This window comes from Bartonella sp. B17 (assembly GCF_053795755.1).
Window position 1 is genome coordinate 1,538,287 of sequence record NZ_CP200032.1, and the last position, 52,788, is coordinate 1,591,074.

Consider the following 52,788-nt stretch of genomic DNA (forward strand, 5'->3'; position numbering starts at 1 on the left):
ATACTCTTGAGGCACATCGCTGAATCTTATCATTTCTATGCAAGTAATCAATTAAATCCTTTTATTGCACTTCTAAAACTCTCACTGCTTCTATAAAATTAAATTGACCATAAGAATTTTTAAATTATCAAGTGCTTTCGCTTTTGGTTTGAATTCAACAACAATAGTACCTCTTTTCCGATTTTACCTGAATTCACAGAAACACTTGAAATAAGATCGATTGGTAATGAAACATTTATTTATAAAAAACTGAAAATAAGCTGGTTCAAGAAAGTTTTAGAAACCTGTTTATTTCATGACCCATGTAATGCGGCAAAAATAAAAAAACCGTATAAGATTAAAAAAATTAGTAGCAAAACGTTCAGCTAAAGTTTTGTAAATGAAAGCGCTTTTTAGCTGAACAGACAGACAATGTGGCATCACTCTATACAAAATAGCTGATAGAAAGCGCCTTGCAATAAAGGCAATAAAAAAACTATAAACAGATTCATAATAGGAAAAAACAACTTAATGAACTCAAAGAACCCCAGACTCCTTAAGCTTATATTTAAATCACTAATTTCACTAAATTATGGCTGGGGTACCTGAACTCGAATCTTAAATTTTAAAGCAATAACATATTGATTTTATTCATATTTTATAATGGTTCGGGATTGAAAAATATGGTTAGGGAATAGGATTTTTAAACGTATCTCTTGCCTCTATAAATCGCAATTTGTGATGAACAACTTTTTGGCAATAGCATTATTTGAAACGCCAAATTGTTATCAGGTAATTTCTTGATAAGACAGTAATATTTCTAATGTAACTGAAAGACATTGCTTGTTTTTCTTCCTTAATATGTCCACTTAAAGCAGCTTTTCTAACGCCTACATTGTTGCAATATTTACCTTTATAATTAACCGTACAAAACTTAAAAATAGCATAATCACGCCCAAATATTACTTTCATCAGAATGAGACACCAAAATTGTTCTGAACAAATTTTCTAGTAAACGAACCAACAATTGATTTTATTTTAATGCAAGTTACAAAGGCGCAAATAAACCTAATACTTTGAGTAGTTTTTTCTCCATCAACTATCAATAAAATGACATTTATCAAAATTTTAAGTTACTCAAAAATTACAGTCAAACTCACTAATTTTTCTATTATTTTAAATAGCATCGACAACGCAAGCACTATCCATAGCCTATACAACAATCCACCAAAAATCCAATCATGCTGAGAAAATAACTTGTAGAATCTGCTAATTAACATGCAAGCAATTTTATTACATCTACAACCAAGGCACAATGATTTCATCACTAAATTGCAATAAATTACACCGAAAATTAATACTGCTGATACAAATAAGCATTAAAAATGCTGTTGTTTAAAGTGACTAAAATCACAAAAAATAATAATTGTAAAATTTTTTTTTCAGCAGTAAACACACCTTTACATTCACTTCATATTGAATAAGTAGGCATGGGACTAAACATAAAAACATTATAAAGCACCTTCGGCAATTACACATTAATATAGATTGTTTATTAAGTATACAAAGCAAACTGTTTTAGACCGAATGCTTAAAATATAGCTTTTCAGATGCGCATTATAAAGTAATCGGCAATTAAAAAAAAATTAATCTTGTGATTTTAAATAAAATAGTGATTTAAGGTACAATAATGATAACAATTAAACAACACTTTGAAGAGTCATTAAAAATATTTGTCCAGAATATTCAATACAATATAAGCGATAAAAACGGAAAATGGTCTATCAAGGGATTTATTGATACAGATAAAAACATTTACACTATTTCTACTGATACTAAAATTGTATCCAAAATTTTGGAAATTCACATCTTTCCTTTGTTGTTAAAATTTGCCGAACAAAATAGATATAATATTGTTTTAGCTAAGCACCAGAACTATTATCCTGACATCTCTTTTGTTTCAATGAAAAATGCAAATGTAAAGTTTGCTGTTGATTTTAAGACCACTTACCGCATTCCTAAAAAACCGCATTTATGCAATGGTTTTACACTAGGATCTCATGGTACTTATTTCACTGATAGAAGTAGTAATAAAAACATCCAATTCCCTTATAGTAGCTACTTAGGGCACTACTGCCTAGGAATCATTTACGATAGGACAATATCAAATAATATTGACGAAATTAAAATTTTTAAATTAGAACAATTATACTCTATTGCATCTGTTATTAGCAATTTTCAATTTTTTGTCGTAGAGAAGTGGAGAATTGCCAGTGATAAAAGCGGCAGTGGTAATACAGCTAATATTGGAAGCATTAATAATATTGAGGATATTATTAATGGTAATGGCACGTTTTCGAAATTAGGGGAAAACTGGTTTGATGATTACTGGATAAACTATAATAAAATTAAAATAAAAACAGACAATGGAAACATTCAAACTATTAGTAATTTAAAGGATTTTGTTATTTACCGTCAAGGAAATATTGATTTAATTGTTGCTAAAAATAACAATGACAGGAGGTAAAATTGAAAATATGTATCCCTCCAATTAAATCGCAAGGTATTAAAACGAAATTAGTGCCTTGGATCGCCGAATATGTCCCGCATAATTTTAATGGTATTTGGATTGAGCCATTTATGGGAACTGGAGTCGTTGCATTTAATCTTGCGCCCCAAAACGCTCTGCTGTGTGATACTAATCCACATTTAATTAACTTTTACCAATCTATACAAAATAAAAGTATCACACCATGTTTGGTTAGAAAATACCTTGAAAAAGAAGGCCAATCTTTACTGAGTAAGGGTGAAGAGCATTATTATTTCGTTCGAAATAGATTTAATAACTACCATGAACCGCTAGATTTTTTATTTTTAAATCGAGCTGGATTTAATGGTATGATTCGATTTAATCGCAACGGCAAATTTAATATTCCTTTCTGCCATAAACCAAATCGGTTCGCTAAATCGTACATAACAAAAATTGTAAATCAAGTTGATAATATATCTCAAATAATCGAAAAGAAACGATTTCAATTTATCTGTCAAGAATTTGAAAAAACTATTAGCTTAGCGACTAACAAGGACATTATTTATTGTGATCCACCTTACATCGATCGCCATGTTGATTATTTTAACTCTTGGAATGAAGATAATGAACGAAAGCTGTACGATTTACTATCCAAAAACCAATCAAAATTCATTTTATCAACTTGGAGTTACAACAGCTATCGCAAAAATCAATATATTCAAAGCCTGTGGTGTAACTTCGAGATTCATAGCAAAGAACATTTTTATCACGTGGGTGCAAAAGAATCTAACAGAAACACAATGATGGAAGCAATTATAAAAAATTTTTCGCATACTAATGTTGCTAAAAATAACAACTGATGAGAAAAAAAATTATCATTTCACGATATAAACATATAACTAAAAATATAAATGAACATAATCAAAGTAAGTTAAAACTCTATCAATACTGTCTTTTAAAATATTTTTTTTCATATTATCCAAGTAAAAGAAAAATAGCCTTATCCTTTTCAGAGCAGCGCAAATACAGCCTTTATTTTCAATTTTTTGAAAACCACTGCTTTAGATGTGCAAAGATACTGTCCATTGCTTCTATGAGACGCGCAAATTCAAGAATAAATAGAAAGATGATGAGCACGATCCACTTCATGAAACGAGACATCATTTTTACACTTTGATAGGTCACTATCATCTCTTGAAGCATCTCTTTTTCTGCATCTGTAAGTTCTGTAACTTTTTCAGTTTTTCTTCTGGCCATACTTCCACCCACACAAACGTTCCCCTTGCTGGTTATGCTTTAAAATGTCTCTTGCTAAAGTTGAGCTAATTGCCGTAACATCTTGCTTACTCAAGTGAATGGGCATCCAACCAACACAAGAGACATGTTCATTTGTCACGCACCCAGTGAGAAAGCTCAACACGCACATCAGTGTCACTTTTCTTATTAATCTCATTTTCTACCTCAAGCCGTGTTGTTGCTGCTTTTAGCGCTTTCTTTATTTGCTTTTGTTGCTCAGCATTTTTTCCAAGGTAAAAAGCTTTCGCTAAAGCCATAAAAAAAGCAGCCAAAGCTGCCATAATGAGTAGCAGATTTTTCTTCATACGCCAGATCATAGACGTTGCTCATGAAAACGTTTAGCGACAAGCACAATTCCAGTACAAGCAGCTATAACCATAATGACTGCCAAAGCCCATTGAACTGGACCATTCCCCGCGACCAAACCTCCAAGCCCAGAAAAAGAACCTATAATCGGTGCTAAAGCTTCTATTTTGAAAAGACCTGTTGGTTCTTTTGTTTCTACTGCCTGATAGTTTGAACAAACATAAGAGCCCCGCGCCCATAACCCTGCTTCTGCTGCACGGCGATTAACAAGACCTTGCAAACGCTTTCCCCCTGCTTTCGTCCATCTCTGTAATTCAAATGGCACTGCTTCATAATCCCCTTTATTCAGCTTTCTGAGCAATGTCGAATTGCAAAATGCTGTCGTTCCTACATTATAACAAAAGGAGACTAACGCTGCGAATTGCTCATCGGTTAAAGGAACAACGACTGCTTGCTCAACAACCTTCTCAAATTGTTTTAAATCTTGAAATAAAATATCCTCTGCCACTTTTTCAGTGATACTCATACCTTTACGCACCAAAGGTTCTCCAGCAGCGTTGGTATGGCCATAACCAATTGTCCATACACCAATAGCATCCTGATAAGACTGTAATCGCAGTCCTTCCCATTGCTTAATGAGCATAAGCCCTTCTTTCGATATTTTTCGCATTGCTTCCCTCCATAAAAAAAGCCCCGCAAAACGCGGAGCTGATTGACATATTTAAAATTCATTTTCCCGTCTTTAATAACGGGAAGAGATAAGACTCATTGATAAGGGTTAAGCCACTTTTTTAAGTGGGTTTTCTAAACTTGGATCATATGCCTTCAACAAAGAATCGATACCACGAGGAAACTCTGAATCTCCAAAGTCTGTAAGAACCGCTAAAAGCTTAAGGATATGCGCATCTTTCTTGATCTTTGAAACCAAAGCTTTTTCTACTACACTCATGGTATTAGCTATGGCATTACAGTCTTCGTCTTTAATACCATCACAAAGCTTAAACAACGCTATCCACAAATCACACAAAGAGTCGATATCAGTCTTCATTGTACACCCCCATGGATTTCTTCTCTCAAGTATGCCAAGCCTTTTGCTGTAACACGTGCCTGAACAGAAACTTTTTCGCTGCCATCATCTCTTCTAAACACATTCGTTGCGCAATCCATAAGCCCCTGTTGTATCTTATCCTGATAGGGTACAAATTCAGATGTACCCACGCGCTTATATATCCAACGTTTTTGCTTCATGTAGCCAAATAGATCTTTCGGACGTATTTCAAGCATTTTAGCGGTATCTGTGATGCACATGGTGCCCTCAGCACGGGTTAAGTGGTCATAAGCTATAACCTTAGGGGTTTGTTGTTCAATCAACGCGTCTTTATTTTGCAACTCCTCTTGCATATGGGTGATAACGCCAAGTATCGTGCGTGGATCCGAATAATCAATCTGTGGTGCGGATACTTGCTTCTCCAATTCTTGCCACCGGTCAACTATCTTAGCTCGCAATGTAGTGCTATAACCTGAAACCAAGATAAGACATTCACGCTTGGGAAGGTGGTAACAAGAGCGTATTTCACCTTTTCCATCAACGTAAGTACCGCTAAAATCAACCGATCCAAATTTGGATTGGTTAAGTTCCTCAAGCATTTTTCGAATATCACGCATCACATGTGCATGTTGTTTATCACACAATTCTGCAATCTCACGGCTAGACATAGTCTGAACCGCAGCATTGTTAGTGCTTTCTGTAATTTTCATGAAAGTGTTCATGATGAACTCCTATCGATTAGATGTTTGTTAATGACGCTCTAGGGGAGTGTCGGGCGCTAACAAACACGGTCGATAGTCCGTCGTCACGCCTTTCCCATAAAGGGTATTGTATAACGTAACTACACCCGACGATGTCACTATATGTCACAGACATACAATGAGTCAAAGCCTTTAATGTGCGGAAAAGAAGACTGTATCGGCAATCTATCCGCTATCGATTTAAGGTGTTTGTTAGGCACCTGAATCAATAGTAGACATATTTCTGACATATTGTCAATGAGTAAAATTCACGCAATCATATTTGCTTTTAAATTAGATCTATAAAACCACGCAGCAAAAAGGACTTCCCCGCTTAATGTTTTAATCACTCTTTTATATAATGTAGAAAATATAAGCGTTAACAAGCAGCTTACATTGTGAATCTAAAATTGTAATTATCGCGTATATTAAAAATTTCGTTTCATGTAACCTTTTTTTGTGTTATACGTTACATGAAACATGATGGAGATTTTATTATGGGCACAATGCACGTGAATGAACGAGTTCGCAAACATCGCAATACACAAAGAAAAGCGGGACTACGCTTAATGCAAATTTGGGTTCCAGATACACGCCAATCAAATTTTGCAGAAGAATGTCGTCGTCAATCCCGCTTAGTAGCAAAAATGGATCAAGCTGATGCATCAATACAGTTGTTTATGGATCAATCTTTAATGGATGTTGATGGCTGGACAGAATGATGCGTGGTTCTCTAGTAACAATAGCGGTACAAGGTGACTTTGGTAAACCAAGACCTGCATTGATCATTCAAGCTAATCAATTTAGTGAGCATACGAGCATGACGGTTTTACCAATTACAAGTACACTTGTTGATGCGCCATTACTCCGCATTACAATTCAGCCAAACGCTAAAAATGGTTTGCAAAAGCCTTCGCAGGTAATGATTGATAAGATTATGACGGTAAGGTGTGACAAAATGAGCTCCATTTTTGGCTCTCTTCAAGCAAAGGAAATGCTAGAAATTGAACGTTGTTTGGCTGTATTTTTAGGAATAGTAAAATAATATCATAATATTTTTGCTGATTTTACTCATCTATCTTCCTTATCCATATGAATAACATCCTCTCCTTCACCATATGACGCATCAGATGGAGCGTTGGGATCGATGATGTCATCTTTGTCTGGTGTTGTATTAGCAATATTCCCTGCTGGATCTTCCTGTGCTTTATTAAAGAGCTCGCATTCTATGTTTGTGGTGTAACCGCCAGTTTTATCAAGTTTGTGCTTAACGCTTTTGATCCGCCATTCTGCTGGAATATAAGGTCGGAAAGGCGGTTCTTGAATAAGCTTTGCTTCTGCTTGGATCAGGGGATTGCCACCCATGCTACACGAAAAGGATGATTTCCCACGTGATGATTTATTACGATAAGCAGCAATGGCTGCAACAGCTTCTGATTGATTATGATAGGTATATTTTAATTCATGAAAGGGTGCATTCCCAACTTTGACCTCTTTTTTCTCACCACTGCGTAAATCATAATAAGCAGCAAGAACACCACCCTTTTTCTCTTCCTCTTGTTCAGGTGTTTGTTCTGTTTCTTTTAGATTTGGTGATGTAGAGTTTTCTTTTGTCTCTCCTTCATCCATATGGATAAAGTTTTCATCTTCCCCAATTTCTTCTGGTGCTCGTGCATTGGCAGCCGCTTTTTGATCGTTCCCCACATCTATTTCTAAGCCATTGGCTGCACCTGCTTCCTCACGTGCGCTGTACTTAAAATCCCAAGAGCTACACATTTGTTCACTGATGAAAACAATAGGAAGTAGCTCACCTGTTATAGCTTTACCAAACCCACGCTTGGCAAGCACAAGTTTGCCATCAACAGGCTTTGCAACAGCATCATATTCTGCCGCAAGGCGTGCAGCAAAAGCCATATCACTTTCCGCTGTTTGGTCAATGTGACGCACAACAATCTTTGCTAACGTGGGATCAACCTTTGCTGTATAGCCATTGCGTTTTGCTATCTCTTGGATAATGTTGCCCAATGTTGTTTGATGATAAGACTGGCTTTTGGGTGTTCTGTAGGAAGTGTTCATTGAAGCCGCACGCCCTGTAACACTTAAGCTTTGTGGAGGGCTGCTTACCGATATTTCATCAATCAAGTAAGTGCCCATATCTCGCACGACTCCCCCTTCATAACCAAGAGTGAGAGAAATCACTGTTCCAATCAAAGGAATATCAAGAAAGCCATTGTCATTTTCCCGTGCACGATCATCAAGCTCTATGGTAACACGATCGCTTTTCTCTTCTGCTTCATCGGTGATTTCAATCGACAAAACATAATCCATTAAAGAGTTGGTAATGTCTTCACCATTTGCCGTAATCTTACAAAAAGGCTTCATGATTTGCTCCCCCAGATTCTAATCACTGGTGTGGCTTTAGGATAAGGGAGTGAAGGCAAAATGATTGTTATGCCTGCTTTTAACAGAGCGCCATAATTTGCAAGACCGTGGTTCGCAGCATAAACACGTTCAACAGCAAGGGCTTGCTGACCCTTGGGATAATATTTCCAGCAAATGGCATCAACCATATCGCCTTCTTCTGTGATGTAAAGATCACTCACCAACCCCCTCCATCTTCTCCGTATTCTTTTAATTTCACGGTAAATTCTTGTTTCTTGGGAGTGCCGTTTTTATGGAAAAAGCTTTGCTTTTCCTCAACAGAAAGAATGACAAACTTCCCTAAAATCCTCCCCTGTCCCGTCACAAGGATATGCGCACCGTTATGTGCCATTTTTCGCAGTTGTTCTATCTGTCCAGACCCACCTTTAAAGTCTGGATACACCACACCTGTTAAAGAAAATTCTGCATTGGCAACAGCTGGCAATTGCAGTGCAGCTTTTCTCCCCAATCGCCCCTGCTCAACCCATGGAATATCGTACAACAGATCAAGTTTTTGATAAGCTGCCGTTTCCACCGAAAAAATAAAATTTCCCAAAGCTAACATCATGGCAATTAATCCGAAAAGCTCGAAGCTATCGCCAAGCGTTGTTGTCTAGCATGACGTTCAAGAGCTTGATTAACAGCAGCATGAATGTCATTAGGAGAGCCACTTCCTCCCGAAATATTCAAATTGCTAATCGTGATAGAAGCATCTATTTCAGAAGGCTTATGAACCATGATTGGTTCAGAAATGTTAACAGCTTCAGCTTTTATTTTTGTCGTTTCAATTGAGTGATTACTGTTTTGTTGTTTAGGTGGAGTATTGGTAACAACTGTTGCATCGGCTATTCTCTTTACGCGTGCACCAGTTTCTTCAGTAAGATTTTTAATAGTCTCAGTTGAATTTTCGTTGATTGTAGCGCTAAAACCTAGCTTTTGTTGCATCCAATTTGGCATCCAGCTCGTCAATTTTTTAACCGCACCGTCAAGCCAATCGGACATCGTCTGCCATGCGCTTTTTATGCCATCCAAAAGTCCGCTAATCAGGTTAGCGCCTGCTTTGACCAAACTAAGCCCACAAAACCAATTAATAAATCCGCTGATTATATTTGCAAAAAAGTTCCATAACGCACCAAGAGACGTTATGATTTTATTCCAATGCTTATAAAGAAAATACCCCGCAGTCACGAGCAAGAAAATTCCGTTTACGCCTGGTATGAATAACGCAAGCAAAGCGCGTGAAAAGTTACCAACACTGCTGGTAATAGAGTCAAAAAAATGATCAAGATATTCAATGACCTGATCCCAATTCTTGTAAAAAAAATACCAAGAAATCGCAAGTGCTGCTATTGCGGCGATTATCCAGCCTATAGGTGTCGTTGCTATAGCAAAACCAAGCGTAACAAACGCTGCTCCAAGTGCAGCTAGTGATGCAATGAGTGGCCCAAAAATAAAAGAACCAAGTGCAACAAGACCAATCTTCAAGAGGGTTATTTCACCAATCAGCGGCTCCATCCACTTAAACCAGCCTTTAATCCTTTCTGTAATATTAGCAATATTCTTTCTTAAATCGGAAGCAGGATCCCATAGATCTTTAAGCACTTGTTTTAAGGATTTTGCCCATTGCGTAACCGTTGTTTGAATGAGTTCTCGGTTTTCATCAATCAATACGGAAAAGGCATCAATCAGATCGTTCATAACAGGCATGAAACGCGCCCCGATAAAACTAGCAACCCCACCTATTTTTTTCTTAAAAGCACCAAGCTTATCACTTAAATCTGCTGCATACTGTGCAACATCTGCCCCTATAAGCCATTTCCCCTTTCTTGCCTTTGCAAAAAGCTCTTTGATGGGCTCCATGCCTTGCGACAGCATGGTAGCCATTTCCTTGCCATCCCCACCAAAAAGCAGAGCCGCAATCTGTTGTCTTTGTGCTTGATTGTGCATCTTGCTCATCTTGTCGGTAATTTCTTCCAACAAAACTAAATTTGATTTAAGCTTCCCTGAAGCATCTTTGACAGAAATGCCAAGTGCCTCAAATCCCATAATACCTCTTCTTTGCCCTGCATATGCTTGTGCAGAACGCCTATTTAGCACCGCTAAAGATTGTTGAAAGAGTTCAGCAGAAGTCCCCGAATTATCCGCTGCATCACCCCATAATTGAAGTGCTGCAACACTCATGCCTAAATGCCGCGACGCATGGTAAAGACTATCCCCCATATGCATGGTTTTCATAGTGACAGCACTCAAACTTGCCACCAAACCACCACCAGCAATTCCTAAAGCACCAGAAAAGACCGCTGTGCGACTTGCCGCTGTGCCAAGGGCACTTTGAACACCCTTAAGACTTGCCGTCATCTTTGTTACCGCAGCAGAAAAGCGAGGCACACCCAACTTATGCGATAATTTCTCTGACAACTCTTTAAACTGCTTCTGCACACGCTTAAGAGGTGCGGTGATTTTATCCTCAAGCGTTAATCTTACCTTTGCGTCAGCAACTTTTTTGCTCATTTTGTTTATACCTTTCTGCGGCTTTTTTTCGCCAAAAGATTAACTCTTGCGGTTCCATTTCCAGCATGTCTGACAGTGGCCAATGAAAAACGATCGCTATATCTGCTATCAGTTTAGCGGCGGTCTCCCAGTCGAGGTATCCCGCCGCTTGATAAAAGATTCTAAAATCTCTCCAATGCTCGACAAATCTTCAATATCCAGTTCTCCAACCGCTTCATATGGCCATTCAGAAAGACGCGCGATCATTGCTATCGTTTGCTCGATCCCTTCCTTTTTATCAATCGCTTGCAAATCCTTTGTTTTCGCACGCCGTAAAGTGATTTCTGTATGTTCTTTTCCTTCAAATTTAACGGGAACAAGTAATTGATGGGTCATGCTTGGTTGTGTTGCCATTTTTATAATCCTAAAAGTTCTCTGTGTTTTGCTAATTGATCGACACCATTGAATTTTCTGACCATGTTGATCGCATCGATCTCGACAACCTCAACGTCCTTCTGAACATATTTGAAGTAATGCAATGTGAATGTCGCTGTAGACGTTGCTTTACTGCTTGGCTGCCATTCTGCCATTTCAAAACCTTTGCAAAGCCCTCGCATGGTGATGACCACCCCTTCTGCTGGTGTACCTTGCGCTTGCATCGAACTTCGCAAGGAGATGTCAACATCAGACCGTCCCAATTGCGTCATAAGCTCTGGAGAACAATCAGAAATGGTCATGGTCAGTGTTAAAACCTCAAGTCCCAGATCAAGCTCAATGGGCACATCCATGCCGCCGCCACGGTAACTTTCAACAACGAGGTTCAAATTCGGCAAAGTCACGCTTTCACACTTTGCCTGATAAGGAATGCCATCGACATAAATGTTAAAATATTTCAAAATCCGCGGTAAAATTGGTACAGCCATCAAGCAATCTCCTCTAAATAATCATTGGTAATGCGTGAACGGAAAGTGATGTGTTCTGCTGGTGTTGTCGGTGTAAATTCAACATTGAAATAAACTTTGCCGTCTTCGATAGCACTTGCTGTATTAAGCTCTGTATCAGGGGCGCAGCGCCCTCCAAGAATTGCCCCTTGTGCTTTTAAATCGCGCAAATAGGCATTGACGCTTTCGCTGACATCGCTCAGGTAGGTTGTTTTGATATTCCTATCGACAGCCCACAGATGCCCACGCAAAATGGCATCGTTAATCATATCCGCAGTTCTCACCACCGATAAAAAAGCAAATTTTGTATCACTTGAAAGCGTGCGGTTTCCCCATAAGCGATAACCGTTTTCGCGGATAATGGTTGTGATGTTTTGTTCATTGAGAAGATTGGCACGGCTAGATCTGTCCCCAATGGAAAAATCAATCGGGCGCGCGACACCAACAATTCCATTGATGACTTTATTTGAAGGAGAATGCCAGAAACCATGCGTGAAATCTGTTTTGGCTATAACACCTGCAAATGCTGCACTTGCAGGCTCTTCTGAGATGTTTCCATTACGATTCACATGCACAAAAGGATCAATGATGATAGCGCGCTTTGAATCAAAATCCTTTGCCACAGACAAAGCTGCTTCATCCATTGTGTTTGGTGCATCAATCACCACAATAGCACGCAGACGTTCAGCGATACCAAGAAGCTCTGCTGCTACAGGATTAGAGGTTGCTTTGGTTTCAGCTATAGCTGTAGCACCAGTTCCGTCACCTTCAATTGTTACACTTGGTGCAGTTTGGTAATCAAGACCATGCTCTTTGATGACAACAGAGGTGATTTTCCCGTCTGAAATAATCGCCTCTGCCTTCGCTCCACCTGCAATTTTAACCGTCGCTTGGCTATAACCGCTACCTTGGTTCGTAACGTTAATTTTGCTAAGGGTTACAGGACGCTTATGTGTAAAGCCTGGAGCGACCAAAATACGTGGCGTTTGCCCAAGAAGTGATTGCGCTCCAATCAAAGCATGGACACCTTCATAAGCACCATTGGCATTGACACCACCAAGAACATTAGCCAATGTTGTGTGTTCGTTATCGCCTTCCTCCACCCGTACGACAACAACAATGGCACCCACTTGCTTGAAAATCAGATCAAGAGCATTTGGCAAAGTCCCGCGTCGCTTGCCTATTTTATCAAGTTTGGCTGCTTGTAAGAGTGATCCTGACACCAAAACTGGTGTATTGAGCGGAAATGCTTGTGCATCCGCATCGGGTGCAGTCCCCACAATCCCGATAACGGCTGATTGAGCCGTACGAAGTGAGCGCGTACCGTCATCGGACTCGATAACTTCAACGCCGTGCAAAAAACCTGCTGCCATTTCTATGCTCCTTTTAATAATTGGCTAATTTAATGAATGGGAAAAATAAGGGGTGAAGTGCTGCTCTTGAGAACAATTTGACAATATACATAATATACGTATATTATGTAGTATGGGTATTTAGAGAGGCACAGAGTATGAAAAAATACAGTTTTACAGATGTGAACCGTGGCGCAGGCAATATTTTAGATGAAGCTATGTCTACGCCTGTAGCTTTAACGAAACGAGGACGTGAAAAGATCATCATGCTTCCCATCAATTTATATAATGAATTAATAAAACCTCGTTCTGCTGCACAATCTTTTGTCTATACAGATGCACCTAAGGATATATTAGACGACTTAGATCGTGGTTTAGATGATATTTTAAATGGCGATGAACATGTTTAAAGCAGGTGATGTTGTTCGATATTATTATTTGTGGCATACACAAGCGCAAAATGGAGAACATTCAGGACGGAAAGCGCGTCCTGCTTGTGTAATGGTTAAAACTGAAAGCCATCTTTTTTTGTTTCCGATTACTTCTCAAGAACCCCATACTTTGCAATTTAGCTTAAAAATACCTGAGATAGAATGTAAGCGTGTGGGCTTACAAAAACCATCTTGGGTGCGTGTTGATGAATTTAATGTTATTCCTTGTGGTGCTGTTTTTGATTTTGAAGATTTGAAACCACAAGGATGTTTTAGCCGTGCCTTCCTGCGTAAAATTGCACTTAAAATTAAGGAAGTTAAAGCAATAAAACCACTTGGAAAAGTTTCTAGACATTGAATCACTCACGCATAATTAAAAACACGTGCACCAACAGTTTAACATCTTGCTGGAAAGCCTGATCCATTATCCGAAAACCTCATGATTTGATGGCATAAACAACCGTTGCATTCACAGGTCGTGTTTCTACTTCACCCGTTGAAGAAAGGGTGATTTTATGCGTGTGGGCACCACTAAGTTCTGTTATTCCTGAGTTTTTAAAATTACCAAAAGCAGGATTCCTACCACCTATTGAACCAGCTCCTCTAGAAGTGTCCCAATAATAAAACTTGTGTGTATGCTCGCCTGCCTCTTCAATGGTGCAAGCATGCGTATGCGATTTTATGCTGTCTTTTTGTTCGGTTGCAAAATCTCTTTCTAGGTCTAAACCACGACCATCATCAAAGCCACGTAAAAACATTCCTCTAAAATCAGGAACTTTAAAGGTTGTCTCACTGTCGGCTCCCCATTGATCCCCTATTGCCTCAAATAATTGCGGATAATCTTTGCGCTCATAGGTCGCACCATCACATAAAAGCCAACCACTTGGCACTTTCTGCATGGCAAATGTAGCAATGAATCCAGCGGGAAAAATTGCCTTCATTTTTTGCTGAATGTCATCATAGATTTCCTGAAGTGCCGCAGCAGCTTCATCCTTTGTGGAATAAGTCTCCTCAAGTCCAACAATATCTTCCATTTTATGTTGGTGCGCCCCCAACAGCGATTTAGCACTACCAAAAGTAAAACGATTATTGCTTGACTTGTAGAGAACATAATTATTAGCCGCATCTTGTGCACCTTCGACATCTGCTAACTCAGAGAGTGCAAAACTTTTCTCCGCAGGCATCTTGTCTTTGAGAGCTGTCTCAAGACCTGTAACATCGCTTATCATATGTATATGTTGTGAAGGTGCTTTTTCGTTTGCTTGTTCTTCAATATCCGCAATGGCTTGGTCAATTTTTGTGAGGTTTTCACGCAAAATTGGAAATTCAGAACTGATAAAACGACCTTCTTGAGGCAATTCCATCTCTAACTTTTTTGTTTTTGCCATCTTTTTCTCCAATTACAGTATGCCTGCACCAAAATCACGCACCATCGAGCGCGCTGCAGGGCTACCCGTAAGTGTTAATTTCAACCGTGCTTGTTTGGCTGTTTTGTTATCACTGATAAATTTTCGCTCCACCCAAAGCGGTTCAGCAAGTTGCTCTGTCTCCTCCAACTTCAACGGAACAAAAGCACCATCATCGAATTGAATATCCATGCTGAAGGATGAACCACCCGGCAAAAAGCTTTTGATATAACTGGTGAGCTTTGATCTTTCACCAAAAGCAAAAGCGCGAGTAACATAGGTGGCTTGCTTGTTAATTTTTCCGGCAATCAATTGAACTGGAGCAAATAACACAGGCGAGAGCTTTTCAGTCCCCTTGAGAACAGCACGGAGTTGAACTTTTTCGCTGATATATTCTGTTAAACTGAGTAATTGAAACGGGAGAAGCTGGTAGACTGTGCCATTGTTTCTTTCAATCTCAAACACAACAGAACAATCACTGGAAGGCAATTCTATTGCTGCCCGCACTTGTAAATCTGAGCAATCAACAAGATCGAACTCTCCTAAATCGACAACTTTTTCTGTTTGTGTATAACGTGCTGCTAACACACGAAAGGTTAAGGCCTCATCTTGATGGGCTGTCCAGCTTCGCGCATTAACAGAAGAAAAACGCGGACCCGTTACATAAGGGTGGCTTGAGACAACTCTTTGCTTTTCTTCGTCAAAATCTCCAAGTTTGGCTAAAGCAATAGAGTGATTACCGTCATCGGTCTTAATGACAAACGCTGTTAAGCGATCATTAGACACTGTCAATGGTATATCATAGCGTGCCCCCACCCAACCTGTCTTTGCCTCGTTCATGGAATAAAATGTTTGCGCTTGAATATCAGCTGTAGGAGTGCCATTTTCTGTCGTCACTAAATCAATCACCAAATCATGCGCGGGATCACCAATTTTACAAAGGTAAAAATCAACACCGGTTATTTGCCGTGTTTCATCGGGGATGAACACTTGCGCTTGCGGATCAAATTGTGTCCATATCCGCACCGTTGTTGTCCGCCGCATGACTTGGACATCAATCACGCCTTGCCCTGTAAAAAGACCCGTTGCAGTTGTTCCCCCTTTGCCCCGCGCCACAACATTTTTTGTTCCTGCAGTAATGTTTTCAGGAATCTTCAATGTCCCTTCAAGGGTTCCCTTGGCATCAGCAACGAGACGACTCTTTGGCAAAACATTGACGCCATCAAAGGTCAAGCTTTCCAAGATTTCTCCTTTGCCAAAACCTTCAATTTTAAAGCCAAGGTCAATTGGTCTTAAGAATTCTATTTGCTCTTGGTGGGCATTGACCAATTCATCTTTTGTTTCTGTTGTTCGGATAGTGCTGCCACGATGCCAACCCACATTCAATTGATTGGTCACACTTGAAAGCCAATCGGTGCGCTGTACATGCCAAAAATCTGTAGCGGGGTTCAGGGTGAGCCTACCGGGAAGTGGTGCAAAATTTTGATAAGGATTGATTTTTTCGCAAGCCGTCCTCAATTCTTGTGCAATGATGACTTCATTGTCCCAATCAAGGGTGACAGGAGAGTGTAAAGGAGCAGTGTAAAATGTTGGCTCAATGGCAAGCTGTAAAATGCCATACCCAATGGCACCTGTTTGCGAAAATCCCTCATCTCTGTAAGAGTCATCAAGGAAAGGATCGACAAACATTCCTTTTTTTGCAACAGGCTCTTTTGCATCAACATTGCTTTTAATCCGCTCTAACTGCATGAGACGGTCAAGGGAGAGAACACGCTGAAAATAGCGCCACATCTCATCATAAGGAGCAACCCGGGTGCCGTCATTTTTGACAACGGGCACATCCATCCAATTATTGGTGATTGTCGCTAAAGACAACACATCATCAGGAACACTGGGTGCCATGGGGTCATCAGCTGAAACCCCTTTGATATAAACCACTGTGCCTTGCGTATTTAGACCAATCCGATCAATCCGTGGTAATTTATACGTATAACTGACAATGATATCACCCCCTTGTGCACCATCTGAAACAGTCATTTCTCGTGCTGTCACTTTATCAGCGGTAATTGGTGAACGATAGTGGTAGGTTACAGTGTAAACACTTCCCGGAAGAGGCTCATCACCAGCCAGCCCCCAATCAATCGTGTCACCGGTTTTTTTAAAATCAGTGCCTTCTTTAAACTCCTTGTTCCCTTGGATGACTTTAAGAAACGACGTGATACTTTTATCAGGCACGCCATCGCGTCCTGAAGCCACTGCACCCCGTGTTACATTCATAGTTTTTTCTTTGGTCAGCAAAAGAGAATGAATGGTGGCAACAGGAAAGTAATAGGGTTTAAAGGTAAAACTTGTTTCCCCTTGCTTTGGGGAAAAAATATGCGTTTCACTTGGAACAACCCCTTCAGAAAAATCTTCCAGTTTCTCGTATCTCAAAGCCGCAAGACGCTTGCGTTTAAAACCATTAATATTGGCTTCCCCTTCTTGAATACTGAAAACTTGGCTTTGTTCCTTTTTGCCCAAAGCTGTTACGCGGCAACCCCTGACAATATAGTGTCCATGGGCGCGATCGTAGGTTGCAATGGCTTGCATCGCCGGCTCAAGCAGTGATGGCGATTTTTGATCAATCAAAATGCCATCTTGCAGCACATAAACAGGGAAAAAAGCCCCTTCTTGAGGATCCTCTTTAAGTGCCCAGACCAGCTTGACGGTCTCGCGTGCTGCCCCTGGTTCACCTTCTGCCAATGTTCCCGCAACTTGACCCAACAACTGGGGATCATCCTCATGTGTGATCCACTGCTTTTGCAGTTTCACACCGATTTCAATGCGACCAACCATGGAAACATTCTCTAAAACAGCTCCTGAGACTGGAAAAATATCCCCTGCAATAAAAATCTTACCATCCGTTAAAGTAACAGTTTGGCTGTCTTTGTTTACAAAAGCATCAGCACGCTCAATGCGATCACCTTCTTTTGCCACCAATCGTCCTAAGCGATCATGACGCCCTCTGATGATTGTTTGCATCTCGTTCAACTCGCCGCTTTGAAGAAAAGAACGCTCTCCATAAAACACAACACTTTGTTGTTCATTTCTGCCCACAGACCTATCGATTGCGGATGGCAAACCACTTTCATGTTGCATGTTAAAACTCCAGTAAAATATTAAATTGTTCCCGAACATCGGCACGTAAAAGAATATTGAGGGAAGTTTTGAGTATCTCAACACCACCAGTAAGTTCATCTGCTCTAAGCCACAGCTTTCCCAAAGGCACATCTTTTGCAGGTGTGGCATGCACCAGAACAGAAACAGAAGCCGCTTGCCTACCATCAACATCATGAAAATCTGTCCGAGCAGCCATTAAGACCATTGTGCCGGTTGTTGAGGGCTTCAATCTCTCACCTGAATGGCTATAAACCCCATCTAATGCCTGTTCCACAGGCTGGACAATGTTGCATCGGCGAATGCCAATGACAGCATCATTCGTATCCCTCAAGACAAAATAAAGAGTTCGATTTCTAAACCACTGTGCCATCAGGATTCCACGTTTGGTGTTATCCACAGAATGCCAAGGAAAATTCGCCATTTCCCACGGATAATCAATCTCATTCCAGCTTAATTCTTCTTCAGTCTTATCAGTCCAATTACCAATAAGTGTGCCTTCTTCTTTTGTTAAAAGGTGTTTCTTAAATGTACTCTGACCAAAGGAAAATAAGGTGTCATCAGCGGTCATCCGCACACCGCTTTCACGTTCAAGCAGCGCATTGTCTAGTCTTGACATGTTCTCTTCGACAGCTCCAACGCTATACCCATGAGTGACGCGTCGAAAATCAGAACGCAAACTTTTAGACAGGTTTGTAATCGCCACAATTGCTTCGAGACTGCTTTGTTCAGGTAAACGATCAAAATTAAGCTGGAAGGAATTCCACCAGACACGCCCTGTCCATGCTGCTATAAAATGGGCTGAAAGCTCTAACCACTTTAGCCCCATAGCGATAGCTGCTAACGATCCACGTACCTGCTGCCATTTGGAACCTGTATCAAGCAAGTCATAAAGATTTGGAACATAAGGGGTTAACTCACCAAGCCCGTATTCTTCAATCAGCCACGGCAAAAAGCTTGGTGGACGGATTAGAAGCTTTGAACGTGAAATCCCCGAAATAATATCATCAACATCTTTATGAAAGTCACAAGCATTCGCAAGGCTTTTTTCAAATTCTGTTGCATTGGTTGGAAGTAAATATCCAACCATTAACGTGCCCTACCCTTAAAATTTAATGTAATTTTGCCAAGCGATAACACTTCCTCAGCTGAAACAGCAATATCCTTTATTGGCTCCAAAGCAAGGATTTTCTGCACACCAGGAATCATCAATTTTGACACCCACCATGATAAACTTAACTCGCGACCAAGAGTTTGTTCTTGCCTCCATGCCGCTCTTAAATTTGCTTCCATTTGTGCTAAAATTGTCAGGGCTGTTTCTTGCAACAGCCAAACATCGGCTTCCAAAGCTATAACCTTAGCTACAGCCGCATGAACAACAATCGTATCATTGGTCATAATCACATTCTTTTTGTGAAGCGCTTCCGAAACCTTCTTGATAAGCTCTTGACTGGCTGTTTCTTCATTGTTGCTGAAAATAGCAACATGAATGGTTGGGTCTTTCCCTGTACGATAAACAATGGCATCTTTAACGCGACTGTCTGCTGACAGAGCCACAAATTTGTAATAAGGCTCTGTCCCACTCCCTTTGCCACCACGGACATGAAGCCTGATACGTTCACGGTATTTATCATCACTTTCCTCTTCCATTCGGTAAACACCGTGCCAATCTCCCAAAGCATCAAGAGAAGTGCCCGTTGCAAAATCAAGAATGTTGTTGCGTACTGCTTCATTAATGCGTTGTCTTAAAAGCAGTTCTCTATAGCTAAAAGCCTCAATGACTTTTAAAGCTGGATCACTTTCAAGAAACGTGTAATTTGGTAACTGTTCTTTTAAATGCGCAAGACTTGCTGCACGGATTTCCTCAAAAGAAAGTTCCGAGAGAATTTCAGGTTTAACAAAGGTTTGACTCATTTTATCAGCAACCCTTCCATGGCAATGGGTTTGCCTGAAGGCAAATAAATTCCTGTAAACGACAAGGAAACTTTTCCAGCCTCAACCAATTTCAAGTCAATCTCTTTAAGTTTAAAACGCGGTTCCCACTGATCTAAAGCCTCCGCAATCGCCGCATAAAGCAAAACCGCAAAAGCGTCATTAACGGGGGCATCAATCAGTTCAGGAACCCGTGAACCATAATCCCGCCGCATCACACGCGTGCCAATCCGTGTGGACAAAATATCAAGGATCGATTGACGTAAGTGATCGATACCAGAAAGCAACTTTCCTGTTGTGCGATCCATTCCTCTGTTCACTTTGGAACTCCTGTTATGGAACTACCAGAGGCAACACCACTATGAACGTGAGAGGCGCCTATATTTTTACCGCTATGGGTCAAGGAGCTGCTCTTTATTGAAACATCCCCACCAGCTTTCAGAGAAAGATTGCCCTCTGCGCTTAAACGCATGTCCCCTTCTGAAGCAATTTTAAGACCATCAGGGGCTGTAAGCTCTAACATGCCACCCTCTCCTTTAACGCAAACGCCATCAGAAATCGTGAGGATAAACTTTCCTCCTGATTTAATGGAGAGGGCATAAGTATTTTGTTCATCATCATATTCAATGGTTGTCCCGTCAGGATAGATGGTTTTGTGAAGACTCCCTTTATCAACTGCTTGGGTCTCATCGGTATGAATGGAACCAATAATCACCCCTTGCGATAAATCTCCCGATGACGACACAACAACAACTTGCTCGCCAACATCACGTCCTTCATAAGAACGGGTTTTTCCAGCACGGGCTTGTGTATCTGGAATCCAGTCACTGACCAAAGTGCCACTTCTTACTCGATAACGGGTGTTTTTATAATCCGCATGGCTAATCTTGCCCACAACAACCATATTAGCCACACGCCTTTTTAAATCTGTGATTTCCTTGTCGCGTCTCTCAAGCATGAAACCCCTCAATCTTTTGATATTTATCTTCGTTTTTTCTCCCCGTTTCGGGAGCAAAACCAACAAAAGGCTCAACAAGTCTTGCTTCTATACTTCCTTCATCTGCATCAGGAATATTCGTTACGTAAGTGACTTCAAAAGTTAAAATGGCTCCATGAAGTGCTAAAGCACCATTATCGCCAAAGGCAAAAGCAATATTCTGTAACCGACAGCTCTCAACCCTATTGTTTAAATTGGGATTACTATAAAAGATGTTCTCAACTTCCCATGCCAACTGATCTACACAGCGTGCACCATCTTCTTGCGTTGCGTAACATTCAACATCAACGGTTAAAATACGCCGCCGTAATCCATAATCATGCCCCTGTTCCAGTGTTTCGTTTTGTGTGGACACATTAATGGCAGGCATGCTCTCAACAGAGAAATTAAAATCCCGCATATTGAAAACATTCTCACAAGCAACTGTTTTTGCTGCTTTTATCAAGGCAACAAAGCTTGCTCTTATCGTCTCTCTCGGGGGCATCAATGCTCCTGTTTAATAAGTTGATTTTATTATATTTTGTAGATATGTTTTATGAGCAGCCGTTAACATGCAGTACAAGGAAATCAGCCTTTATGAAGACCTCAAAATTAAAACAAATGCCTGTTTTTAAAACGGATGCAGAAGCAGAAAACTTTGTTGATACTGCTGATCTTACTGATTATGATTTAACTGGCTTTAAACCTGTTCGTTTTGAGCTTTTATCTAAAAAAGATCATCCAAATTAATTCTATCTCTATGAAAAGAGCTAAGCATGAACAATAACCATTATACGTATCGTGTTTTGTGGTCACAAGAAGATGAAAAATATATTGGTTTATGTGCTGAATTTCCATCTCTTTCATGGTTAAGCAATCAAGAAGAAAATGCTTTAAAAGGCATTATGAACCTCGTTTCAGAAATTGTTAAAGACATGCAACGCAATGGAGAAGATGTTCCTATTCCTTTATCACAATAGGTATATTTATCTCCCCCTGCGTTAATGAACCTCCCCACTTAAAAATAGAGAGGATATTTTATGTTTTTAAGCTACTTTTTTAAGTGGATTTTCTAAAACGCGTTTTGCTTCTGCAATTAAGGCTTTATAGTGTTTGTTCTCTTCATCCACCTTAAAAGCATCAACAAGACGCTTATGAATTGGCCCCAAAAGATACAAAGTCTTTTCAGCAGGTCTCATATCATCCCAATAACTTGGTAAATCAAATCGTGTATCACGGTCATTATCAATCAATTGGTTTTTTAACTTTTTCTCACACTCAATGAAGTAACGACGTGCTTGACGTCCTTTTTCATTCCGTTCAACCATGGCAAGTTCTTTCGCCATGTCGAGTGTGAGGTGGTATTCCTTAGAAGGACGTCCTCCTTGAGAGTTTTCGCCAAAATTGGCGAAAACTATATAATCCTGATTTTCTATAAATTCGTATTTATTGATACGGTCTTTAACCCAATTGGAAAAATCTTTTCCTACTTCCAAAAACGCATGCAATTCACGTGCATTTACTGTTTGAACAGTTTCCTGATCGATGATTTGTTCTGTAATTTTTATAAGAGTGTTCATGATTGAACTCCTATCGATTAAAGGTTTTCTATTGACACTCTAGAAGAGTGCCGGGTGCTAGAAAACACGGTCGATAGTCCGTCGTTACGCTTTCCCCATAAAAGGTATTGTATAGCGTAACCACACCCGACAAGGTCATTATACGCAGCAAGCGCATGATGAGTCAAAGTCTTTAATGTGCGGAAAAGAGATTGTTTCGGCAATCTATCCGCTATCGATCTAAGGTGTTTTCTACGCACCTGAACCAACGATAGACATATTCTTGACATATTGTCAACGAATAAAATTTCCTTCCGCTCATTTTTATCTTTTACACCAAGCATCGCCTCTGGACTGGAGTAATCAATCTGTGGTGCTGATACTTGCTTCGCACGTCGCTCGCACTCGATAAAATACTGCCGTGCTTGTTTGCCTTTCTCGTTACGCTCAACCATGGCAAGTTCTTTCGCCATGTCGAGTGTGAGGTGATATTCTATACTTGGACGACCACCTTGAGGTTTTACTCTTTTTTGAGTAAAACTTACAAAGTCTTGGTTTTCTTTAAAATTATACTCTTCAATTCTTCGTATAATCCAATCATTAAAGCGCACATTAGCTTCTAGAAAATTATAAAGCTCACGCGCGTTTACCGTTTGGACAATTTCTTGCCCGATCGCTTGTTCTGATATTGGTATGAGAGCCATTGCTAACTCCTTATCGTTAGAGGTTTGTTATTGACACCCTAGAAGAGTGCCGGGCGCTAACAAACACGGCGATAAGTCCGTCGTTACACTTTCCCCTGAAAGAGTATTGTATAGTGTAACCACACCCGACAAAATCATTGTACACATGTAGTGTATCATGAGTCAAAACATTAATGAGCGGGAAAAGATTATCCGGTAATCTAACCGCTTATCGCTTAAGGTGTTTGTTAGGCACCTGAATCAACAATAGACATATTCCTGACATATTGTCAAGAAACAAAGTAAGCTTTTAAAAATAGAGATATATTATTATTTTTCCTCCCGTAAAATCAGCTTATACATTCCAGATTCAGAAGCTTGTACATCTGTTACAATGAAATGCTCTTGAGAAGAAGCGTTGCTGTTTTCAGGAGACATGACAACGACGCTATCTTGAGGCTTTGGTGGTGCCCCTCCAATGTCATTATTACAAACATCCAGCTCTTTTCTTGGGATCGTTGTATTTATTCTGCCGCCTGCTTCCGATTCTGAATGCTTGATGCTATAAATTGCTGTGATATTAAAAGACTGCCCTGTTTCTTTTCGTGTGTAGACAACAGGCTGCCCAAAGGTGTTGCGCACATCTTTTACCATTTGCTTGAGAAGCCCGTGCCATAACATTATTTCGCTCCTATAACGCCTTTAAAGAGCATTTCAGGACGTGTACAAATGTAAAGCGGATAACTGTACACTTCAGGTTTTACCCATGCGTTGCGCTCATGATCTGCTATGAGAAGGGTATAAAGAGGCTTTCCAACTGTATTAGCAAAATCTAAAGATTCCCCTGGTGCAAAGGTTTTCTGAAACACACCTGGTGTATCAACAGGAAAGAATTGACATTCATCAGGCTTAATCCCTATTGCACGTTTTGTCCCAGCTTTAGCACTAACGTTATAGTTATGAATGCTTCGGTAATTAATAAAAGTTACCCCAGCAAAATCAAAGCTGCCAAAGCTTCCTGATCCAAGAGCACTTGGTGTTGCAACGCCTCTTGTGCTATTTAACGTCTGCGCTAAAGCGGTATTTAAATAGGTTTCACGAATTGTTTTGTGGTTTTTTAATTTGGAAAAGAATTCATTTCCACAAAGCCCTATAATCCGTGAACGATCCGTAAACGCACCCTTTGATGCCTCAATCATCTTCATAATCACTTGATCGACAATATCAGCAATATCTGTCTCTTCCGTGTTTAATTTAAAATCGATGGGCTCTGGTGGTTTGATTTCCCATTCCTTATACCAATCGACAATCACTGATCCATCGGCGTCAAGGACAACGCCTTGAATAGCGCCAAGCTGCATATTCTCCCATGTCAATTCAATTTCAGAAATCAGCTTTTTTTGTTTGCGAGCGATATATTTCATCGCTACCTCAAGCTGATCCTCTGTTCCAAATTCTCGACGATTTTGGATTTCTTCTGACTTTATCGTATCACTTTTGGCAATACGGGTTGTTTTGAAAAAACGAAGATTACGCCCATCTCTATCCGCTTCAATTAAAGGGGCTCCACGTTCACTCGTTTGAATCAGCGATAAAGTATTATCACGTCTCTCTATACCAACAACCGTCGTGCTTGTCTCAACATCCTCAAAAAGATTAAGAGAGCTGATAAGGCTTGGCTGGAATTCGTAATTTTCAATCGCTTTCATCATTGTTGTGGCTGAGAAAGCGTCGTGTTTAAAAAAGTTCATGTCCATGTGCGCATTCTCCTATCGCAACATAATTTTATTTTTTTCTTCTAAAGATTGAATGGCTACTTGCTTTTGCTCATCTGTAATTGTATTCGGCCATATCAATTCAGAAGCTTTTACAGTACACAAGCGTGCTGTAATCACCGCGCGCCGATCTGTCTTTGTTACATCAACATTGGCATAAGAAATGCCTGCTGGCACTTTGCTTCCATCCACAGCTTTGGGATTAAGCGGAACATATTTTCCCGTTGCAGTCACTTTTCCCATGACAGTTCCTGCCATAATTTCCGCCCCTGATGCGAAGATAACCTCTTCATGAGATAAATCGGGATCATAACGCCCAAGATAAGCGCTATCACGAATGTCTTCATAAAAAATATCACTCATTTTATTTCCTCCCATTCACTGCTTTCCAAGCTGTTTCCCATTTTGCATGAATCTTCGCCTTACTATTCCCGTCTTGATGCGGAACATAAGGCGACGCTTTTAAAGACGCACTCTTGGAAGAAGCAGCCATCAAAACCGCATGGCGTGCTTTTTCTAGGCTCATGCCACTTTCAATAGCCTTCTCTGCATCAAAAGAGACGCCTAAGCGCTTTGCTTGCTTTTCAAGATTTGTTAAGGCACGTGCACGTTTTCTTTCTTGTTCACGCACGGCTTGAACACTTTTGTGCGTACCTTCTTCGTCATCGTCTTCCCCATCTTCGTCGTTTTCCTCTTCTTCATCAAAGACTTTGGCATTAATGTCGATGTCATCATCGTCTTCGTCTTCCTCAGTGACATCGATAATCTCTTCTTCGTCGTCTTCTTTGATAATGTCTTCTTCGGCGCGGTATTTTGTGCGTGCCATGTGTTTGATCCTTCTTGTTCTGTTGATGTTGGAGGAGATTTTATGGAATCCGTTAAGGCTTCCAAAGCTTGCGCAAATGTGCCTTGCGCATCGGCTAATCCAAGCTCTACAGCTTGGCTGCCTATAAAAGTTTCTGCCTTAGTCTCTCGAATTGCAGCAGCGCTGATTGGTCTATTTTGCGCAACCAAATCGACAAACATATCGTAGAGCAGCCCACAATCTGCTTGCATTTTCTCAAGTGCTCGTTCCGCTAAAGGTTCATGAGAGTTGCCGTGGACTTTGTGGTCACCCTCAAAAACAAAAGTCCATTTATGGCCATTCTTTTCATCGGCACGGGATTGATCAAGATGCGCACAAACAACACCGATGGAGCCAACAACACTCGTACGTGCAACCCAAATTTGCGACGCAGCACAGGCAATCGCATAAGCCGCAGAGCAAGCAAATTCATTGGCATGTGCCCAAATGGGTTTATTGTATGCCTGTGACAAAGTGCGAAACTCGTCGACCAAATCAAACACACCGCCCGCTTCTCCACCACCACTGTCAATATCCAGCAGAACAGCGTGAACATCAGGCTGCGCAATGGCTTCACGAAAAGATGCTCCTAAACCTTCATAAGAAGTCAAACCAGATGCAGTCTCAAGCCATGCCCCACGACGCACGAGCGTGCCATGAACAGGGATAATCGCAATATTGTTTTGTACCCTATAAGTCTCAGGGAGTCTGAAAGCCGCCACATCACTTGCCAAAAAAGCTCCAGTAGCAAGTCTTTCCCCATTTAAAAGACGCGGAGCAAGAGCATTCAGAATAACATCAAGCTTTGTGGAGGCAAGCATATGAGGCACACCGAAAAGCCGTGATGCCAAAAACGGCATATCAAGGTTACTCGCCATGGCTTTGTGCCTCGCTACCTTGATTACTTTCAGTGTCATCATTAGAATCTTCATCATCAATTACTTTATGATCGATGGAGAGATCAGCCATATCTGTATCAAAGAATAAGCCGCGCGCTTGAGCATCTTTGCGTTCTTCCTCAAGCTCAACATGAATGCCATCAATATCAAAACCGCGTTCAGCAAGTGCCATACGCCGTGTTTTTAAGCCTGCGCGAATTTCTTCTTTTTCTGCCGAAATATCCTTGAGCGGATCAATCATTTCAAGCGGCGGGGCAAAGCTTTCACATTGTATCCATGGCAAATAATTTTCTTCCCACCCTGGCAAATCAACACAGCCACCAAGCACAGCCATTTCAACGAAACGTTCCCAAACAATGCGGTTAAACTGAAAAGCTATAATATGCTCGCGCCATTGTTTGACGTGGCGTCTAAACTGAATGATCGATGTACGCACATTGGAAAAGTTGCCCCGCGTCACATCCCCCGTCACAACCGCATAAGGCATGTTGAGAGCTGCACAAATTTTTAAAGCATTATGAAATTGAAAAGCTTCATAAGATCCTCCAACCTCTACGGGATTAGAAAACTTGATGTCCGTTCCCTCTGCTATTTCTTGGATTCCACCTGTCTCAAATATAAGAGGAGGCTTATCTTGCTGTTCTTTGTTGCTTTCTTTGCGGTTCTCAGGCAAACCTCCATAACCGTCATTAGAACGCGTAATAAACCCTGCAAAAAGAGCAGCTGTTCTTTTCCTATCAATCTCGGCATCATCATAAGCTTCAAGCTGAAAAATCTTAACCAGACTACGTGTCACTTTTGGTGATCCACGCAATTGTCCTGCAATACGCCTTTCTTTAACGTGGATCACCATTTCAGCAGGAACTCTTACACGCTCTTGACTTCTAAATGCTCCGCTCAATGGACTGCTATCATAAGGATGATGCTTCCAAAAATGGTACGCAACACGCTTTCCACTGGCATTAAACTCAATCCCCATGCGGATATAATTGCCTTCAATTTCAGCAACCCCGCTATAGGTTAAATCAAGCATTTCTGCAGGATAAATTTGCAATTGAAGCGGTACACCGGAACGCCCATAATGATCAACGTAATGCAATCTCACAAAACATTCGCCGGTTAAAAAAACTTCCCGCGCAATGGTTGCTTGGAGACCATAAAAATTGGCATCTTCATCGTAATCCGCCTCATCAACCCATTGCCACCAAAGATCAAGCAGCTTCTTCTTTTCTTCCTGAAAGCCTTCAATTCTAGGATAGGGTTTAATTCCATCACTGATAGCTGCCGAGACCCATTCTTCTGTTGCAGAACCGTAAAGCGCCTCATTGTCATAGAGCCACCTTGACCGTGCAATAATGGTATCACCTGTCGCTTCAATCGCTTGGTTAATATGTTTTTTGGCAGGGTTTAATCCCCTCATACGACGGCTACGGCTTGCTGCTTCAAAGGGTGGATTATGCTCACCAGAAACGCGAAAAAAGTCCGTTACCTTACTCAATAATCCAGCCATCAATAACCGCGCCTCGCATCAATATAGAAAACACGAGAGCTCCCGCGCCCTTCAAGCTCTGCTATTTGCTTATCCAGCAGTGCAAGTGCCTTGCGTAATTCTTCAACAGAGCGGCTCCCAACCTGCTTGTCACCATGACGCACAAATTGTGCTCCTGAATAAAGAGACTCCTCAAGTTGCTCTCGCCTTCCTTTTAATTCTGCAATTTTTTCACTTTTGCTTTTCAATGGACTTAAATTCTCACTCATAAAATATCCCACTCTCTTTGCATGTAAGGATTGACTGATCTCTTTAATTGTCTCCTTTGAGGCTGTGTTGTTTGAAACTGTTCTGAAACAGGCATTGTACTCTCTGAAGACGCCTCAACATTTTTCAAGCTTTCCAAGCGCTCTTCTAAAATATCAACCTCTTCATTGAGGTTCAGACCCGCTGAAATCAGACCTTGCAAAGCCGCATAAGCATAAACGCGGCAATCTAAAGCCTCATTTCTGGCTTTTTCACTTTTCTGCCATTCGATGCGCTTAAAGCCTTTGAAATATTTGATGACCTTTTTTTCAGCTGTCAGCTGCTCGAAATATTCCTGATCGAGGTTCATATGAAAGTGTGTTGCCCCTGCTCCTGAAGCCTCTGCACCTGACTTCTTAAAACGTGCTGTAATAATATCTTTGGCAGCATCAACACCCACCATATAAAGGTTAATCTGTCGTCCCCTGTTTTTTCTGCTCGGACGACGTGGCCATACCGCTCGCCATCCTGCCTGACCTTTTACTCCCCATATGCGCCTTCCCTCGCGAGGACGGACATAATTGTAAACAGCCTGTGTGTGGCCACCCCCTGTATCAATACAAGCTGCCGTAATCCTTATGCCATTTTTATAACCTGCATGTGGCCAGCGTTTTGCAAGATATTCATCTAATTGATCCCAAACTTCAAAGGAGGACGGATCACCTAAGATCACTTGATAATCAATATGCCAGCTTTCTTCACCACGTCCCCACCCGACAACTTCCAATTCTAATCGATCATTTTGCACATCAATTCCCGCTGTCAACAACACAGCTTGTGGCGGTGCAAGGGGATACTCTTCACGCCGTGCATAGAGGCTCTCAGGATCAATAACCTCACCCGTTTTATCCTCCCAAGGCTCTCCAAGAACAGTGTTCACAAAAGGCTGTAAAAGTGCCGGATCATCTTTGGCATCTAAAAATTCACGTGCACACTCCCCCCATGTCAACCACGGTGAATAGAGCGCTGAAATATGGTACGAACGCAAATTCGGTCGGCTTGATTCACTAGTGGGAACCCAACACGCACCCCTTTCCTCAGACATCAAATCTTCTTTGCGATGCTCTGCATGCTCATGACCACAATGCGCACAAACAAAAACCGCCTTTTCTGGTGATCCTTTCGGCCATTTTATTTGCGACCAAACAATCGGCTGTAACGTGCCACACGCATCACAAGGCACGTTGTAATATCTCTGATCTCCAAGCACAAAATCCTTGGCTATACGGCTAGTGTCACGATGTGTTGGTGTCGACAATTTAAAAATCTTCCTTTGTACAAAAGTTGATGTACGCTTTTCGGCAATCACCACAGGATCACCTTCGTTATCCACGCTCAAAGGATAGGCATCGACCTCATCCAAAATCAGATAACGAATAGGCATAGAACGAAGCCCAGCAGCACTATTGGCTCCTGTGAGCATTAAGACGCCCCCATCAAACTCCTTCGAGAACATTGTGTTACCACTGTCGCGTGCACGAGCGGGGGCAATCCGTTCACTTAAAGCAGGGCTTGCTGTAATCATCGGATCAAGACGAGTCTTCGACAGTTTCTTTGCTGTCTCAACCGTCGGCATCACGTAGAGTGCTGGACTCGGGCTAAAATGAATCGCATAACCACAGAAATTCAGTCCTGCCTCTGACATGCCAACCTGCGCACCTTTCATCACAATGGTTGTTTCAATCGGCACGTAAGAAGACAGATTATCCATGATTTCCCGCAAATATGGAGTACGTTTTGTTCTCCACAATCCAGGCTCTGCACTTGCTACCGTGCTCAAATATCTATTTTTATCCGCCCATTCTGAAACCTTGTATGGTGGGTCAGGCTGTCGAGCTTCATTGGCATGCGAAAAAAACTCTTTTACCGCACGATCATCCATGGTTCACTTGCTCTTATTCAGAGGGGCTCGGATCATGAAAAGGAACAGGGATATGAACTTCTTCCAGCAAAGCTTTTCTCATAAAGTAATCAAGAGCACCAATAAGACTGGCTGCATCACACTCAACTTGAGCAGCAATACTTGCACCAAAACGATGCGGAAAATTCAACATCGCATCACGATGGGCTCTTCCAAAATCACGCGCTGCCTTTTTTACTTCTTCTCGATCAACCGTTGTCTCACGCAATCGTTCAAGCGCAATCTGTTCACTTTCCAGCGCAACTTGCATCCTCTTGAGTTTGATTTCGTATTCATTCGCTCCGTCTATGGAATCTTTTTTAATTTTTGTACAAGGACGACCAGAAGATGTTGAAAATGATTGAGCCCGCTTAGTTGGATTCTTATTCCATATGGCTCTCGCAACCTCTTCATCAACCGAACCATCTGCAAAAATCGCTTCATCAAATTTGCCCGTCTTAAAGCGAGAAACCACTGCATTCGCAGACACACCCATCTGTTTCGCAAACGCGCGAACCGATATGCCTTGCCTACCCTTATTGTTCATTGGATACTCATTCGTTCTTAATGAATTTTTGGAAAAATATTACAATCTACGAATATATTTTGATGTTGATTTTTTTTTACTAAAAATGGCGCTTATGACGTTAAAATTGTAGATTATCATTGATGTGAAAAGGAACCTTAATATGAAGAATTATATAGCGATCCACCCTGGAGAAATTCTACGAGAAGAATACTTAAAAGAATATGCCCTTTCTGCTTATGCTCTTGCAAAAGCATTGAATGTGCCACGTACACGCATAGAACGGATCATTGCTGAAAATAGTCCTGTAACACCTGATACAGCTTTAAGATTAGCTTATTTTTTTGATACTACAGCTGAATTCTGGCTTAACATGCAAGCTGCTTACGACGTTAATATTTTGCAATCAGAAAAAGCTGAAGAATTTGCCAAAATAGATAAATTTAGAAGTGCTCAATGACTATCAAAAAAACCTTTAAAGAAAAATGCAATTACACAAAAGAGGACTGGGAAGCGGTAAATTCACCACCACTCACAGATGAAGAACTTGCACGCCTAAAACCCGCAAAAAAGGTTTTACCTGCTTCTTTTTTCAAGCATATAGCAGAAGAGCGCCGTAAGCGTGGACGTCCTTCAATTGAATCTCCTAAACAAGCAATTACCCTACGTCTTGATCCCGAGGTTATTGCCTTTTTTAAAAAACAAGGCAAAAACTGGCGCACACGTATGAGCGAAGCGCTAAAAAAAGCAAGTGATGAATTTAAATATACATCCTAGCTTTCTCCCCACCTTGAAGATGGGAAGATAGATCATATTCCTTTCAAGTTAAGCCACTTTTTTAAGTGGGTTTTCTAAACTTGGATCATATGCCTTCAACAAAGGATCGATACCACGAGGAAACTCCGAATCTCCAAAGTCTGTAAGAACCGTTAAAAGCTTAATAATATGCGCATTTTTCTTGATCTTTGAAACCAAAGCTTCTTCTACTACGCTCATGGTATTAGCTATAGCAGTACTTTCCTCATCTCCAACACCACCACGATTGCAAAGCTTAAACAACGCTATCCACAAATCACACAAAGAGTCGATATCAGTATTCATTGTACACCCCCATGGATTTCTTCTCTCAAGAATGCCAAGCCTTTTGTTGTGATTTTTGTTGAGGGCAGGACTTTTTCTGTGCCATCAGGTCTTTGAATCGTGATAGTCGGGCAATCCATCAGACCTCTCTTGATCTTGTCTTGATAAGGCAATAATGCAGAACCCGGAGCACGTCGATAAACCCAATCATTCCCACGCAAATAATCAATTAAATCCTTTGGTCGTATCTCCAATACCTTTGCTGCCTCTGTGAGGCCAAACAAACCATCAGAGCGAGTTAAACCTTCAAGTGTCTTTGCTTTCGGTTCTAATTTAGCAATGATAGCATCCTTTTTTTCTATCTGTCCTTGCAGATGTGTTAAAAAGCCGAGCATCGCCTCTGGACTGGAATAATCAATCTGTGGTGCAGCGATTTGCTTCGCACGTCGCTCACACTCGATAAAATACTGACGTGCTTGTTTGCCTTTTTCGTTACGCTCTACCATGGCAAGCTCTTTTGCCATATCTAAGGTAAGAGCATAATCCTTAGAAGGACGACCGCCTTGAAGGTTTTCGCCAAAATTGGTGAAAACTATATAGTCTTGATTTTCTATAAAATTGTATCTATTGATACGATCTTTAATCCAATTTGAAAAATCTTTTCCTACTTCCAGAAACGCGTGCAATTCACGCGCGTTTACCGTTTGAACAGTTTCCTGTTCTATAATTTTTTCTGTAATTTCTATGAGATCGTTCATAATGAACTCCTAGTTGTAAGAGGTTTTTGATTGACACTCAAGAAGAGTGCCGGGTGCTCAAAAACACGGCAACTAGTCCGTCGTTACACTTTCCCCTAAAAGGGTATTGTATAGTGTAACCACACCCGACAAAATCACTATATGCCACAAGCACACAATGAGTCAAAGTCTTTAAAATGCACAGAAGACTGATTATTTCGGTAATCAATCCGCTAGTTGTTTTAAGGTGTTTTTGAGGCACCTGAATCAACGATAGACATATTTCTGACATATTGTCAATAGATAAAATTACTTTCTGTTCGGCATTTTATTAATCTTATCTACGCTTCCAATCGCTTGCAAAATACTGACTCGATCGATGTTTCAAAGAAACTGCCATGGATCAATAATAGCAACACCTGTGTCTATAAAATCTTTTACATTATGCGTCACAACTGTGAAACCATGAACTAAAGCTGTAGCGGCAATGAGCATGTCACTTGCGGGTTTTGGATCAGGAATATGAAGCTTTGCGCATTGGCGAACAACAGACAAATCAATAGGCAAAATCTTATTGGCAAAAAATGGTAAAACATACCCATCAAGCCACTGACGCAACAATTTTCCTTGTATTTTATCCTTTCGCTCTACACGTAATATACCATGCTCTAATTCAAAAACTGTCATCACAGAAAGGTAAAGCTGTGCACTATGTATTTGTGATAGCCAGTGACAAACATTCTCATTGGCTCGTCCAGAATTTACTTTGCGCAATTCAGAAATAACATTTGTATCGAGGAGAAACATTAAAAAACTTCCCGTTCCTCATTCAGAAGAGGCATCCGCTCCGTCTCTAAATCAATATCCGCAAGGTCAATATCTGAACAGGCGGGCATCGCCAAACGTTTCAGAATATCACCAACACCTTGCTCCGTTATTTCCTTATAAGCTTCCATTGACATTAGAACATGCGTGGGCTTGCCTCGATCAGTAATAAAGACTGTATCTTTGCAAGCAACTCGTTTCGCTTTGCTGACTTCATGATTAAAATCGCGGCTTGTAATAATAACAGGCATGATTAGTTCCAATTCTATTATGTAGTTATGTTACTACATAAAGATAGCGTCGTCCAGAGTGATTTTCAACAATATAAATAGTTCCTTATAAAATACGGCTGCTTCCCACCGAAAATGAAAAGGTGTGTCATAATTGAATTTTGAACGTTGTAAAATTTCTTTTCATTAAAAATAATCTACACTGTACAGTCTGCGCATTAAAATTAATTGTTTTCAATGGTTTATGTGTACAATGCACAGTCATTTTTAAAATTCTGTCGCTAGCGATAGTTCGCGGTTGCCTGCCCCGCAACAAGCCCAACCCGCTGGGAAGTACCTTTTGTATTGATTTTATTGATTTTTTTGGAAATAAATAGGAGATATATAATTGGTCATCTTCTTTGAATTAACATCCTCTCCACTCTGAAAGTGGAGAAGATAAGATTATATTTTAAATTAAGCTGTTTTCACTACAGATGTATCTAAAACGTGTTTTGCTTCTGCAATGAGAGCTTTGTAGTTTCTGTTCTCTTCTTCTAATTTAAATGCTTCAACAAGACGCTTATGAATTGGCCCCAAAAGATACAAAGCCTTTTCAGCAGGTCTCATATCATCCCAATAACTTGGTAAATCAAATCGTGTATCACGATCAACAGATTGATTTTTTAATTCATAAAAAGCTTTTACAAGTGCTTTTTTAAACTTACGTACCATGTCGTTGTTGCGCATATATGTCATAAGTAAAGTTGCTTGCGGTTCATTGAGGACAGCAATCTCTCTTTTTTGTCTTCCACCTGTAGTTTCAAAGGGTACGATTTCAAATCCAACCCTTCCAAATTCCTCAAAGTCTTTACGATTATTGCGTATAAGCTTGATGACAGTAGCGTGTCCATTCCCTACACCTTCAGCAATTTTCAAAGAGGTTGTAACGGCAATATCATCATTATTAATTGTTACTAAATCGTTCATGATGAACTCCTTATGGTTAAGCGTTTTCATTAATACTTTTAAAAAGGTATCGGGCGCTGAAAACACGGCCATAAGTCCGTCGTTACACTTTCCCCGTAAGGGTATTGTATAGTGTAACCACACCCGATGGGGTCATTATACACTTGTTGCATATAATGAGTCAAAGTCTTCAATGTACGGAAAAAGATTGTTTCGGCAACCCATCCGCTTATGGTTTTAAAGTGTTTTCAGGCACCTGATTTAACGGTATACATTTTCCATGAATCTTGTCAAGTAATAAGATTATTGCTGATTATAGCACACAAACATCACTTAGAACGTGCTTTAGCCCTGTTCTTTGCAGCATATTCCTGACGAGCAAGTTGTATCTGTATATTTTTGGTTAATCTTTCATTGGCATGTTGTACAATGGAATTGGCAATCTCTGGCTTAGACATGACCTCTGCAATCGAGATCCCTTCTTGTTTTACAATGGGAAATTGATCTCCTCCAGCTCTTTGGAACACATTTCCCCCTCCTCTCCTTAAATTAACACGCTGAGGAAATTTTCCACCTTTTATAAAGCCATGAGGCAAAATCTTTTTCGTTCCAAACATCATGTAAGTCACGCCGCGTTTTGTTTCTTTTGCCTTAAAGAATTTAAGCGGCAAAGGTGTTCCTGAACCGACAATATCTGCTTCAGGGAAATTCGTTGTTGCTTTTGATTTTATGTAAACACCTTTCTTAACACGCTTTACTTGAGCTGATGAAACTTCAGAAACTGTTCGTTCTGTAAAGCGCTTAACCTGCTTTGCTGCGGTGTTTACAGCATTACGAAGCGCCCAATTAAGACGTGGTGCTTTAAGACTGGTAAAAGTATCTTCAACTTGCTGAAGATACCATTTTTGATGAATAGTTAACTTCAAATGCTAAGCCTTCTTTGGAGAATCCATTGATGGCTTAGAAGCTTTAACTGCTTTAGGCTTCTCGGAAACGGCTGTTTCTGAAGATTCTTGTTTGCTTATATTTGTATTCTCTTTTTGCTCATCAAGCTGTTGCCCTTTACTAGAGGCAACACATTCCTCCTCCTGATAAAGCCTTGCAGCATTAGCCCGTTTAAGACGAGCATAAACTGCATGAGAAACCTCAACGAATGGATTATCTAAAACCGAAGGCTCAAAACGAACAATGCTTTTATTGTCACCCAACACACACATTGGTTTAGTGATTACTACTTTCATAGCCACTCCTTTTGATGAATTATTTAATGACATTTAATGACGCGATCGGTCACTTATTCGCTTTTGTTGCTTGAAATAAAAAATAGCCCATTTTCCTAAGAAAACTAGGCTCTCTAGCCACATTTAAGGCTCATATTTCACTAAATTCCAAAGGGAAAATCTGAAATCTGGACACAATAATACTAGTGCCGTGGTGTCATTAAATACGATTTCCCATGCAATGTCAACAAAAAAATCTAAATATTGTGCTTTTTTATTTTTTTTATCTAAATTTGGTGTTTAAAGAACTAAAAATAGAAAAAATTATGTAAGAAATGTTGCTAATTTAGCGAGCACTTCATTCATAATCATGGAGGGAACTGTTTCTATTTTCTTTCCTTTACGCGCTCCTATATCAAGAGCACGTGGTTGATCACAACGTACTACACCTGTTGTATGCAATCCAACCCCCATCAATGAAACAGCAAAACCCGCTGTTCTAGCAAAACTTCCTCCACTTGTAATGGGTAAAACAATGGGTGTTTTCGTTACACGATTAAATGCCTCTGGTGATACAATCAGCACTGGACGCATCCCTTTTTGCTCATAGCCTAAAGATGGATCGAGCGGTACTAACCAAATTTCACCACGCTTCATTACAAGAGTTCTCGACCAACAGGTTGAACATTAAACCATTCCGTATCCTCATCAGAAAAATCAGCAAGAGGATCACATTGAGCTAACAATTCATCCAGAGTGTAACTAGGAAGTGCTTGTGGCTTCATCACTAAACATCCATTATCAATAGCTAATCCAACTTCGGTATTTTCAGAAAGGTGAAGGACATCAAGCAATGCAGGCGGTATAGAGAGCATAACAGACCCTCCAACTTTACGTAACTTTGTTGTGTGCATAAAACGCTCTCCTTAAATATTATATAAAAATATAACATTCAATCCTCTATTATTCAACGGCTTTTCATACTTTTATGAAAAATAACAGCAAAACATTCACTTTTTACTGTTTTTACCAAAATGCTCATGGAAAGCATTAAGAACGATATGCAGTGAATTAACAAGATATGATAACGATTGATCTTCAATTACAATATATTGTAAAGCAGCATAAAGATTATACTGTCTGTATGAGCATTGCGCTTCTTTTACTACTTCTTGTGCAGCTTTGTAATGACTGGTTGCCCTTTGAATCCATTGCTCAAGACTATTTAAATCTGAGTTTGTAGAGACATCATCATAACAGCCACTAGGAAAACCTTTTGCACACAAATAATTGTTTCTCACTTCAAGATATTTTTGTGCAGCATCATACTGCTCTTGACTAAGCTCACCTTGCAAACAAAGCCGCCCGATATAAGAACCAGAAAGCGGATTTTTTGCCTCTTCTACAGTTAATCCAAAGTGCTTAGCACGCATTTCAATTGTTAATTTATCAATAGCTTCACGTGGTCTTTTTGCACGTGAAATACGTCCATTTTTCTCTCTCACACGTCCCTCAATTCGTGGTCGTCCACGTTTTGCATGTTTTTTCTTTTTCGCCATATTTTTTCAATCAAAATGGAATGTCATCATTAACAGATGTTTTATAATCAGCAGCACCTGAAGCAACTGCATAACTTTGAGCAGTAACAGAGGTCTCGCTCTCTTTCTTTGCATCAAGCAAATACAATTCACCTTTAAACTGTGGTAAAATCACCTCTGTCGTATAACGATCGATACCATTTTTATCTTGCCATTTACGTGTCTGTAAGCGCCCTTCAACATAGACCTTGCTGCCTTTTTTGAGATATTGAAGAGCAACCTTTGCAAAATGAGGATTAAAAACCGCTACAGAATGCCATTCCGTCTTCTCTATTTTTTGATTGGTGTTTTTATCTTTGTAGCTCTCTGAAGTGGCCATGCTAAAGCTAACCACTTCTGCTCCTGAAGCCATCGTTCTGCTTTCTGGATCAGCACCAAGACGCCCTATTAACGTCACTTTGTTTAGCATATTTTTATTCCATTAAATTTATGTTTCATACGGACATTATTTTATCATAATTTTTATAATTTTTCTAATATTTTCAAATAGATATTATTAATTATTAACATATAGAATTATATTTTACAGCGCTAATTAATAGTACTTGACTGCTACAAACGCATGGTGTATCGTATCAAGTATCAAGGGGGATATATGGCAATCGTTAGTTTTAAGCACAAAGGATTGAAGTTATTCTTTGAAAAAGGAAGCTGTAAAGGTATACAGCCTACTCATGCTAAAAAATTAGCAAATATTTTGGTAATTTTAGACACAATATCCGCACCTGAACAAATGACAATTAAGTCGTACCGTTTGCATGAACTCACAGGAGATTTAAAAGGTTATTGGTCAATGCGTGTCAATGCAAACTGGCGTGTTACTTTTCGTTTCATTGGAACAGACGTTGAACTTGTTGATTATCAAGACTATCATTGATTTTTAAGGTATTATTATGATGTACAATCCTCCCCACCCTGGCTGCATTTTAAGAGAAGAGTTACTTGATGAGCTAGGGTTGACAGTAACAGAAGCCGCAAACCGTCTCGGCATTGCACGGTTAACTTTATCACGTGTTTTAAACTGTAACGCAGCAATTAGTATTAACTTAGCTTTACGATTAGAAAAGGCTGGTTTAAATAACGCAGAATTTTGGCTTAAATTGCAACAAAAGCATGATCTATGGCAAGCACGACACAACAATCCAATCATACATGTTGCACCTTTAGAGCAAGCAGAGCATTTTTAAAAAATTTAAACCACTTTAAGAAAACTTAAAACAGTTTTTTGGGTTGTGACTCATATTATTTTATCTGCTTATCGCTGTTCAATAAACATCCTCTATAAAAACTAAAACGAACTTTTTTGTACGACTCATTGTTGACTATCGAACTTTTTTGTGCGATATTTATTATCATTAAATTGGAGGAAATAAATGAAGCGAGAAGCGCTGCTTAGGGAATTGCGTAAAGAAGCCAGAAAAAGAGGTATTCATTACAATGAAACTTCTGACGCAGGCAAAGGATCGCACTATTTAGTGACTTTTGGAGATAAAACAACCGTTATAAAATCTGGTGAATTAACTCCAATTTACGTGAAAATAGTAAAAAAACAATTGGGGATATGAATCTTCAATTGCTTTTGCTGCTCTTCGTTTCAAACATGTGCATGCCGACACAAAAAATAATATAATAAAAAAGGCAAAACTGACAGACAGAAAGCAGAGGTGAGAGAATGGAATACACATATTATGCAAAAATTGAAGCTGATCCAGATGGTGGTTTTATAATAACCTTTCCAGATGTACCAGAAGCAATAACAGCTGGAGAAAATCGAATTGAAGCATTGGAAAATGCAGCTGAAGCTTTAGGATTAGCATTACGAAGCTATCCTATGCGCGGTTTGCCTTTACCTATACCACAGCAGTATCAAAACCTTGTAGCAATAACGGTAGATGCTTGGAATGCTTTTAAATTAGCAGTAATAGAGGCTTTTAACAAAGCTAACATTACAAAAACAGAATTAGCTAATCGTCTAGGTAAAAAAGAAACCGAAGCAAGACGCATTCTTGACCCAAACTATCCAACTAAACTGCAAACACTAGAGCAAGCACTAACAGTTCTTGGCAAACAGGCAGTTATTACAATTAAGGATGCAGCATAATCCTATTCCTGCCTTTTAAAGGCAGGAAAATAATGATGTTTCTTAAAGTTAAGCAGCTTTCACTATAGACCTGTCTAATACATGTTTTGCTTCTGCAATTAAGGCTTTGTAGTTTCTGTTTTCTTCTTCTAACTTAAAAGCATCAACAAGACGCTTATGAATTGGCCCCAAAAGATACAAAGCCTTTTCAGCAGGTCTCATATCATCCCAATAACTTGGTAAATCAAATCGTGTATCACGATCAACAGATTGATTTTTTAATTCATAAAAAGCTTTAACAAGCGCTTTTTTAAATGCACGCACCATGTCATTGTTACGCATATACGTCATAAGTAAAGTTGCCTGTGATTCACTAAGAATGGCAACTGTCCTTTTCTGTTCTCCACCTGTAGTTTTAAAGGGTGCCATTTCAAATGCGACCCTTCCAAACTCCTCAAAATCTTTAATATTCTGACGAACTAACTGTATAACTGTTTTATGCGTATTTCCAACGCCCTCAGCAATTTTTAAAGAAGTTGTGACAGCAATACCAGCACTGTTGATTGTTACTAAATTGTTCATAAATATTGGTTCCTTTGTTTTATAAATTTAAGTATCCAGGGCTAAAACAACCGAACCAATTCAGTCCTTCACGCCTTTAGGTTACCCTTGGACATACACGTGAAGACCCTGGACAAAAATTCTTTATGATGGGCAACAGATCTTTCGGGATACTGCTGAACCGATTGGTTACGAGGTGTTTTAAGCCTATCTTTCAACCTATAGCGGTTCGCAGAGACTGTCAATATTTTTCGAAAGTGCTGGGTGTTGAAAATCCGTTCCCCACAGGAGATGTTGTATAGCACAACTACACACCCCTAATAAAATCAATACTTTTTTCTACTTTCAAAAAATACAAAAGCATAAAAATTATAACACAACATGCGGTTTCTATTTGCTTATTTGTAAACATATTCATTTCCTAGCGGCTTCTGATAACTTTTTAATGCCTTTGTTAATCTCATCGATCAGAGGCTCAAGATGCAGAACAGTACTAGGAACCTTACCTCCATAAACCCATGCTTTCACTTGTGCTTTAGTACTGAAATCTGTTTTTTCTGGTATGTCATAGTACTGACAACCTTCAAACTCCTCATATTCTCTGATCCCATTTTCATGTTCATAAAGGTTATAAAAATATTCAGCACAACCAAGCCCCCAAGGTGCATGGCCAATAGCTGTTGCAACAAACTTTTTTTGTATTGGCTGTTTACGTTTTGTTAAGAACAGATGTTTTAAGATTTTCATGCTTTAATCCTTAATTGTATCGATAGGCTTATTTGCCACAAATTTGACCACAAATAGCCATTTTTATTTTAATGCATATATCAAAAAATTCTTTAATCGCTCTGTATGGTGCCTTTTTATTGATTTAAACGTATGCCTAATATAAAACGATCAACACTTTTCACTATTTGCTAAATTAAAATACTCTTCAAGCTGCTTTACCCCGCTATGCTTTGGCAAAATACGCTTTTGCCTCTGCGGAATCTGGAGCAGCAAGCATTTGCTTCAGTTCATCAAATTTTTCTGCAGAAATCGGCTCTCCTTTTGATTTTGGCTTAATCTCTGATCTTTCTAAGTACTGAAATATGTTTTGAATTGCTTTTCGAACGCCATTTTCAAGCTGTTCACAATAAAGAAACAAATCTGTTGCTGATGGCATAAACGTTGTCGAAAAGCCTTTTGCTTTACCTTTTATCACGTCTCTTATTGCCGTCTTAAGTCCCCACTGGCTCACCCCATCAAGTGCAAAAAAATATCCAAGTGCAGTAGCCTTTTCATCTGCTGCAGTTGAGCTTTTACGAGCACCAGATAGCACATCAAACATTAAACTGATTTCTTGCTCAGAAGCTTGGTCATCAAGCTGTTTTAAAGCCTCATTACCCAAGGCAATGACTTGCGCCGTTTCTGCAATCGATGGTTTTTGTCCCGGGAGCCAATGGAATGGTGGGTCTTGCGTCATCCTCGAAGAGAAACCTGTACGCACTGTCAGAATGTTTGATATTGCGCATGTGTTCAGCGACTCGGTGACCCCAGCCACGTTGCTGTTCTGTTTGGTAACCAGTTCCTTTTCCATAGTTGTTTCCTTTCGCTAAATTCTCGATAGTCCTACGCACCCAGATACGCCATGTCGCTGGCCAATCATGCTTGGTTGCGTCCTTGCCTGTCTTAGCTTTCCAATAATCTTTGAATTTTTCCATCTCGACTTTCACGCGCTCGGGAGGCAAACCTTCCTGAATTGCAAAATCGTAATCAGGTTCGAAATCCTCAGGCAATCGACAACCACGTTCGCCCTTTCCTCGTGAAGAACGCTTTTTTGCAGGTGAAGCAACAGGCTCTTGCGCTTGAGCCATAGCTGTCTCGTGAAGAACATCTCCAATGATTTCTTCAAGCATTTTTGCACTTGAAGGATCATTGCGTGCTGGTATTTTCTCTAGCGCTTCATCGTCAATCAGTGGCCAGTTTTTGAAATCAGGGGTACCCTCGTTATTTTGCTGGTGAATAGGAAAATGGTTTTCTGATGATGTTTTGACTGGATCTGAAAAATTCTCCAGAATATCAATCTCTGTTTGCTCGTGAACCTGATCCTCAGTTTCTGAATTATCAGAACCCATTTCTTTTTCTTTTTTTGCTAACACGATAGTGTTAGTTTTTTTATTTTTATTTATATTTTTATTTTCTTTTAGGGGGGTGTGGGGGGGTATTTTCTTTTCTTTTTGTTCAGCATCATTTGTTTCAGCAAAATCACTATTTGCTTTAGCAAAAAAAACATTTTGCTTACCGTTTGCTTCAGCAAAATCATTATTTGCTTTAGCAAAAAAAACGTTTTGCTTAACATTTGCTTCAGCAAAATCATCGTTTGCTTCAACAAAATTATTAATTGATTGTTTTATATGCGTTTTTGCTTGTGCTCCTTTTTTACCAGCTTTGCTGCGAATTTGAGATATGTGCTCCTTTTTTTCACTAAACTCTTTTAGCTCTTCCTCAACGCGATAACTCCACAAACGATCATTGTTTAATTGAATAATCATTCCTTTTCGAATTAAAGTTTCTAATGCTTTCTTAAAGGCTTTTTCTGAACAGCCTACAGCGCGCGCTAAAAGAGAAGTCTCTTCCCAAATTGGTTCACGTGCTCGACACATAAAAGCAATAAGCGTACTATAAGAAGCCTTCTCTGCCGCATTAGTACCAGCAAAATCCATGATCCATTCTTGATAAAAATTCCGCACCCAAGGTAGCCTATTGGACATGCGTGTCCCTCCCTTTGATTAAATGTAAAATTGCTAAAGCATCTGCTTCGTTATCATCTTGTGGTGCATGTCCTTTAGAATACACCGCCTTTATCATTTCTTCTTTTGAGGCATTCCCCTTCCCCGTCATCGTCTTCTTAATCGTACCAACGGGAATGCCTTCATAAGGAATCTGGTGGTGTTCACACCACGCTGTTAAGGTTGCTAACAAACCACCATAAACATGAGCAGCATCGGTGCCCACATGACGACGCACCTCTTCAAAATACACCTCACCAATTTGACCCGCGGTCATCTTCATTTCTGTAAGCCATTGCTTAAAGCGCAAATAACGCATTCCCCCACCCTCAAAACGGCGTGGTTGGAAATTGGCTGTTCCACTGATTATGTGGTTATCTGCACCACAAATCGCCCAGCCTGTCTTGGTGCCTAAATCAAGGCAAAGAGTAGTTTGTAAAGAACTCATAATCCCTCCCCTAAGACTGTTACATATTTATATGAATACTATGACAGAGCGTGTCATGATTGGCTCTCTTACAAAAATTATGCTTTCGGTATTTCTAAAAAAGTGGATGAACTCACTTAGGCAAACATGTTTATGCTAAGATCGATTAATTCGATTTCTTTTTTTCTTTTTTCGATGAGCTGATCCCTTAAGCTATTAAGCTCATTTTTGACTATAGCCATAAAAAAGACCAGCTCACTTAAGCGATCAAAAGATAACAAATCTCTAGAAAAATAATTGTCAAACCAAGCAGTAAAAGCTTGCGTAAACACAGATGAAAACCATTGGTTAAAATCATCGTGCGGATATAATGTAAAATAACTTTTATCATCATTCTCAAAGATACTGTGCAGCGTATAGAGAATAAAACTTGTTGATGGAAAATATAATCTTACTTGAGAAGGTGGTTCATCAAGCGGACGGGCATCATAACACATATCACTCTGTTCAATCTTATTAACAAGATCGATCAACTGGACTTTGCTTATAGTGATCTGGTACTGATTATTTGCCATCTTTGCTCTTTCTAGTGCCGTTTATTCAAGAGTGTGAATTGTGCTGTTTTAACATGCTGTGCTGTTGGCATGTCTTCATATGCACAGGGGAACAATCAACAAATGTTCGCGTTGAAGATAATACGGCATCACATGATCGCGTTTTATGAGAAAACGATAAAAAATCTTCTGCTTTAATCGGCGCACCAATTCTCTCAGCTTCATCCAAAAGAGTAGGAATATGCCTTATCGGAATCCTCCCACCAGTTCCCCCTTTTGATACGGGACGAAGCCAAGCATATACACGTGTTCTATGGACTCCAAGCAGCTGTGATACCCTACGAACTCCACCCAATAAATTTATTATTTCATAAAATTGTTTCATAGCACATTATGTAGCGATTATAAAAACAATGTCAAGAAAGAAAAAATGAAAATGAAATTATATGTTGTCAAATTAGAAAATGACGATTGTATACAACATACCTACAATAAAAAAATGGAAACAAGCATTACTCAATGGTTACAAAACGCTTTAGCTGAATCTGGATTAAGTCAATCAGAGCTTTCAAGACAGCTAACAGCCTCTTTAGGTCGCTCTATAGATCGTGCCGCTGTAAACAAAATGTTAAAGGGAACAAGAGATATTTCTGCCCGAGAATTATTAGAGATATCAAAGCTTACTGGCGCTTCCATTCCAGACAATCGCTTAGTTCCTTTGATTGGATATGTAGGAGCAGGTGGAGAGATAACCGCTATAGACTCTGGACATCTAGAAGAAGTGGATGCGCCCCCTTCAGCTCCTAAAGGAACTGTTGCTGTTCGCGTTGTAGGTGATTCTATGTTCCCCGCTATCGAAGAAGGAAGTCTTCTCTTTTATTCTCACCATCTCCCACCAGAAAACCTTATTAATAACCGAGCTATTATAAAAACTAAATGTGGGAAAGTTTACGTTAAAGTATTACGCCTAGGAAAAGAAAAAGGGAAATGGGTTTTATCCAGTATAAATAACAAATATGCTGACATCAAAGACGTAGAATTAGAATGGTGTGCGCCCATAGATTGGATTAAACCAGCTAGAGTGTAAATCAATATCCTTATATTTTTTTTCAAATAAAATAGCTTCCCTTAAATAAGTACTCAATGTGCCAGATTTTCAAAAATTTCTAAATTCGCTACGCTTTTTTATTGACTTAGTTTCTAAATTCGCTACATTGTCTCTTCATAAACCACAGACAAGCAATTGCCAAGAGGCGTTTAGAGGGGAGCAATTATGAAAAAGCCAATTTTTGTAAACTCAGATGAAATTTTATTGATCGTCTACAATGATGATGACCACGTTGCTAAATCAGGACCATTCTACGATGAATTCGAAATTTTGAAGGTTCTTGAAGGCACAGAAGGTGTTATAAAAATACTTTGTATAGATAATTCAATGAAATACTGTGAAGACATTAGCGAAGAGATTGCAGAAGCATACATCAAGGAAAATGATATTCTTCAATCCAACAGCACTGGACACCCTTTTATAGAAGAGAGCGATGCTTTTGATGCTTTTTATGACGAAATAGCAAAGCAAGAATATGAAGATGCGATGTACGGCACTTACGAGGTGCAACACCGCCTACGCCTTTCTGACGTTCTGTAAAGAAACCTAGAGACGTTTTAGAGAACGCTCTTTCCAATCCCATAAATATGAAACCTGCAATGAAAAGCTTCTTGCTATTCAGCTCAATGAATATGGAATTTATAATGCATCATCTTATAACCATCACAAAAAACACTGTTGACGGTGAAATTATTCAAACAGTAAACGCGCGTGAATTGCATGCGTTTTTGGAAGTAAAATCTGAATTTAGAAATTGGATTAACAACCGTATTGAACAATATTCTTTTATTGAGAAACAAGATTTTACGACCACGGTAAAATTTTACCGGGGTGGAAAATTAAAAGACTACTACCTCACACTCGACATGGCGAAGGAGCTTGCCATGGTAGAGCGTAATGAAAAAGGCAAGCAAGCACGACAATATTTCATTGAATGCGAACGACGTGCAAAACAATCTTTAAACCTTACAAATGCTCTCGAAGACCCTCTCGCAATTAAGAAACTACTTCTGGAAAGTATTACACAATTGGAAGATTTAAAAAGCGAAGTCAATGTGCTGAAACCAAAAGCAATGGCTCTAGAAAACTTACAACGACACGACGGTCTGTTTGGATTGACTGAAGCGGCAAAAATATTGGAAGTGCAGCCAAAATTTTTCCTTCACTTTTTACAGGAAAAAAGTTGGATTTACCGACGTGCTCCAGGATCTCCATTGTTACCATATCAGGACAAGATCAAGAAAGGTCTGATGGATTGTCCAATCATCACCATTCAAAAACCTGATGGAACAGAAAAGGTTCTGCCTTCAACAAAGATAACCACCAAAGGCATCAGCATTCTTTCTCAAGAATTACAAAAACAAAGCATACATTAATAAAGGAAAAAATTATGGAAAAGAAATATGAAATGACCGATGAAAAAATCGAAATCTACAGCTTTGAACTTTATCGGATTAAAGCTGTTAGAGACTTTGGAGATGTAAAAGCAGGTGATTTAGGAGGCTTTATAGCACACGAAGAAAATTTGTCACATGAAGGAGATTGTTGGATTAGTGGTGACGCTAAAGTTTTTGGGAATGCAAAAGTACGTGATAACGCTATCATTTCCGATCAAGTAACAATATACCATGACGCAACTGTCGGTGGTGATGCAGAAATATTTAATTATGCAGAAGTTTTTGGTGCCTCTGAAATCTATGGTAACGCCAAAATTTCTGGTAATGCTCAAGTTTGTGGCAAGGCTAGAGCCTATGATAATGTTGAAATTTTTGGCATTGCCAAAGTTTGTGATAACGCCGAAGTTTTCGAAGATGCCAAAATTTATGATGAGGCGCACATCTTCGATCATGCACAAGCCTGCGGTAATGCCAGTATCTTTGGGAATGCAAAAATTTATTGTAATGCAAAAATATGTAGCTACGCTACTGTTTCTGGCCAAGCCAAAGTATACCATGATGCAATTATCAGTGGTGATGCAGAAATTTCAAAAAATGTAGAAATTTTTGACAATGCTGAAATTAAGGGCAGCGCATATATTTCAGATGATGCACGGGTTTTTGGAAAGGCTAAAGTTTATGGTCATGCCAAAATCTACCAAAGAGCTCATGTTTCTGAAAAAGCTAAAGTTTGTGGTGAAGCAAATATTTGTGGTAACGCACGTATTTTTGGCGGTGCTACTATTTGCGGAAATGCCAAAATTGACGGTAGTGCAAAAGTTTCTGGGAATGAAACCGTCTTAAGATAAAGATTTTAGATCATGAGGCAGTACAAATTTACTGATAAGGTCACACAGCCTCAAAAGATAAAACTTTAACAACTCAAAACAATTTTAAACAAATGCGTGATTCACGCCACGGGTGGATTGCGCATAAATGAGGGATTCAATATGACCAATTCTCCATTAACAGTCATGGCACAAAAATATGGTTTCTCCCATGACGAGTTTCGAGAAACAATTATCAAAACTTGTACCAGCACAAAATACCCTTTTTCTCATGAAGAGTTTGCTGCTTTTATTTGTGTTGCCAATACTTATGGACTTAATCCTCTCACAAAAGAAATCTATGCACTCCCTAAAAAAGGTGGAGGTCTTATACCTGTTGTCTCTATTGATGGGTGGATTAAAATCATCAAATCAAACCCAGATTTTGATGGCATGACTTTTCAAGATCAGCTCGACAACAATGGCAATTTGATTGCCATCAAATGTGCAATACGTCTGAAAAACATTAAAGACCCTATCGAAGTCACCGAATATTTATCAGAATGCAAGCAAAACACAGATGTTTGGATAAAGTACCCTGCACGCATGTTGCGCCATAAAGCTACCATACAATGCGCACGTTATGCTTTTGGGTTATCAGGTATTTATGAAGAAGACGAAGCCGCACGCATTAACGGCACAAACCACAATACACAAAGCCAGCTTATTTCAAATGAAGTGCTTATACAAATCCAAAAATTAATGGATCAAACACAAACACAGGAAGCAAAAGTGCTTTCTTTTGCCAAAGTCGAAAAGCTTAGTGATATCTCTTATGAGAAAGCACAAACTGTTTTGGATGGTTTAAAAAGAAAACAACAATCACAAATGGCTCAAGCACGACAAGACACTACCATACAAGACGCTGAATATGAGCCAATCCCGCAAGAACAGGCAATGGCGGTGTGAGATGGAACAAAGAACAGCAGAATGGTTTCAAGCACGGTTGGGAAAAGTCAGTGCCTCAAATGTTTACAGTGTCATTAATAGAACAGCCAAAGGACTGCCGACAAGCAAATATGATGAATACAAAATCACACTCCTTACAGAGCGCCTAACAGGAAAAATAAGCCCACATTATGAAACCGAAGACATGCGGTGGGGTATTGAGCATGAAGAGGATGCAATTGAAGAATATAGCTTCATTTATGATACCAATATAACAAGATGCGGCTTTGTGCCCCACCCCACAATTGCAATGGCTGGTGCAAGTCCTGATGGTCTTATTGGAGAGCAGGGATTAATCGAAGTCAAATGCCCCAAATCAACAACCCATATACGCTTTTTTATCGATAACCAGATCAAGCCTGAATATGTCGCACAAATGCAATTCCAAATGGCTTGTACAAGGCGCGAATGGTGTGATTTTGTGAGCTACGATCCACGCTTTACCGACCAATCATCACATTTACGTCTCAAAATACGACGCATACACCGTGATGAAGAACAGATTGAACATATTAATAAAGCGGTCGAGACCTTTTTAACAGAGATAGAGCAAGACATGGAGCAGATATTGACTAAGGCTGCTTAACACTATGGGGGTGCTTTTTCCCCTTCTTATAGCACCCCCGCCATCTTACGAAAACTTTTAACATATGTGTAATTCTTTAGGAAATAAACATGGAACATGAACAGCCTACCATCCCTGCTAAAGATGAAAGCCTTTGTCTTTTTACTATTGGATATGAAAAAAAATCCCTTAATGATTATCTCAAATGTCTTATGGAAAATAATATCAAAATTTTGTGTGATGTTCGTAAAAATCCAGTAAGCAGAAAACAGGGATTTTCAAAGACACAGCTAGCAAAAGCTGTACAAAGCTTTGATATTGAATATATGCACATTCCTGAACTTGGGATTGCCTCTGAAAAGCGACGAAATTTAAAAACACAACAAGATTACGAACTTCTTTTTGCAGATTATCAAACTACAACTCTCAAAAATAACTCTTGTGCAATAGACAAATTATATCAAATTTTTTTAGCTAAAAAGCGCATTGCAATCACCTGCTTTGAAGCTGACGTGTGCATGTGCCATCGAGGACAAATTGCCTTAGCTCTTACACAATTACAAGATTGGCAATATGAAATTAAGCACATTTAAAAATGAATTTATAAACTTTTCAAATATGAAGATGCTGTTCTAACACTTCTAAATCCCCGCTCTCTCATAACAACTTTTTATTCAATGCGTGATTCACGCCACAAATGAATTGCACCTAAAATTAGGAGACCAGATATGGCTCATCGTCCACCGACTATAACCCAACCAGCAATTGCCCGCGCCTTAAGAGAAGCCAAAAAACAAGGAGCAGAGGTTGTGGAAATCAAACCAACGGGTGAATTGTTAATTCATATTAATAAAATTAGAACACCAGAAACTATAGGAAATATTTATAGCATAGATGATTTTCCACCACTTGAAACTGAACAAGAAGAATATAGCTCCAATAAAGTTTGTCGCTCTGTTGATGGTATAAAGTTTTAGCCATGCCTAAACGTCGTCCCCCTCATCTTGTTCGTGAATGCACTCGCCATGGTAAAATCATATGGTATGTACGTATTGGTCACGGATCACGGTTTCGGATTGAAGGAACCTACGGAACACAAGAGTTTGTTGACAACTACACACTTGCCATCAAAGAAGCGCAAAACGGCTCATCAAAAACCACGAAGCGCACCAGACTGACAGAAGGGTCTTTCGATTGGTTGCTGAATCAATACTTACAAAGCATGCAGTGGCATAATCAGTCAGAATCTACTAAAAAAGTGAAGTATAGAATCCTGAATAACATTTCTAAGCTTATTGGTGATCGCGCTTATAAAAGCATAGAAAAACAACATATTCTTGATGCTGTAGACAGAAGACGCGATACTCCAGCAGCTGCAAGACATTTTTTGAATGCTTTAAATGGTCTTTTTAATTGGGCGGTTGATAATGACCTTATGAATAAAAATCCTGCTTTTAATATAAAAGCACCAAAATCTTTTAACTCGAAAGGCTTCACGCCGTGGTTAGAAGAAGACATCGACAAATATTATCGCCATTGGCCACACGGTACACATGAGCGTGTCTGGATTGATGTGCTTTTGTATACTGGCTTGCGACGTGGTGATGCGGTTCGTATTGGCTGGAAAGATGTGACAGATAATATTATTCATTTAAAAACAGAAAAGAGCCAATTTAAAACAGATGTTTTTCTTCCAATTTTGCCTGAACTAGCAGAAACCCTTAAAGCGGGTTCTATTGGTGATGAAACGTTTATTTGCGGAAAAGGTGGAAAAAAGTTTAGCAAAGAAAGCTTTGGCAATCTATTTCGTAAAGCGTGCAATGCGGCAGGCATTAAAAAATCAGCACATGGATTAAGAAAACTAGCAGCAACACGTGCTGCAAATGCAGGAGCTACAGTTTCTCAAATGAAAGCGCTTTTTGGTTGGACGGAAGACAATATGGCATCGCTCTATACCAAAACGGCTGACAGAAAACGACTTGCTATAGAATCAATCAAAAAGCTTCAAAAAGGTTCGGGATAGGAAAAAAATAAGTTAATAAAATCAAAGGATTCAAAAATCCCGAACTTTCACTTAACTCATTTATTTTATTAAATATTGGCTGGGGTACCTGGATTCGAACCAGGGAATGCCGGTACCAAAAACCGGTGCCTTACCGCTTGGCTATACCCCAAAAAAAACAAGATCACATCTGTGCTTGCACTTTATAACGATTCCCATGACTGTGTGCAACATCTGAAAATCAAAGCTCATACTTTTTTATCAAAAAGCTTTAACTCTTGTTAATGTCGTATTCATGCAAAATTCATGATAAAAATAAATATCTGGTTAAACTCCTAAAAAATATCAATTTTCCATAAGAGTTGTTTTGCTATTTTACCTTCTCTATTTTATCGATAGCATAAAACACAAATCTTATACTTTATTCATATATTCAATAAATCATTGTTATTCATGCTTTTCTAGAGTATTTTGTTAATACATGCAAATCTAAATTCTCAAAGTTATATAAGAATAATATAAAGGTTTTGTGTATTAATGATTTTTCTTTTATCGTATTTGCGATTTTTAATTATTTAGCGTATAAAATTTTACCTTTCCACATCCATAGGTTGAGCCAATAATGTCTGCAAAATATCAGAGCAAATTTTGCTTTTAACCAATATGTGTAAAAGACAATCGTTGGCAATCCGTCGTGAACATTATGTGAAAAGCAGCAATGCACCTATAACAAATGAGCCAGAAAAATATTTGCAAAATAAAGATATTTTGCGTGGTACTTGAGTAAATGTAATATGCGTGCAGGCAAGCTGATAACTATTTAAATTTATTTTTTAACCTTTTAAGAAGATAATTATGTTGTTTGTCAGATAACGAATATTAAAATCCTTTTAAAAGTGAAATTATATACATCGATGACATTTGGGTTAATTAAGTAAGTGCATCCCCCAAAAACTGCTTTATTAAAACTAAATTAAGCAGATATTCAACATTTGCTTTTAGATGCCGTAAATGGCAAATTAGGTTTGAGAAGCAAGTTTAATAATTAGAATCGAGGAGATTTTTAAATGGCTTTTGAATTAGCTGAATTGCCTTATGATTATGATGCCCTTTCGCCTTATATGTCACGCGAAACACTTGAATATCACCATGATAAGCATCACTTCGCTTATCTTGTAAAAACAAATGAGTTTGTAAAAGATTTAGGCTTAGAAAATGAAAGCCTTGAAAATATTATAAAAAAAAGCTTTAAGCAAAATGATGGATTATTTAATAATGCAGCTCAATACTACAATCATAACCAATTTTGGCATTGGATAAAAAAAGATGGTGGTGGTAAAAAATTGCCTGAAAAATTAGCAAAGGCTATTGAGTGTGACTTGGGTGGTTATGATAAATTTCGTGCAGACTTTATCACTGCAGCCACTACCCAATTTGGTTCTGGATGGGCATGGGTCGTTGTAAAGGACGGCAAACTTGAAATTATGAAAACATCTAATGCTGAAAATCCTTTAGTTCATGATGCTCAACCTATTCTGGGTGTTGATGTGTGGGAACATTCTTACTACATTGATTATCGTAATGCGCGTCCGAAGTATCTTGAAGCTTTCGTGGATAATTTGATTAATTGGGATTATGTTTTGAAGCTTTATGAAGACTGTGGACTTTAAATTATATACATAATTTTTTTATGAGATATATTAAGGGCTCCATAATTCATTAAACTATGGAGCCTTTTAAAAATAAAAGGCTAAAGCTTAAAACAATTTTTTCCAACTATTTTTAGGATATATGCATAAATATATGCGGTTTCTTCAAGCTTAGAAAAACGTCCAGCTGCACCTGCATGACCTGAGTCCATATTAATGCGCAATAAGATTGCATTA

General features: G+C 39.4%; 74 protein-coding genes, 1 tRNA gene and 1 pseudogene (1 of these 76 only partly in view). 25 read left to right on the plus strand and 51 right to left on the minus strand.

Annotation, left to right across the window (positions count from 1 at the left end):
- Window positions 1-177: 177 nt before the first annotated feature.
- The 3 genes and pseudogenes from V4B18_RS06860 to V4B18_RS06870 form a co-directional block, all read left to right on the plus strand.
- A pseudogene (locus V4B18_RS06860) lies at window positions 178-481 on the plus strand (tyrosine-type recombinase/integrase); the annotation flags it as partial.
- A 1,188-nt stretch (window positions 482-1,669) separates the two neighbouring features.
- A complete protein-coding gene (locus tag V4B18_RS06865) occupies window positions 1,670-2,506 on the plus strand; it encodes a type II restriction endonuclease (RefSeq protein ID WP_455475693.1) in 837 nt (278 codons plus the stop codon).
- A 2-nt stretch (window positions 2,507-2,508) separates the two neighbouring features.
- The gene (locus V4B18_RS06870; RefSeq protein WP_455475694.1) at window positions 2,509-3,369 is read left to right on the plus strand and encodes a DNA adenine methylase; all 861 of its coding nucleotides are present in this window, start codon (window positions 2,509-2,511) and stop codon (window positions 3,367-3,369) included.
- A gap of 178 nt (window positions 3,370-3,547) precedes the next feature.
- Here V4B18_RS06870 and V4B18_RS06875 read toward each other — a convergent pair whose 3' ends face one another.
- The 5 genes from V4B18_RS06875 to V4B18_RS06895 form a co-directional block, all read right to left on the minus strand.
- On the minus strand, window positions 3,548-3,766 hold the full coding sequence (locus tag V4B18_RS06875; protein WP_455475695.1) for a hypothetical protein: 219 nt from the start codon (window positions 3,764-3,766) through the stop codon (window positions 3,548-3,550).
- A 128-nt stretch (window positions 3,767-3,894) separates the two neighbouring features.
- Complete coding sequence (locus tag V4B18_RS06880) at window positions 3,895-4,122, minus strand: hypothetical protein (protein WP_455475696.1); 228 nt, start codon at window positions 4,120-4,122, stop codon at window positions 3,895-3,897.
- Window positions 4,119-4,781 carry a lysozyme gene (locus V4B18_RS06885; protein ID WP_455475697.1) on the minus strand — a complete coding sequence of 221 codons (663 nt, stop codon included), beginning with the start codon at window positions 4,779-4,781 and terminating at the stop codon, window positions 4,119-4,121. The genes V4B18_RS06880 and V4B18_RS06885 overlap by 4 nt, the downstream gene beginning before the upstream one ends.
- Window positions 4,782-4,889: 108 nt before the next feature.
- Window positions 4,890-5,159: a hypothetical protein gene (locus V4B18_RS06890; RefSeq protein ID WP_455475698.1), complete on the minus strand. Its 270-nt coding sequence runs from the start codon at window positions 5,157-5,159 to the stop codon at window positions 4,890-4,892.
- Complete coding sequence (locus V4B18_RS06895) at window positions 5,156-5,881, minus strand: phage antirepressor KilAC domain-containing protein (protein WP_455475699.1); 726 nt, start codon at window positions 5,879-5,881, stop codon at window positions 5,156-5,158. The genes V4B18_RS06890 and V4B18_RS06895 overlap by 4 nt, the downstream gene beginning before the upstream one ends.
- Before the next feature lie 515 nt (window positions 5,882-6,396).
- Between V4B18_RS06895 and V4B18_RS06900 the strand changes: the two genes are divergently transcribed.
- Both V4B18_RS06900 and V4B18_RS06905 read left to right on the plus strand, forming a co-directional pair.
- Window positions 6,397-6,621, plus strand: coding sequence for an antitoxin MazE family protein (locus V4B18_RS06900; protein WP_455475700.1), 225 nt, complete (start codon window positions 6,397-6,399; stop codon window positions 6,619-6,621).
- On the plus strand, window positions 6,621-6,944 hold the full coding sequence (locus V4B18_RS06905; protein ID WP_455476557.1) for a type II toxin-antitoxin system PemK/MazF family toxin: 324 nt from the start codon (window positions 6,621-6,623) through the stop codon (window positions 6,942-6,944). Before V4B18_RS06900 ends, V4B18_RS06905 begins: the two co-directional genes overlap by 1 nt.
- A gap of 26 nt (window positions 6,945-6,970) precedes the next feature.
- On the opposite strand, the gene V4B18_RS06910 is transcribed toward V4B18_RS06905, so the two are convergent.
- Genes V4B18_RS06910 through V4B18_RS06945 form a run of 8 tightly spaced genes read right to left on the minus strand, consistent with a single transcriptional unit; the run spans window position 6,971 to window position 13,124 of the window.
- Window positions 6,971-8,281, minus strand: coding sequence for a phage late control D family protein (locus V4B18_RS06910; protein WP_455475701.1), 1,311 nt, complete (start codon window positions 8,279-8,281; stop codon window positions 6,971-6,973).
- Window positions 8,278-8,502: a tail protein X gene (locus tag V4B18_RS06915; protein ID WP_455475505.1), complete on the minus strand. Its 225-nt coding sequence runs from the start codon at window positions 8,500-8,502 to the stop codon at window positions 8,278-8,280. The genes V4B18_RS06910 and V4B18_RS06915 overlap by 4 nt, the downstream gene beginning before the upstream one ends.
- Complete coding sequence (locus V4B18_RS06920) at window positions 8,499-8,888, minus strand: phage tail protein (protein WP_455475506.1); 390 nt, start codon at window positions 8,886-8,888, stop codon at window positions 8,499-8,501. Before V4B18_RS06920 ends, V4B18_RS06915 begins: the two co-directional genes overlap by 4 nt.
- Window positions 8,889-8,893: 5 nt before the next feature.
- Window positions 8,894-10,831 (minus strand): phage tail tape measure protein, encoded by a 1,938-nt coding sequence (locus V4B18_RS06925; protein ID WP_455475702.1) that lies wholly within the window; start codon window positions 10,829-10,831, stop codon window positions 8,894-8,896.
- A complete protein-coding gene (locus tag V4B18_RS06930; protein ID WP_455476547.1) occupies window positions 10,812-10,991 on the minus strand; it encodes a GpE family phage tail protein in 180 nt (59 codons plus the stop codon). The genes V4B18_RS06925 and V4B18_RS06930 overlap by 20 nt, the downstream gene beginning before the upstream one ends.
- Window positions 10,940-11,224 (minus strand): phage tail assembly protein, encoded by a 285-nt coding sequence (locus tag V4B18_RS06935; protein WP_455475508.1) that lies wholly within the window; start codon window positions 11,222-11,224, stop codon window positions 10,940-10,942. The genes V4B18_RS06930 and V4B18_RS06935 overlap by 52 nt, the downstream gene beginning before the upstream one ends.
- Before the next feature lie 2 nt (window positions 11,225-11,226).
- Entirely contained in the window at window positions 11,227-11,733 is a 507-nt protein-coding gene (locus V4B18_RS06940) for a phage major tail tube protein (RefSeq protein ID WP_455475509.1), read from the minus strand.
- Window positions 11,733-13,124, minus strand: a complete 1,392-nt coding sequence (locus tag V4B18_RS06945) for a phage tail sheath subtilisin-like domain-containing protein (RefSeq protein WP_455475510.1) — start codon at window positions 13,122-13,124, stop codon at window positions 11,733-11,735. Before V4B18_RS06945 ends, V4B18_RS06940 begins: the two co-directional genes overlap by 1 nt.
- Before the next feature lie 137 nt (window positions 13,125-13,261).
- Here V4B18_RS06945 and V4B18_RS06950 point away from each other — a divergent pair, with 137 nt between their 5' ends.
- Window positions 13,262-13,513: a type II toxin-antitoxin system Phd/YefM family antitoxin gene (locus V4B18_RS06950; protein ID WP_455475703.1), complete on the plus strand. Its 252-nt coding sequence runs from the start codon at window positions 13,262-13,264 to the stop codon at window positions 13,511-13,513.
- Entirely contained in the window at window positions 13,494-13,892 is a 399-nt protein-coding gene (locus V4B18_RS06955; protein ID WP_455475704.1) for a hypothetical protein, read from the plus strand. The genes V4B18_RS06950 and V4B18_RS06955 overlap by 20 nt, the downstream gene beginning before the upstream one ends.
- A 79-nt stretch (window positions 13,893-13,971) precedes the next feature.
- Here V4B18_RS06955 and V4B18_RS06960 read toward each other — a convergent pair whose 3' ends face one another.
- From V4B18_RS06960 to V4B18_RS06990, 7 genes are read right to left on the minus strand one after another with little or no spacing between them, the layout of a single operon-like run.
- A complete protein-coding gene (locus V4B18_RS06960; protein ID WP_455475513.1) occupies window positions 13,972-14,922 on the minus strand; it encodes a Bgr_08870 family protein in 951 nt (316 codons plus the stop codon).
- A gap of 12 nt (window positions 14,923-14,934) precedes the next feature.
- Window positions 14,935-18,078 (minus strand): DUF4815 domain-containing protein, encoded by a 3,144-nt coding sequence (locus V4B18_RS06965; protein ID WP_455475705.1) that lies wholly within the window; start codon window positions 18,076-18,078, stop codon window positions 14,935-14,937.
- A 1-nt stretch (window position 18,079) separates the two neighbouring features.
- A complete protein-coding gene (locus V4B18_RS06970; RefSeq protein WP_455475706.1) occupies window positions 18,080-19,186 on the minus strand; it encodes a phage tail protein in 1,107 nt (368 codons plus the stop codon).
- Window positions 19,186-20,010, minus strand: a complete 825-nt coding sequence (locus V4B18_RS06975) for a baseplate J/gp47 family protein (RefSeq protein WP_455475516.1) — start codon at window positions 20,008-20,010, stop codon at window positions 19,186-19,188. Before V4B18_RS06975 ends, V4B18_RS06970 begins: the two co-directional genes overlap by 1 nt.
- Window positions 20,007-20,348: a GPW/gp25 family protein gene (locus V4B18_RS06980; protein WP_455475517.1), complete on the minus strand. Its 342-nt coding sequence runs from the start codon at window positions 20,346-20,348 to the stop codon at window positions 20,007-20,009. Before V4B18_RS06980 ends, V4B18_RS06975 begins: the two co-directional genes overlap by 4 nt.
- Complete coding sequence (locus V4B18_RS06985; RefSeq protein ID WP_455475707.1) at window positions 20,345-20,986, minus strand: phage baseplate assembly protein V; 642 nt, start codon at window positions 20,984-20,986, stop codon at window positions 20,345-20,347. The genes V4B18_RS06980 and V4B18_RS06985 overlap by 4 nt, the downstream gene beginning before the upstream one ends.
- Window positions 20,979-21,509, minus strand: coding sequence for a hypothetical protein (locus tag V4B18_RS06990; RefSeq protein WP_455475708.1), 531 nt, complete (start codon window positions 21,507-21,509; stop codon window positions 20,979-20,981). The genes V4B18_RS06985 and V4B18_RS06990 overlap by 8 nt, the downstream gene beginning before the upstream one ends.
- 92 nt (window positions 21,510-21,601) lie before the next feature.
- Here V4B18_RS06990 and V4B18_RS06995 point away from each other — a divergent pair, with 92 nt between their 5' ends.
- A complete protein-coding gene (locus V4B18_RS06995; protein ID WP_455475709.1) occupies window positions 21,602-21,754 on the plus strand; it encodes a CopG family antitoxin in 153 nt (50 codons plus the stop codon).
- A gap of 26 nt (window positions 21,755-21,780) precedes the next feature.
- Window positions 21,781-21,984 (plus strand): hypothetical protein, encoded by a 204-nt coding sequence (locus V4B18_RS07000; protein WP_455475710.1) that lies wholly within the window; start codon window positions 21,781-21,783, stop codon window positions 21,982-21,984.
- A gap of 66 nt (window positions 21,985-22,050) precedes the next feature.
- On the opposite strand, the gene V4B18_RS07005 is transcribed toward V4B18_RS07000, so the two are convergent.
- From V4B18_RS07005 to V4B18_RS07055, 11 genes are all read right to left on the minus strand, one after another.
- On the minus strand, window positions 22,051-22,584 hold the full coding sequence (locus V4B18_RS07005) for an antA/AntB antirepressor family protein (protein WP_455475711.1): 534 nt from the start codon (window positions 22,582-22,584) through the stop codon (window positions 22,051-22,053).
- Window positions 22,585-22,601: 17 nt separating this feature from the next.
- Window positions 22,602-23,267 carry an antA/AntB antirepressor family protein gene (locus V4B18_RS07010; RefSeq protein ID WP_455475712.1) on the minus strand — a complete coding sequence of 222 codons (666 nt, stop codon included), beginning with the start codon at window positions 23,265-23,267 and terminating at the stop codon, window positions 22,602-22,604.
- A 309-nt stretch (window positions 23,268-23,576) separates the two neighbouring features.
- Window positions 23,577-23,927: a head-tail joining protein gene (locus V4B18_RS07015; RefSeq protein WP_455475713.1), complete on the minus strand. Its 351-nt coding sequence runs from the start codon at window positions 23,925-23,927 to the stop codon at window positions 23,577-23,579.
- Complete coding sequence (locus V4B18_RS07020; protein ID WP_455475714.1) at window positions 23,927-25,003, minus strand: major capsid protein; 1,077 nt, start codon at window positions 25,001-25,003, stop codon at window positions 23,927-23,929. The genes V4B18_RS07015 and V4B18_RS07020 overlap by 1 nt, the downstream gene beginning before the upstream one ends.
- 12 nt (window positions 25,004-25,015) lie before the next feature.
- The gene (locus V4B18_RS07025) at window positions 25,016-25,384 is read right to left on the minus strand and encodes a head decoration protein (RefSeq protein WP_455475715.1); all 369 of its coding nucleotides are present in this window, start codon (window positions 25,382-25,384) and stop codon (window positions 25,016-25,018) included.
- A gap of 1 nt (window position 25,385) precedes the next feature.
- Window positions 25,386-25,652 (minus strand): hypothetical protein, encoded by a 267-nt coding sequence (locus tag V4B18_RS07030; RefSeq protein ID WP_455475716.1) that lies wholly within the window; start codon window positions 25,650-25,652, stop codon window positions 25,386-25,388.
- Complete coding sequence (locus tag V4B18_RS07035; protein WP_455475717.1) at window positions 25,616-26,743, minus strand: S49 family peptidase; 1,128 nt, start codon at window positions 26,741-26,743, stop codon at window positions 25,616-25,618. Before V4B18_RS07035 ends, V4B18_RS07030 begins: the two co-directional genes overlap by 37 nt.
- Window positions 26,733-28,274 carry a phage portal protein gene (locus V4B18_RS07040; protein WP_455475718.1) on the minus strand — a complete coding sequence of 514 codons (1,542 nt, stop codon included), beginning with the start codon at window positions 28,272-28,274 and terminating at the stop codon, window positions 26,733-26,735. Before V4B18_RS07040 ends, V4B18_RS07035 begins: the two co-directional genes overlap by 11 nt.
- Complete coding sequence (locus V4B18_RS07045) at window positions 28,274-28,522, minus strand: phage head-tail joining protein (protein WP_455475719.1); 249 nt, start codon at window positions 28,520-28,522, stop codon at window positions 28,274-28,276. The genes V4B18_RS07040 and V4B18_RS07045 overlap by 1 nt, the downstream gene beginning before the upstream one ends.
- Window positions 28,519-30,441: a phage terminase large subunit family protein gene (locus V4B18_RS07050; protein WP_455475720.1), complete on the minus strand. Its 1,923-nt coding sequence runs from the start codon at window positions 30,439-30,441 to the stop codon at window positions 28,519-28,521. Before V4B18_RS07050 ends, V4B18_RS07045 begins: the two co-directional genes overlap by 4 nt.
- A 13-nt stretch (window positions 30,442-30,454) precedes the next feature.
- Window positions 30,455-31,006, minus strand: a complete 552-nt coding sequence (locus V4B18_RS07055) for a hypothetical protein (protein ID WP_455475721.1) — start codon at window positions 31,004-31,006, stop codon at window positions 30,455-30,457.
- A gap of 142 nt (window positions 31,007-31,148) precedes the next feature.
- On the opposite strand from V4B18_RS07055, the gene V4B18_RS07060 reads away from it, so the two are divergent.
- On the plus strand, window positions 31,149-31,445 hold the full coding sequence (locus V4B18_RS07060) for a HigA family addiction module antitoxin (RefSeq protein ID WP_455475722.1): 297 nt from the start codon (window positions 31,149-31,151) through the stop codon (window positions 31,443-31,445).
- Window positions 31,442-31,762 carry a BrnA antitoxin family protein gene (locus V4B18_RS07065; RefSeq protein WP_455475723.1) on the plus strand — a complete coding sequence of 107 codons (321 nt, stop codon included), beginning with the start codon at window positions 31,442-31,444 and terminating at the stop codon, window positions 31,760-31,762. Before V4B18_RS07060 ends, V4B18_RS07065 begins: the two co-directional genes overlap by 4 nt.
- A 48-nt stretch (window positions 31,763-31,810) precedes the next feature.
- Here the strand turns inward: V4B18_RS07065 and V4B18_RS07070 are convergent, their stop codons facing one another.
- From V4B18_RS07070 to ssb, 11 genes are all read right to left on the minus strand, one after another.
- A complete protein-coding gene (locus V4B18_RS07070) occupies window positions 31,811-32,086 on the minus strand; it encodes a hypothetical protein (RefSeq protein WP_455475724.1) in 276 nt (91 codons plus the stop codon).
- Window positions 32,083-32,823, minus strand: a complete 741-nt coding sequence (locus V4B18_RS07075; RefSeq protein ID WP_455475725.1) for an antA/AntB antirepressor family protein — start codon at window positions 32,821-32,823, stop codon at window positions 32,083-32,085. Before V4B18_RS07075 ends, V4B18_RS07070 begins: the two co-directional genes overlap by 4 nt.
- A 363-nt stretch (window positions 32,824-33,186) precedes the next feature.
- The gene (locus V4B18_RS07080) at window positions 33,187-33,609 is read right to left on the minus strand and encodes a PIN domain-containing protein (protein WP_455475726.1); all 423 of its coding nucleotides are present in this window, start codon (window positions 33,607-33,609) and stop codon (window positions 33,187-33,189) included.
- Window positions 33,609-33,878: a type II toxin-antitoxin system prevent-host-death family antitoxin gene (locus V4B18_RS07085; protein WP_455475727.1), complete on the minus strand. Its 270-nt coding sequence runs from the start codon at window positions 33,876-33,878 to the stop codon at window positions 33,609-33,611. The genes V4B18_RS07080 and V4B18_RS07085 overlap by 1 nt, the downstream gene beginning before the upstream one ends.
- Window positions 33,879-34,313: 435 nt before the next feature.
- Window positions 34,314-34,826 carry a Rha family transcriptional regulator gene (locus V4B18_RS07090; RefSeq protein WP_455475728.1) on the minus strand — a complete coding sequence of 171 codons (513 nt, stop codon included), beginning with the start codon at window positions 34,824-34,826 and terminating at the stop codon, window positions 34,314-34,316.
- A 308-nt stretch (window positions 34,827-35,134) separates the two neighbouring features.
- The gene (locus V4B18_RS07095) at window positions 35,135-35,731 is read right to left on the minus strand and encodes a hypothetical protein (RefSeq protein WP_455475729.1); all 597 of its coding nucleotides are present in this window, start codon (window positions 35,729-35,731) and stop codon (window positions 35,135-35,137) included.
- Between the two features lie 3 nt (window positions 35,732-35,734).
- Window positions 35,735-36,046: a hypothetical protein gene (locus V4B18_RS07100; protein ID WP_455475730.1), complete on the minus strand. Its 312-nt coding sequence runs from the start codon at window positions 36,044-36,046 to the stop codon at window positions 35,735-35,737.
- Window positions 36,047-36,349: 303 nt separating this feature from the next.
- Window positions 36,350-36,682: a type II toxin-antitoxin system PemK/MazF family toxin gene (locus V4B18_RS07105; protein WP_455474705.1), complete on the minus strand. Its 333-nt coding sequence runs from the start codon at window positions 36,680-36,682 to the stop codon at window positions 36,350-36,352.
- A complete protein-coding gene (locus V4B18_RS07110; protein WP_455475731.1) occupies window positions 36,682-36,939 on the minus strand; it encodes an AbrB/MazE/SpoVT family DNA-binding domain-containing protein in 258 nt (85 codons plus the stop codon). The genes V4B18_RS07105 and V4B18_RS07110 overlap by 1 nt, the downstream gene beginning before the upstream one ends.
- A gap of 96 nt (window positions 36,940-37,035) precedes the next feature.
- A complete protein-coding gene (locus V4B18_RS07115; RefSeq protein WP_455475732.1) occupies window positions 37,036-37,584 on the minus strand; it encodes a hypothetical protein in 549 nt (182 codons plus the stop codon).
- A 10-nt stretch (window positions 37,585-37,594) separates the two neighbouring features.
- Window positions 37,595-38,032 carry a single-stranded DNA-binding protein gene (gene ssb, locus V4B18_RS07120; protein ID WP_455475733.1) on the minus strand — a complete coding sequence of 146 codons (438 nt, stop codon included), beginning with the start codon at window positions 38,030-38,032 and terminating at the stop codon, window positions 37,595-37,597.
- Window positions 38,033-38,218: 186 nt separating this feature from the next.
- Between ssb and V4B18_RS07125 the strand changes: the two genes are divergently transcribed.
- The 4 genes from V4B18_RS07125 (at window position 38,219) to V4B18_RS07140 (ending at window position 39,724) form a co-directional block, all read left to right on the plus strand.
- Window positions 38,219-38,500 carry a type II toxin-antitoxin system RelE/ParE family toxin gene (locus tag V4B18_RS07125; protein ID WP_455475734.1) on the plus strand — a complete coding sequence of 94 codons (282 nt, stop codon included), beginning with the start codon at window positions 38,219-38,221 and terminating at the stop codon, window positions 38,498-38,500.
- A 16-nt stretch (window positions 38,501-38,516) separates the two neighbouring features.
- Window positions 38,517-38,810 carry a HigA family addiction module antitoxin gene (locus V4B18_RS07130; RefSeq protein WP_455475735.1) on the plus strand — a complete coding sequence of 98 codons (294 nt, stop codon included), beginning with the start codon at window positions 38,517-38,519 and terminating at the stop codon, window positions 38,808-38,810.
- Window positions 38,811-38,996: 186 nt separating this feature from the next.
- Window positions 38,997-39,188: a hypothetical protein gene (locus V4B18_RS07135; protein WP_455475736.1), complete on the plus strand. Its 192-nt coding sequence runs from the start codon at window positions 38,997-38,999 to the stop codon at window positions 39,186-39,188.
- A 107-nt stretch (window positions 39,189-39,295) separates the two neighbouring features.
- Window positions 39,296-39,724: a type II toxin-antitoxin system HicB family antitoxin gene (locus V4B18_RS07140; protein WP_455475737.1), complete on the plus strand. Its 429-nt coding sequence runs from the start codon at window positions 39,296-39,298 to the stop codon at window positions 39,722-39,724.
- Window positions 39,725-39,772: 48 nt separating this feature from the next.
- Here V4B18_RS07140 and V4B18_RS07145 read toward each other — a convergent pair whose 3' ends face one another.
- From V4B18_RS07145 to V4B18_RS07175, 7 genes are all read right to left on the minus strand, one after another.
- A complete protein-coding gene (locus tag V4B18_RS07145; RefSeq protein ID WP_455475738.1) occupies window positions 39,773-40,285 on the minus strand; it encodes a Rha family transcriptional regulator in 513 nt (170 codons plus the stop codon).
- A gap of 393 nt (window positions 40,286-40,678) precedes the next feature.
- On the minus strand, window positions 40,679-41,011 hold the full coding sequence (locus V4B18_RS07150) for a hypothetical protein (RefSeq protein WP_455475739.1): 333 nt from the start codon (window positions 41,009-41,011) through the stop codon (window positions 40,679-40,681).
- Window positions 41,012-41,216: 205 nt separating this feature from the next.
- A complete protein-coding gene (locus V4B18_RS07155; RefSeq protein WP_455475740.1) occupies window positions 41,217-41,729 on the minus strand; it encodes a hypothetical protein in 513 nt (170 codons plus the stop codon).
- A complete protein-coding gene (locus V4B18_RS07160; protein ID WP_455475741.1) occupies window positions 41,647-43,017 on the minus strand; it encodes a DUF1376 domain-containing protein in 1,371 nt (456 codons plus the stop codon). The genes V4B18_RS07155 and V4B18_RS07160 overlap by 83 nt, the downstream gene beginning before the upstream one ends.
- Window positions 43,007-43,483, minus strand: coding sequence for a crossover junction endodeoxyribonuclease RuvC (locus tag V4B18_RS07165; RefSeq protein ID WP_455475742.1), 477 nt, complete (start codon window positions 43,481-43,483; stop codon window positions 43,007-43,009). Before V4B18_RS07165 ends, V4B18_RS07160 begins: the two co-directional genes overlap by 11 nt.
- A 116-nt stretch (window positions 43,484-43,599) precedes the next feature.
- Entirely contained in the window at window positions 43,600-44,037 is a 438-nt protein-coding gene (locus tag V4B18_RS07170) for a hypothetical protein (protein WP_455475743.1), read from the minus strand.
- 25 nt (window positions 44,038-44,062) lie between these two features.
- Window positions 44,063-44,401, minus strand: coding sequence for a hypothetical protein (locus tag V4B18_RS07175; protein WP_455475744.1), 339 nt, complete (start codon window positions 44,399-44,401; stop codon window positions 44,063-44,065).
- A 45-nt stretch (window positions 44,402-44,446) separates the two neighbouring features.
- Between V4B18_RS07175 and V4B18_RS07180 the strand changes: the two genes are divergently transcribed.
- From V4B18_RS07180 to V4B18_RS07220, 9 genes are all read left to right on the plus strand, one after another.
- The gene (locus V4B18_RS07180) at window positions 44,447-45,103 is read left to right on the plus strand and encodes a LexA family transcriptional regulator (RefSeq protein WP_455475745.1); all 657 of its coding nucleotides are present in this window, start codon (window positions 44,447-44,449) and stop codon (window positions 45,101-45,103) included.
- A 186-nt stretch (window positions 45,104-45,289) separates the two neighbouring features.
- Entirely contained in the window at window positions 45,290-45,664 is a 375-nt protein-coding gene (locus V4B18_RS07185) for a hypothetical protein (RefSeq protein ID WP_455475299.1), read from the plus strand.
- A gap of 104 nt (window positions 45,665-45,768) precedes the next feature.
- On the plus strand, window positions 45,769-46,500 hold the full coding sequence (locus tag V4B18_RS07190) for an antA/AntB antirepressor family protein (protein ID WP_455475746.1): 732 nt from the start codon (window positions 45,769-45,771) through the stop codon (window positions 46,498-46,500).
- A 14-nt stretch (window positions 46,501-46,514) separates the two neighbouring features.
- On the plus strand, window positions 46,515-47,369 hold the full coding sequence (locus tag V4B18_RS07195) for a hypothetical protein (RefSeq protein WP_455475747.1): 855 nt from the start codon (window positions 46,515-46,517) through the stop codon (window positions 47,367-47,369).
- A gap of 141 nt (window positions 47,370-47,510) precedes the next feature.
- Entirely contained in the window at window positions 47,511-48,296 is a 786-nt protein-coding gene (locus V4B18_RS07200; protein WP_455475296.1) for a RecT family recombinase, read from the plus strand.
- A gap of 1 nt (window position 48,297) precedes the next feature.
- Complete coding sequence (locus V4B18_RS07205) at window positions 48,298-48,921, plus strand: lambda exonuclease family protein (protein WP_455475295.1); 624 nt, start codon at window positions 48,298-48,300, stop codon at window positions 48,919-48,921.
- Between the two features lie 89 nt (window positions 48,922-49,010).
- On the plus strand, window positions 49,011-49,493 hold the full coding sequence (locus V4B18_RS07210) for a DUF488 domain-containing protein (protein ID WP_455475748.1): 483 nt from the start codon (window positions 49,011-49,013) through the stop codon (window positions 49,491-49,493).
- 135 nt (window positions 49,494-49,628) lie between these two features.
- Window positions 49,629-49,877 carry a hypothetical protein gene (locus tag V4B18_RS07215; protein ID WP_455475749.1) on the plus strand — a complete coding sequence of 83 codons (249 nt, stop codon included), beginning with the start codon at window positions 49,629-49,631 and terminating at the stop codon, window positions 49,875-49,877.
- 2 nt (window positions 49,878-49,879) lie between these two features.
- Window positions 49,880-50,923 carry a tyrosine-type recombinase/integrase gene (locus tag V4B18_RS07220; RefSeq protein ID WP_455475750.1) on the plus strand — a complete coding sequence of 348 codons (1,044 nt, stop codon included), beginning with the start codon at window positions 49,880-49,882 and terminating at the stop codon, window positions 50,921-50,923.
- Window positions 50,924-50,999: 76 nt separating this feature from the next.
- Here the strand turns inward: V4B18_RS07220 and V4B18_RS07225 are convergent.
- A tRNA-Gln gene (locus V4B18_RS07225) sits at window positions 51,000-51,074 on the minus strand.
- 895 nt (window positions 51,075-51,969) lie between these two features.
- On the opposite strand from V4B18_RS07225, the gene V4B18_RS07230 reads away from it, so the two are divergent.
- On the plus strand, window positions 51,970-52,572 hold the full coding sequence (locus V4B18_RS07230) for a superoxide dismutase (protein ID WP_455475751.1): 603 nt from the start codon (window positions 51,970-51,972) through the stop codon (window positions 52,570-52,572).
- An 80-nt stretch (window positions 52,573-52,652) separates the two neighbouring features.
- Here the strand turns inward: V4B18_RS07230 and V4B18_RS07235 are convergent, their stop codons facing one another.
- Window positions 52,653-52,788, minus strand: the 3' portion of a protein-coding gene (locus V4B18_RS07235; RefSeq protein WP_455475752.1) for a S9 family peptidase. Its footprint extends 1,964 nt past the window's final position; 136 of the gene's 2,100 nt are visible here — the last part of the coding sequence; its start codon lies beyond the right edge, outside the window; the stop codon is at window positions 52,653-52,655.

What these genes read in the sequence shown, in the direction of transcription:
- V4B18_RS07065 (WP_455475723.1), top strand. Translation starts at nt 31,442, where the DNA reads ATGACTATCAAAAAAACCTTTAAAGAAAAATGCAATTACACAAAAGAG.
- V4B18_RS07230 (WP_455475751.1), top strand. Translation starts at nt 51,970, where the DNA reads ATGGCTTTTGAATTAGCTGAATTGCCTTATGATTATGATGCCCTTTCG.
- V4B18_RS07205 (WP_455475295.1), top strand. Translation starts at nt 48,298, where the DNA reads ATGGAACAAAGAACAGCAGAATGGTTTCAAGCACGGTTGGGAAAAGTC.
- V4B18_RS07105 (WP_455474705.1), bottom strand. Translation starts at nt 36,682, where the DNA reads ATGAAGCGTGGTGAAATTTGGTTAGTACCGCTCGATCCATCTTTAGGC.
- V4B18_RS07115 (WP_455475732.1), bottom strand. Translation starts at nt 37,584, where the DNA reads ATGGCGAAAAAGAAAAAACATGCAAAACGTGGACGACCACGAATTGAG.
- V4B18_RS07190 (WP_455475746.1), top strand. Translation starts at nt 45,769, where the DNA reads ATGCATCATCTTATAACCATCACAAAAAACACTGTTGACGGTGAAATT.
- V4B18_RS06905 (WP_455476557.1), top strand. Translation starts at nt 6,621, where the DNA reads ATGCGTGGTTCTCTAGTAACAATAGCGGTACAAGGTGACTTTGGTAAA.
- V4B18_RS07075 (WP_455475725.1), bottom strand. Translation starts at nt 32,823, where the DNA reads ATGAACGATCTCATAGAAATTACAGAAAAAATTATAGAACAGGAAACT.
- V4B18_RS07170 (WP_455475743.1), bottom strand. Translation starts at nt 44,037, where the DNA reads ATGGCAAATAATCAGTACCAGATCACTATAAGCAAAGTCCAGTTGATC.
- V4B18_RS07000 (WP_455475710.1), top strand. Translation starts at nt 21,781, where the DNA reads ATGAACAATAACCATTATACGTATCGTGTTTTGTGGTCACAAGAAGAT.
- V4B18_RS07055 (WP_455475721.1), bottom strand. Translation starts at nt 31,006, where the DNA reads ATGAACAATAAGGGTAGGCAAGGCATATCGGTTCGCGCGTTTGCGAAA.
- V4B18_RS06955 (WP_455475704.1), top strand. Translation starts at nt 13,494, where the DNA reads ATGGCGATGAACATGTTTAAAGCAGGTGATGTTGTTCGATATTATTAT.
- V4B18_RS07100 (WP_455475730.1), bottom strand. Translation starts at nt 36,046, where the DNA reads ATGAAAGTAGTAATCACTAAACCAATGTGTGTGTTGGGTGACAATAAA.
- V4B18_RS07005 (WP_455475711.1), bottom strand. Translation starts at nt 22,584, where the DNA reads ATGAACACTCTTATAAAAATTACAGAACAAATCATCGATCAGGAAACT.
- V4B18_RS07145 (WP_455475738.1), bottom strand. Translation starts at nt 40,285, where the DNA reads ATGAACAATTTAGTAACAATCAACAGTGCTGGTATTGCTGTCACAACT.
- V4B18_RS07070 (WP_455475724.1), bottom strand. Translation starts at nt 32,086, where the DNA reads ATGAATACTGATATCGACTCTTTGTGTGATTTGTGGATAGCGTTGTTT.
- V4B18_RS07090 (WP_455475728.1), bottom strand. Translation starts at nt 34,826, where the DNA reads ATGAACGATTTAGTAACAATTAATAATGATGATATTGCCGTTACAACC.
- V4B18_RS07200 (WP_455475296.1), top strand. Translation starts at nt 47,511, where the DNA reads ATGACCAATTCTCCATTAACAGTCATGGCACAAAAATATGGTTTCTCC.
- V4B18_RS07035 (WP_455475717.1), bottom strand. Translation starts at nt 26,743, where the DNA reads ATGGCGAGTAACCTTGATATGCCGTTTTTGGCATCACGGCTTTTCGGT.
- V4B18_RS07155 (WP_455475740.1), bottom strand. Translation starts at nt 41,729, where the DNA reads ATGACGCAAGACCCACCATTCCATTGGCTCCCGGGACAAAAACCATCG.
- V4B18_RS06965 (WP_455475705.1), bottom strand. Translation starts at nt 18,078, where the DNA reads ATGCAACATGAAAGTGGTTTGCCATCCGCAATCGATAGGTCTGTGGGC.
- V4B18_RS06895 (WP_455475699.1), bottom strand. Translation starts at nt 5,881, where the DNA reads ATGAACACTTTCATGAAAATTACAGAAAGCACTAACAATGCTGCGGTT.
- V4B18_RS07220 (WP_455475750.1), top strand. Translation starts at nt 49,880, where the DNA reads ATGCCTAAACGTCGTCCCCCTCATCTTGTTCGTGAATGCACTCGCCAT.
- V4B18_RS07110 (WP_455475731.1), bottom strand. Translation starts at nt 36,939, where the DNA reads ATGCACACAACAAAGTTACGTAAAGTTGGAGGGTCTGTTATGCTCTCT.
- V4B18_RS07060 (WP_455475722.1), top strand. Translation starts at nt 31,149, where the DNA reads ATGAAGAATTATATAGCGATCCACCCTGGAGAAATTCTACGAGAAGAA.
- V4B18_RS07040 (WP_455475718.1), bottom strand. Translation starts at nt 28,274, where the DNA reads ATGGCTGGATTATTGAGTAAGGTAACGGACTTTTTTCGCGTTTCTGGT.
- V4B18_RS07160 (WP_455475741.1), bottom strand. Translation starts at nt 43,017, where the DNA reads ATGTCCAATAGGCTACCTTGGGTGCGGAATTTTTATCAAGAATGGATC.
- V4B18_RS06940 (WP_455475509.1), bottom strand. Translation starts at nt 11,733, where the DNA reads ATGGCTGTACCAATTTTACCGCGGATTTTGAAATATTTTAACATTTAT.
- V4B18_RS06880 (WP_455475696.1), bottom strand. Translation starts at nt 4,122, where the DNA reads ATGATCTGGCGTATGAAGAAAAATCTGCTACTCATTATGGCAGCTTTG.
- V4B18_RS07210 (WP_455475748.1), top strand. Translation starts at nt 49,011, where the DNA reads ATGGAACATGAACAGCCTACCATCCCTGCTAAAGATGAAAGCCTTTGT.
- V4B18_RS07135 (WP_455475736.1), top strand. Translation starts at nt 38,997, where the DNA reads ATGAAGCGAGAAGCGCTGCTTAGGGAATTGCGTAAAGAAGCCAGAAAA.
- V4B18_RS06945 (WP_455475510.1), bottom strand. Translation starts at nt 13,124, where the DNA reads ATGGCAGCAGGTTTTTTGCACGGCGTTGAAGTTATCGAGTCCGATGAC.
- V4B18_RS06950 (WP_455475703.1), top strand. Translation starts at nt 13,262, where the DNA reads ATGAAAAAATACAGTTTTACAGATGTGAACCGTGGCGCAGGCAATATT.
- V4B18_RS07080 (WP_455475726.1), bottom strand. Translation starts at nt 33,609, where the DNA reads ATGTTTCTCCTCGATACAAATGTTATTTCTGAATTGCGCAAAGTAAAT.
- V4B18_RS07140 (WP_455475737.1), top strand. Translation starts at nt 39,296, where the DNA reads ATGGAATACACATATTATGCAAAAATTGAAGCTGATCCAGATGGTGGT.
- V4B18_RS06900 (WP_455475700.1), top strand. Translation starts at nt 6,397, where the DNA reads ATGGGCACAATGCACGTGAATGAACGAGTTCGCAAACATCGCAATACA.
- V4B18_RS07195 (WP_455475747.1), top strand. Translation starts at nt 46,515, where the DNA reads ATGGAAAAGAAATATGAAATGACCGATGAAAAAATCGAAATCTACAGC.
- V4B18_RS06935 (WP_455475508.1), bottom strand. Translation starts at nt 11,224, where the DNA reads ATGGCAACACAACCAAGCATGACCCATCAATTACTTGTTCCCGTTAAA.
- V4B18_RS07150 (WP_455475739.1), bottom strand. Translation starts at nt 41,011, where the DNA reads ATGAAAATCTTAAAACATCTGTTCTTAACAAAACGTAAACAGCCAATA.
- V4B18_RS06975 (WP_455475516.1), bottom strand. Translation starts at nt 20,010, where the DNA reads ATGAGTCAAACCTTTGTTAAACCTGAAATTCTCTCGGAACTTTCTTTT.
- V4B18_RS07165 (WP_455475742.1), bottom strand. Translation starts at nt 43,483, where the DNA reads ATGAGTTCTTTACAAACTACTCTTTGCCTTGATTTAGGCACCAAGACA.
- V4B18_RS07015 (WP_455475713.1), bottom strand. Translation starts at nt 23,927, where the DNA reads ATGTTATGGCACGGGCTTCTCAAGCAAATGGTAAAAGATGTGCGCAAC.
- V4B18_RS07125 (WP_455475734.1), top strand. Translation starts at nt 38,219, where the DNA reads ATGGCAATCGTTAGTTTTAAGCACAAAGGATTGAAGTTATTCTTTGAA.
- V4B18_RS06985 (WP_455475707.1), bottom strand. Translation starts at nt 20,986, where the DNA reads ATGCTTGAGAGACGCGACAAGGAAATCACAGATTTAAAAAGGCGTGTG.
- V4B18_RS07130 (WP_455475735.1), top strand. Translation starts at nt 38,517, where the DNA reads ATGATGTACAATCCTCCCCACCCTGGCTGCATTTTAAGAGAAGAGTTA.
- V4B18_RS07215 (WP_455475749.1), top strand. Translation starts at nt 49,629, where the DNA reads ATGGCTCATCGTCCACCGACTATAACCCAACCAGCAATTGCCCGCGCC.
- V4B18_RS06885 (WP_455475697.1), bottom strand. Translation starts at nt 4,781, where the DNA reads ATGCGAAAAATATCGAAAGAAGGGCTTATGCTCATTAAGCAATGGGAA.
- V4B18_RS06925 (WP_455475702.1), bottom strand. Translation starts at nt 10,831, where the DNA reads ATGAGCAAAAAAGTTGCTGACGCAAAGGTAAGATTAACGCTTGAGGAT.
- V4B18_RS06990 (WP_455475708.1), bottom strand. Translation starts at nt 21,509, where the DNA reads ATGCCCCCGAGAGAGACGATAAGAGCAAGCTTTGTTGCCTTGATAAAA.
- V4B18_RS07085 (WP_455475727.1), bottom strand. Translation starts at nt 33,878, where the DNA reads ATGCCTGTTATTATTACAAGCCGCGATTTTAATCATGAAGTCAGCAAA.
- V4B18_RS07025 (WP_455475715.1), bottom strand. Translation starts at nt 25,384, where the DNA reads ATGAGTGATATTTTTTATGAAGACATTCGTGATAGCGCTTATCTTGGG.
- V4B18_RS07020 (WP_455475714.1), bottom strand. Translation starts at nt 25,003, where the DNA reads ATGGACATGAACTTTTTTAAACACGACGCTTTCTCAGCCACAACAATG.
- V4B18_RS06995 (WP_455475709.1), top strand. Translation starts at nt 21,602, where the DNA reads ATGAAGACCTCAAAATTAAAACAAATGCCTGTTTTTAAAACGGATGCA.
- V4B18_RS06970 (WP_455475706.1), bottom strand. Translation starts at nt 19,186, where the DNA reads ATGGTTGGATATTTACTTCCAACCAATGCAACAGAATTTGAAAAAAGC.
- V4B18_RS06865 (WP_455475693.1), top strand. Translation starts at nt 1,670, where the DNA reads ATGATAACAATTAAACAACACTTTGAAGAGTCATTAAAAATATTTGTC.
- V4B18_RS06875 (WP_455475695.1), bottom strand. Translation starts at nt 3,766, where the DNA reads ATGGCCAGAAGAAAAACTGAAAAAGTTACAGAACTTACAGATGCAGAA.
- V4B18_RS06910 (WP_455475701.1), bottom strand. Translation starts at nt 8,281, where the DNA reads ATGAAGCCTTTTTGTAAGATTACGGCAAATGGTGAAGACATTACCAAC.
- V4B18_RS06890 (WP_455475698.1), bottom strand. Translation starts at nt 5,159, where the DNA reads ATGAAGACTGATATCGACTCTTTGTGTGATTTGTGGATAGCGTTGTTT.
- V4B18_RS07185 (WP_455475299.1), top strand. Translation starts at nt 45,290, where the DNA reads ATGAAAAAGCCAATTTTTGTAAACTCAGATGAAATTTTATTGATCGTC.
- V4B18_RS07175 (WP_455475744.1), bottom strand. Translation starts at nt 44,401, where the DNA reads ATGAAACAATTTTATGAAATAATAAATTTATTGGGTGGAGTTCGTAGG.
- V4B18_RS06960 (WP_455475513.1), bottom strand. Translation starts at nt 14,922, where the DNA reads ATGGCAAAAACAAAAAAGTTAGAGATGGAATTGCCTCAAGAAGGTCGT.
- ssb (WP_455475733.1), bottom strand. Translation starts at nt 38,032, where the DNA reads ATGCTAAACAAAGTGACGTTAATAGGGCGTCTTGGTGCTGATCCAGAA.
- V4B18_RS06920 (WP_455475506.1), bottom strand. Translation starts at nt 8,888, where the DNA reads ATGATGTTAGCTTTGGGAAATTTTATTTTTTCGGTGGAAACGGCAGCT.
- V4B18_RS07010 (WP_455475712.1), bottom strand. Translation starts at nt 23,267, where the DNA reads ATGGCTCTCATACCAATATCAGAACAAGCGATCGGGCAAGAAATTGTC.
- V4B18_RS07045 (WP_455475719.1), bottom strand. Translation starts at nt 28,522, where the DNA reads ATGAGTGAGAATTTAAGTCCATTGAAAAGCAAAAGTGAAAAAATTGCA.
- V4B18_RS07050 (WP_455475720.1), bottom strand. Translation starts at nt 30,441, where the DNA reads ATGGATGATCGTGCGGTAAAAGAGTTTTTTTCGCATGCCAATGAAGCT.
- V4B18_RS07180 (WP_455475745.1), top strand. Translation starts at nt 44,447, where the DNA reads ATGAAAATGAAATTATATGTTGTCAAATTAGAAAATGACGATTGTATA.